Annotated in this window: 47 protein-coding genes and 1 tRNA gene (2 of these 48 running past the window's edge); 13 read left to right on the forward strand and 35 right to left on the reverse strand. The window is 61.0% G+C overall.

Annotated features, from left to right (window positions below; all coding sequences use genetic code 11):
* The 11 genes from recD2 to LF599_RS13700 form a co-directional block, all read right to left on the reverse strand.
* Positions 1 to 2,220: the 5' portion of an SF1B family DNA helicase RecD2 gene (gene recD2 / locus LF599_RS13650; protein WP_279521152.1), read on the reverse strand. Its footprint begins 9 nt before the window's first position; the window shows 2,220 of its 2,229 coding nt (coding positions 1-2,220); it begins with the start codon at positions 2,218 to 2,220; its stop codon lies off the left edge, out of view.
* Positions 2,172 to 2,654 carry an ERCC4 domain-containing protein gene (locus LF599_RS13655; protein WP_013258639.1) on the reverse strand — a complete coding sequence of 161 codons (483 nt, stop codon included), beginning with the start codon at positions 2,652 to 2,654 and terminating at the stop codon, positions 2,172 to 2,174. The genes recD2 and LF599_RS13655 overlap by 49 nt, the downstream gene beginning before the upstream one ends.
* Positions 2,654 to 3,127, reverse strand: coding sequence for a DUF669 domain-containing protein (locus LF599_RS13660; RefSeq protein ID WP_269941910.1), 474 nt, complete (start codon positions 3,125 to 3,127; stop codon positions 2,654 to 2,656). The genes LF599_RS13655 and LF599_RS13660 overlap by 1 nt, the downstream gene beginning before the upstream one ends.
* A 12-nt stretch (positions 3,128 to 3,139) precedes the next feature.
* On the reverse strand, positions 3,140 to 3,910 hold the full coding sequence (locus LF599_RS13665) for an ATP-binding protein (protein ID WP_279521153.1): 771 nt from the start codon (positions 3,908 to 3,910) through the stop codon (positions 3,140 to 3,142).
* Positions 3,911 to 3,936: 26 nt separating this feature from the next.
* A complete protein-coding gene (locus LF599_RS13670) occupies positions 3,937 to 4,953 on the reverse strand; it encodes a PD-(D/E)XK nuclease family protein (protein ID WP_279521154.1) in 1,017 nt (338 codons plus the stop codon).
* Positions 4,950 to 5,285 carry a hypothetical protein gene (locus LF599_RS13675; protein ID WP_269941906.1) on the reverse strand — a complete coding sequence of 112 codons (336 nt, stop codon included), beginning with the start codon at positions 5,283 to 5,285 and terminating at the stop codon, positions 4,950 to 4,952. Before LF599_RS13675 ends, LF599_RS13670 begins: the two co-directional genes overlap by 4 nt.
* A gap of 104 nt (positions 5,286 to 5,389) precedes the next feature.
* Positions 5,390 to 5,974, reverse strand: a complete 585-nt coding sequence (locus tag LF599_RS13680; protein WP_279521155.1) for a sigma-70 family RNA polymerase sigma factor — start codon at positions 5,972 to 5,974, stop codon at positions 5,390 to 5,392.
* Positions 5,975 to 6,169: 195 nt separating this feature from the next.
* A complete protein-coding gene (locus LF599_RS13685) occupies positions 6,170 to 6,439 on the reverse strand; it encodes a hypothetical protein (protein WP_279521156.1) in 270 nt (89 codons plus the stop codon).
* 230 nt (positions 6,440 to 6,669) lie between these two features.
* The gene (locus tag LF599_RS13690) at positions 6,670 to 8,772 is read right to left on the reverse strand and encodes a 7-cyano-7-deazaguanine synthase (protein WP_279521157.1); all 2,103 of its coding nucleotides are present in this window, start codon (positions 8,770 to 8,772) and stop codon (positions 6,670 to 6,672) included.
* The gene (locus tag LF599_RS13695) at positions 8,762 to 9,550 is read right to left on the reverse strand and encodes a hypothetical protein (RefSeq protein WP_279521158.1); all 789 of its coding nucleotides are present in this window, start codon (positions 9,548 to 9,550) and stop codon (positions 8,762 to 8,764) included. The genes LF599_RS13690 and LF599_RS13695 overlap by 11 nt, the downstream gene beginning before the upstream one ends.
* Before the next feature lie 33 nt (positions 9,551 to 9,583).
* Positions 9,584 to 9,817 carry a LexA family protein gene (locus tag LF599_RS13700; RefSeq protein ID WP_009379056.1) on the reverse strand — a complete coding sequence of 78 codons (234 nt, stop codon included), beginning with the start codon at positions 9,815 to 9,817 and terminating at the stop codon, positions 9,584 to 9,586.
* Between the two features lie 297 nt (positions 9,818 to 10,114).
* Here LF599_RS13700 and LF599_RS13705 point away from each other — a divergent pair, with 297 nt between their 5' ends.
* Genes LF599_RS13705 through LF599_RS13720 form a run of 4 tightly spaced genes read left to right on the forward strand, consistent with a single transcriptional unit; the run spans position 10,115 to position 12,914 of the window.
* Positions 10,115 to 10,357: a hypothetical protein gene (locus LF599_RS13705; RefSeq protein WP_279521159.1), complete on the forward strand. Its 243-nt coding sequence runs from the start codon at positions 10,115 to 10,117 to the stop codon at positions 10,355 to 10,357.
* 34 nt (positions 10,358 to 10,391) lie between these two features.
* On the forward strand, positions 10,392 to 10,916 hold the full coding sequence (locus LF599_RS13710) for a DUF2924 domain-containing protein (RefSeq protein WP_279521160.1): 525 nt from the start codon (positions 10,392 to 10,394) through the stop codon (positions 10,914 to 10,916).
* Positions 10,909 to 12,495, forward strand: a complete 1,587-nt coding sequence (locus tag LF599_RS13715; RefSeq protein WP_279521161.1) for a recombinase family protein — start codon at positions 10,909 to 10,911, stop codon at positions 12,493 to 12,495. Before LF599_RS13710 ends, LF599_RS13715 begins: the two co-directional genes overlap by 8 nt.
* Complete coding sequence (locus LF599_RS13720; RefSeq protein WP_279521162.1) at positions 12,492 to 12,914, forward strand: hypothetical protein; 423 nt, start codon at positions 12,492 to 12,494, stop codon at positions 12,912 to 12,914. The genes LF599_RS13715 and LF599_RS13720 overlap by 4 nt, the downstream gene beginning before the upstream one ends.
* 629 nt (positions 12,915 to 13,543) lie before the next feature.
* Here the strand turns inward: LF599_RS13720 and LF599_RS13725 are convergent.
* The gene (locus tag LF599_RS13725) at positions 13,544 to 13,840 is read right to left on the reverse strand and encodes a hypothetical protein (protein ID WP_269941895.1); all 297 of its coding nucleotides are present in this window, start codon (positions 13,838 to 13,840) and stop codon (positions 13,544 to 13,546) included.
* Positions 13,841 to 13,890: 50 nt separating this feature from the next.
* Positions 13,891 to 14,322, reverse strand: a complete 432-nt coding sequence (locus LF599_RS13730; protein WP_279521163.1) for a hypothetical protein — start codon at positions 14,320 to 14,322, stop codon at positions 13,891 to 13,893.
* Positions 14,323 to 14,651: 329 nt separating this feature from the next.
* On the opposite strand from LF599_RS13730, the gene LF599_RS13735 reads away from it, so the two are divergent.
* Positions 14,652 to 14,807, forward strand: coding sequence for a hypothetical protein (locus LF599_RS13735; RefSeq protein ID WP_269941894.1), 156 nt, complete (start codon positions 14,652 to 14,654; stop codon positions 14,805 to 14,807).
* Between the two features lie 675 nt (positions 14,808 to 15,482).
* On the opposite strand, the gene LF599_RS13740 is transcribed toward LF599_RS13735, so the two are convergent.
* Positions 15,483 to 15,558: transfer RNA gene (locus LF599_RS13740), tRNA-Ala, on the reverse strand.
* Between the two features lie 695 nt (positions 15,559 to 16,253).
* Between LF599_RS13740 and LF599_RS13745 the strand changes: the two genes are divergently transcribed.
* The 3 genes from LF599_RS13745 to LF599_RS13755 all read left to right on the forward strand — a co-directional run bounded on the left by LF599_RS13745 (position 16,254) and on the right by LF599_RS13755 (position 25,679).
* A complete protein-coding gene (locus LF599_RS13745; RefSeq protein ID WP_279521164.1) occupies positions 16,254 to 22,856 on the forward strand; it encodes an Ig-like domain-containing protein in 6,603 nt (2,200 codons plus the stop codon).
* 83 nt (positions 22,857 to 22,939) lie between these two features.
* Positions 22,940 to 23,710 carry a hypothetical protein gene (locus LF599_RS13750; protein ID WP_279521165.1) on the forward strand — a complete coding sequence of 257 codons (771 nt, stop codon included), beginning with the start codon at positions 22,940 to 22,942 and terminating at the stop codon, positions 23,708 to 23,710.
* Positions 23,711 to 24,341: 631 nt separating this feature from the next.
* A complete protein-coding gene (locus tag LF599_RS13755) occupies positions 24,342 to 25,679 on the forward strand; it encodes a TolC family outer membrane protein (RefSeq protein ID WP_279521166.1) in 1,338 nt (445 codons plus the stop codon).
* Between the two features lie 681 nt (positions 25,680 to 26,360).
* Here the strand turns inward: LF599_RS13755 and LF599_RS13760 are convergent.
* From LF599_RS13760 to LF599_RS13780, 6 genes are all read right to left on the reverse strand, one after another.
* Entirely contained in the window at positions 26,361 to 28,460 is a 2,100-nt protein-coding gene (locus tag LF599_RS13760; protein WP_279521167.1) for an HD domain-containing phosphohydrolase, read from the reverse strand.
* Positions 28,461 to 28,501: 41 nt separating this feature from the next.
* The gene (locus LF599_RS13765; RefSeq protein ID WP_279521168.1) at positions 28,502 to 29,197 is read right to left on the reverse strand and encodes a transglutaminase-like cysteine peptidase; all 696 of its coding nucleotides are present in this window, start codon (positions 29,195 to 29,197) and stop codon (positions 28,502 to 28,504) included.
* A gap of 7 nt (positions 29,198 to 29,204) precedes the next feature.
* Positions 29,205 to 29,669 carry an HlyD family type I secretion periplasmic adaptor subunit gene (locus LF599_RS18340; protein ID WP_404823705.1) on the reverse strand — a complete coding sequence of 155 codons (465 nt, stop codon included), beginning with the start codon at positions 29,667 to 29,669 and terminating at the stop codon, positions 29,205 to 29,207.
* Positions 29,666 to 30,568: a hypothetical protein gene (locus LF599_RS13770; RefSeq protein ID WP_404823706.1), complete on the reverse strand. Its 903-nt coding sequence runs from the start codon at positions 30,566 to 30,568 to the stop codon at positions 29,666 to 29,668. The genes LF599_RS18340 and LF599_RS13770 overlap by 4 nt, the downstream gene beginning before the upstream one ends.
* 7 nt (positions 30,569 to 30,575) lie before the next feature.
* Complete coding sequence (locus LF599_RS13775; protein WP_404823758.1) at positions 30,576 to 32,774, reverse strand: type I secretion system permease/ATPase; 2,199 nt, start codon at positions 32,772 to 32,774, stop codon at positions 30,576 to 30,578.
* Positions 32,775 to 33,372: 598 nt separating this feature from the next.
* A complete protein-coding gene (locus LF599_RS13780) occupies positions 33,373 to 34,368 on the reverse strand; it encodes a zinc-dependent alcohol dehydrogenase family protein (protein ID WP_279521170.1) in 996 nt (331 codons plus the stop codon).
* A gap of 162 nt (positions 34,369 to 34,530) precedes the next feature.
* On the opposite strand from LF599_RS13780, the gene LF599_RS13785 reads away from it, so the two are divergent.
* Both LF599_RS13785 and LF599_RS13790 read left to right on the forward strand, forming a co-directional pair.
* On the forward strand, positions 34,531 to 36,297 hold the full coding sequence (locus LF599_RS13785) for a YgiQ family radical SAM protein (protein ID WP_404823707.1): 1,767 nt from the start codon (positions 34,531 to 34,533) through the stop codon (positions 36,295 to 36,297).
* A 160-nt stretch (positions 36,298 to 36,457) separates the two neighbouring features.
* The gene (locus tag LF599_RS13790; RefSeq protein WP_279521172.1) at positions 36,458 to 38,041 is read left to right on the forward strand and encodes a sigma 54-interacting transcriptional regulator; all 1,584 of its coding nucleotides are present in this window, start codon (positions 36,458 to 36,460) and stop codon (positions 38,039 to 38,041) included.
* 157 nt (positions 38,042 to 38,198) lie between these two features.
* Here LF599_RS13790 and LF599_RS13795 read toward each other — a convergent pair whose 3' ends face one another.
* The 11 genes from LF599_RS13795 to nifH form a co-directional block, all read right to left on the reverse strand.
* Positions 38,199 to 38,444, reverse strand: a complete 246-nt coding sequence (locus tag LF599_RS13795; RefSeq protein ID WP_279521173.1) for a hypothetical protein — start codon at positions 38,442 to 38,444, stop codon at positions 38,199 to 38,201.
* Positions 38,445 to 38,508: 64 nt separating this feature from the next.
* Positions 38,509 to 39,780, reverse strand: a complete 1,272-nt coding sequence (locus tag LF599_RS13800; RefSeq protein ID WP_279521174.1) for a radical SAM protein — start codon at positions 39,778 to 39,780, stop codon at positions 38,509 to 38,511.
* 17 nt (positions 39,781 to 39,797) lie between these two features.
* Complete coding sequence (locus tag LF599_RS13805; protein WP_279521175.1) at positions 39,798 to 41,165, reverse strand: nitrogenase component 1; 1,368 nt, start codon at positions 41,163 to 41,165, stop codon at positions 39,798 to 39,800.
* On the reverse strand, positions 41,158 to 42,552 hold the full coding sequence (nifE, locus tag LF599_RS13810; protein ID WP_404823709.1) for a nitrogenase iron-molybdenum cofactor biosynthesis protein NifE: 1,395 nt from the start codon (positions 42,550 to 42,552) through the stop codon (positions 41,158 to 41,160). Before nifE ends, LF599_RS13805 begins: the two co-directional genes overlap by 8 nt.
* A 175-nt stretch (positions 42,553 to 42,727) precedes the next feature.
* Positions 42,728 to 43,030: a (2Fe-2S) ferredoxin domain-containing protein gene (locus LF599_RS13815; RefSeq protein ID WP_269943600.1), complete on the reverse strand. Its 303-nt coding sequence runs from the start codon at positions 43,028 to 43,030 to the stop codon at positions 42,728 to 42,730.
* 17 nt (positions 43,031 to 43,047) lie between these two features.
* Positions 43,048 to 44,223 carry a radical SAM protein gene (locus tag LF599_RS13820; protein WP_279521176.1) on the reverse strand — a complete coding sequence of 392 codons (1,176 nt, stop codon included), beginning with the start codon at positions 44,221 to 44,223 and terminating at the stop codon, positions 43,048 to 43,050.
* 73 nt (positions 44,224 to 44,296) lie between these two features.
* Positions 44,297 to 45,673 carry a nitrogenase molybdenum-iron protein subunit beta gene (gene nifK / locus LF599_RS13825; RefSeq protein WP_279521177.1) on the reverse strand — a complete coding sequence of 459 codons (1,377 nt, stop codon included), beginning with the start codon at positions 45,671 to 45,673 and terminating at the stop codon, positions 44,297 to 44,299.
* 9 nt (positions 45,674 to 45,682) lie between these two features.
* On the reverse strand, positions 45,683 to 47,320 hold the full coding sequence (gene nifD / locus LF599_RS13830) for a nitrogenase molybdenum-iron protein alpha chain (RefSeq protein ID WP_279521178.1): 1,638 nt from the start codon (positions 47,318 to 47,320) through the stop codon (positions 45,683 to 45,685).
* A gap of 22 nt (positions 47,321 to 47,342) precedes the next feature.
* Positions 47,343 to 47,717, reverse strand: a complete 375-nt coding sequence (locus LF599_RS13835) for a P-II family nitrogen regulator (protein WP_269943597.1) — start codon at positions 47,715 to 47,717, stop codon at positions 47,343 to 47,345.
* A complete protein-coding gene (locus LF599_RS13840) occupies positions 47,717 to 48,064 on the reverse strand; it encodes a P-II family nitrogen regulator (RefSeq protein ID WP_269943596.1) in 348 nt (115 codons plus the stop codon). Before LF599_RS13840 ends, LF599_RS13835 begins: the two co-directional genes overlap by 1 nt.
* 155 nt (positions 48,065 to 48,219) lie before the next feature.
* A complete protein-coding gene (nifH, locus tag LF599_RS13845) occupies positions 48,220 to 49,050 on the reverse strand; it encodes a nitrogenase iron protein (RefSeq protein ID WP_269943595.1) in 831 nt (276 codons plus the stop codon).
* Between the two features lie 319 nt (positions 49,051 to 49,369).
* On the opposite strand from nifH, the gene LF599_RS13850 reads away from it, so the two are divergent.
* The 3 genes from LF599_RS13850 to LF599_RS13860 all read left to right on the forward strand — a co-directional run bounded on the left by LF599_RS13850 (position 49,370) and on the right by LF599_RS13860 (position 52,188).
* Positions 49,370 to 50,464, forward strand: a complete 1,095-nt coding sequence (locus tag LF599_RS13850; protein WP_279521179.1) for a LeuA family protein — start codon at positions 49,370 to 49,372, stop codon at positions 50,462 to 50,464.
* Positions 50,465 to 50,603: 139 nt separating this feature from the next.
* Entirely contained in the window at positions 50,604 to 51,362 is a 759-nt protein-coding gene (gene modB, locus LF599_RS13855; protein ID WP_279521180.1) for a molybdate ABC transporter permease subunit, read from the forward strand.
* Positions 51,334 to 52,188: a hypothetical protein gene (locus LF599_RS13860; RefSeq protein ID WP_279521181.1), complete on the forward strand. Its 855-nt coding sequence runs from the start codon at positions 51,334 to 51,336 to the stop codon at positions 52,186 to 52,188. Before modB ends, LF599_RS13860 begins: the two co-directional genes overlap by 29 nt.
* A 3-nt stretch (positions 52,189 to 52,191) precedes the next feature.
* Here LF599_RS13860 and LF599_RS13865 read toward each other — a convergent pair whose 3' ends face one another.
* The 4 genes in view from LF599_RS13865 to LF599_RS13880 are tightly spaced (at most 52 nt apart) and all read right to left on the reverse strand, a layout consistent with a single transcriptional unit that may run on beyond the window.
* A complete protein-coding gene (locus LF599_RS13865; protein ID WP_279521182.1) occupies positions 52,192 to 53,256 on the reverse strand; it encodes a protein-tyrosine phosphatase family protein in 1,065 nt (354 codons plus the stop codon).
* Complete coding sequence (locus LF599_RS13870; protein WP_279521183.1) at positions 53,249 to 55,702, reverse strand: PEP/pyruvate-binding domain-containing protein; 2,454 nt, start codon at positions 55,700 to 55,702, stop codon at positions 53,249 to 53,251. Before LF599_RS13870 ends, LF599_RS13865 begins: the two co-directional genes overlap by 8 nt.
* Positions 55,703 to 55,754: 52 nt before the next feature.
* Positions 55,755 to 56,120, reverse strand: coding sequence for a response regulator (locus LF599_RS13875; protein WP_269943642.1), 366 nt, complete (start codon positions 56,118 to 56,120; stop codon positions 55,755 to 55,757).
* Positions 56,121 to 56,123: 3 nt separating this feature from the next.
* On the reverse strand, positions 56,124 to 57,671 hold the 3' portion of the coding sequence (locus tag LF599_RS13880; protein WP_279521184.1) for an ATP-binding protein. Its footprint extends 519 nt past the window's final position; only the last 1,548 of its 2,067 coding nucleotides appear in the window; its start codon lies off the right edge, out of view; its stop codon occupies positions 56,124 to 56,126.

Here is a 57,671-nt window from a genome sequence, read left to right on the forward strand (position 1 = left end):
CTCCGCGACACGGGCGAAATCGGCATCCGCGTGCTGGGCGGCGTCCAGAAACAGGGGCAGAAAGGTCCGGCGGTCATCCACCTGGCAACGCTTGGCGCAGTTCTGGATGCCCCAATGGTCACCCAGGACAATGGCGGTGCGCCGGGCGCGGGTCACTCCGGTGTAGAGCAGATTGCGGTGGTGCATGAAGGAATGCGCCTTGTGGACCACCACCACGGCGCAAGGGAACTCGGAGCCCTGGGTTTTGTGGATGGTGAGCGCATAGGCGAGCTGCAGATCCTGCAGGTCGGGCGACCCTTTCTCCAGTTCCACCGGCATGCCGTCGAAGTCGATGACCAGGGTGCCGTTCGCGAGGACATCGACCACATAGCCGATGGCACCGTTCATCACGTTCAGGTCGTAATTGTTCCGGGTCTGGATGACCTTGTCGTGCTTGAGAAACGGGGCGCGGCGGCCCATGGCGACCGGCGGCACCTCGGTGTTCCAGAGCTTGCGCTGGATGAGCCGCTGCAGTTCCTCGTTCAATTCCTTGGTGCCGAGCGGCCCCTTGTGGGTCGGCGTCAGCACCTGCACGTCCTTGATGATGTCGAAACCCAGGGCATCGAGCCGCTCCTGAAACAACTCCAGCAGGAACGAGCGTGCCGCCATCGGGTCGGTGAACTGATCCACCAGATACCAATCCCGGCATCCGCCCACCGACGCCTCGCTGGTCTTGCGCACCTCGCCCTTGAGAACGGCGGTGCAGTTCTCCTTGAGGACGCCAGCCTGACGCACGACCTTGTCGAGGATGACCGTGGGGATGGCGCGTGTCTGGATCAGATCGCGCAGGATGTTCCCTGGTCCCACCGGCGGAAGCTGGTTGTGGTCCCCGACCAGCAGCACTGTGGTCCGCGACAGATCGACCGCCTCGAACAGGTGCCAAGCCAACGGCACATCGACCATCGAAAACTCGTCGACCACCAGGACATCGGCATCGATGGGGTTCTCCTTGCTGCGCGAGAAACCCTTGCCGTCATAGCCGAGCAGACGGTGGATGGTGGTGCCGCTGCGACCGCTGACTTCCTCCAGGCGCTTGGCCGCCTTGCCGGTCGGCGCGGCGAGCACGACCTCCAGATCGCTCTCCTCGCAGATGGTGTTGATGACCGAAATGGTGTAGCTCTTGCCCGAACCGGCTCCACCCGAAATCAGGCTGATGCTGTGCTGGAGGGCCGAGCGCACCGCTTCGAGCTGCTTCTCGTTCAGCGTTGATGCGCAGCGCCGAATCAGGGCATCGCGTTTCTTGACGGACTGGAAATGCGGGTTGGGTGTTTCGGATTGGCCGAACAACGAGGCCAGCTCCCGCTCCATGCGGACGATCTCCGGCAGAGCGACCACGAAACGTCCGCCGTGGGAATCGCAGGAAAGCGCCTGTTCTTCGATGAACGCGTCGAGGGCGCTCTCGACACGGACCCGGCTGTCCAGGGCATCCATGACGAGCAGCAGATTGGCCTGATCCACCAGATCCTCGTATTCGATCCAGCAGTGACCATTGTCCAGGGCTTCACGGACGCAGAAATTCAACCCGGCGCGGATACGAGGGGTGTGGTCCTTGGGGGTACCCAGCTTGCGGGCGATCTTGTCGACCTTCTTGAAGCCGAATCCCCGGATCTCCCGAATGAGGATATACGGGTCTTCCTTCAGAATATCGAGGCAGTTGCCGCCCAGTCTTTCGGCCAGAGTGGTGACCTGATGATGGGTCAGTCCGAATGCCGACAACCAGGCCATGACGGCGTTGACGCTGCGGTTCTTCAACCATTCGTCACGCAGCCGCCGGGCAGCATCCAAGGGCAGCCGGGCTTTGAGCGCGATGCGCTCGGGGTCATTCAGAAGGGTTTCTTCAAAGGCGTCGCCGAAACTCTCGACGATCAATCTGGCCTTGGCCGGACCAATGCCCTTGATCTCCGGATGGTTGGCCAGATAGTGGATCAGCCCCTCCGGATCGAGTTCTAGGTCGTGCTCCATCCCGTCGACCTTGAACTGACGGCCGTATTTGGGATGGGTGGCCCACGACCCGAGCAGGACCACAGGCTGATTTTCCCGGGCGAACAAATTGCCCGCGAACTGGACTTCCTCACCGGTCGGGGTGAGCAGTCGGCCTGCGGAGAACTTGGGTCCGGCATAGTAAACGCGCTCTATTCTTCCCCGGAGTCGCGCCGGGTTACTCTCATTTCTTTTTGGCATCTCGCGATCCTCCGGTGAAAACGTGTCAGGTACTCCTCGACAAAACGGCAGGCGGCCTGCCGGTCCGAGCAGAAGTAGACGGGGACACCGAAGTCGACGACGATGGAGGCGACCGTTCCGATCAGCGCATGCGGGTGGGCATCGCTGCGGTAGCGGCCATCGACCAGATCGCGAAAGTTGCATTCGACAACCACGCAGGCGGATTCGTAAGCTGAGAGCTTTTCCAACTCGCGGTGAAACCGCTTTCGCCCCCGGATGACGGTGGAGACGAAATCCGTCAGGGATTTACGCTCCACCGCCACCCGTTCCTCGAGGCCGACCAGTGAGTAATCACCGGCGGGCAGCGCCTTGCGAACCGCCGAAACCTTGTCGCTATCGAAGCTGTAGGGCTCCTGTTCGCGGGTGTCGACGACAACGGTGATCCGGTCCATCATCAGAACGGCATCATGTCGTCCATCGCCGCGCCGGGAGCCCCGGCATCGTCGGCCATGACAATGCGACGGTTGAAGTAGATGTTCTCGTTTTCACCGCGAGTGCGCTTGGTCACCTCCAGCTTGATGTTGAGAAGCTGCTCGAGGTGGCCCGGCAGGTCGGAGAGCTTCTGAAGCTGCAGCCCGCAGGTGTAGAGGTCCTGCTTGAGCCACTTGATGTTCTCGTTGCTGGCCATGACGTTGTTGCGCCAGAGCAGACGGCCCTTGAGGGTCGGCGCGAGAATGCGCAGGGTCCACTTGAGCATGGGATTGCCCGAGGTCTGGGCGCGAGTCAGTTCGACCCGGTCAACGTTGACCTGATACTTGCCGTCGGGAACGGCTTCGAACTCACGCTCCTCGACTTCGGCGGTTTCGAAGGCGTCGTCGAACTGCGCCAGGTCGAGGTTGCTGTTGGATTGGTTTTCGTAGTGTTCCATGGTCGGATCTCCTTACTGTTGGGGTTTCGCCGCCGCACTCGCGGTCGGCTCCGGCTTCGGCCGGGCGGCACTCGCCGCAGCTCCGGCTGCCGTGTTGTTGAACGCTTTCATGAAGCTCGGAAAATCGAGGGGGATGATTTCGGGGAGTCGGCCGGTGCGGTCACCGGCGTCGTAATTGGGACTGGGTTTGGTGCGCATCACGCGCTGCCAGACCGGCTTGCCGTCTTCGCCGGTTTTCATGTCCAGGTCGCAGAACAGGATCAGGTCCACCAGACCGGTGACCAGCTTCCGCGCCTTCTCCGGTAGCGTCGGCACGATGCGGGTGTGTTTGCCGGTCCGGGTCTCGATGTCCCGCTCCTGGGAGTGGGAGATCAGGATCAGCCCATAGGGCAGGAAGGCGAGCTTGTTGATGACGCGCTGGAACTCGTTGTTGATCAGCGCGTAGCCCTTGCCGTAGCCCAGGTCGGATTCGTGCTCGATCTTGAATTTCTTGCAGACGTAGTCCGAGCACATCTTGTAGGCGTTATCCACCGTGTCGACGACAATGGTCTTGAACTCGTGCTTGCCCTCGGCGATTTCGGCGCAGGCCTGCAGAAGGTCGTCCCAGCAGGTGATCGGGGTCTGGAACACCTCCAGGGCGTTCAGGCCCGGCTCGGTCGCGAGGAACAGTGCGTCATCGGCCTTGGAGCACCAGGTGCTCTTGCCGATCTTGCTCGGGCCGTACACCAGGGCGGTGAGGTCCGAGAGCGTGTGTTTGGGTTTGCTTTTGGTCTTGGGAAGCATGGCTTCGTCTCCTTATGGTTGGGATTTCAAAACACCGGAGCGGCGTCTTCACCGGCTCCGTCCCGCAGCTCTTCGTGCGGGGCGATCCGTTGGAAATGGTTTTCGATGACGTTGGGGTTGCCGCCCGAGCGGCAGAGCTGGAAGTAGGCGCAGGGCCTTCCGTACTGGAAGCAGTAGCTGGTGTTGCGGTAGAAGGTGTCGCGCCGACGGGCGTCGAGCATGGCCTTGGAGAGTTCCCACAGCTCCGCCCGCAGCTCCTCGAACTGGTCGCGGGAGATGTAGAGCACCTCGCGATGGAACATGCCCGGCTCGAGGTACTTCTCCTGGAGCCGTTGCTGGAAGGTGTCGTCGTCCTCCGGAAGCTTGCGCTTGGCGCTGCTCTTGCCGGTTTTCGACTTGGCGATCAGCTCCGCCCGGCGGGCCTCGAATCCGGCTTCGGTTTCACCCTTGCCCTGGCGCAGCTTGGCCTTGACCAGGACGTTGTAGATGATGCCGCTGACCGTGATGCCGAGGGTCTGCTCCAGGTACCAGGCGTAGAGGATGATCTGGAAATCGGTCCACAGCCGCTCCAGGTAGCTGGCGTCGATCTGCGAGGCGGTTTTATGTTCCAGCAGGAAATACTGGCCATCCTGAAGGACGATGCCGTCCACCTTCCCGGCGAGAATGAAACTGCGCGAGGTCGCCCCGGTCGCCGGGTTGACGATGGGACCTTCGAAGGTTTTCTCGAGCGCGACGACCTCGAACGCTTCGGCCGGGTAGTGTTTCGCATAGGCGCTCATCATGGCCCGGGCGAGATGCCAGTCGGCCTGTTGATGGTCGTCCTGCGCCCGGTTCGGATAGGTCCGGTCGATGTGGTCGAGGACCTTGGCCAGATCCCGCTCGCCGTGCCAGCACTCCAGGCAGTCGTGAATGACCGAGCCGAAGGCCAGATTGGGATCGCGCTCGAGTGGCACCAGCTCGTCGATGTAGCGCCACTTGCAGGCCATGCGGCAGTTGCGGAACAGCCGCCACATGGAATAGGTGGTGGTCATCAGCTCGCTCATACCGCCACCCCCGCTTCGGCGGCGGGCGCTGCCCGATGCTTGGAGGCACAGGCGCAACCCGACGGCTGGGATCGTTCGATCAGGACCGAGCGTTCGCCGTACTCCTTGGTGGCGAAGCCGGTGAAGATGCGGGCGAGGTCGCTGCCGACATCGGTGGAGGCGTCGATCACGCAGGTGCGTCGGGCCGTGTCCAGATTGAACCGGCTCTCCATCCGCACACGGGAGCGGCCATGCAGGCTTTCGACGGCCAGCATCGCCAGCATGAAAGTGTCTTCCAGTTCCTGGGCCGGGACCGACTCGTCAAAACGGTACTTGTAGGTGTCGTGAGTCATGGTTGAACTCCTCTTTTGTTCAGGTTCTGATTTCCGAGGCCCCGGATAGCCGCACCATGCGGCACGGTGCTTACTTACCGGAGGCGGAGCCGATGCGTCGGAGATCACAGGTAGTCCTCGAGCCCGGCCTCGCGGAACGCGTCCCGGAGCTTGCTCAGCCGGTCGTAGAGGGTGGTTCTGGGAATGCCCATCTCCCGGGCGACTTCGGCCATGGTGCTGTCGTGCAGGCGCAAGCACAGATCCCGGAGCTCTTCCGGCAGCGAGGCGATGGCCCGGTCGAGATCCATGCGGATCTCATGGGCGAGACGCTCCCTTGTTTCACGGGTGCCGCCCCCTAGAGAGCCTTCGCTATCCAGGAATTCGATCCGCTCGGTGGTGTCGCCCTCACCGTTGTCGATTGGTTCGTTGAGTGAGGTTTGACACAGCCGCCAGTCCCGGCATTGGGCGAACCGGGCCTCCAGAATGGTGGAGATGTGACGTTCGACGATCCGGGCCATGAAGGTGGTCTTCTTGGCCTTGGCGGGATTGAAATGCCGCATCCGCTGCAGCAGATCGATCATCAGTTCCTGTTCGAGGTCGGGTCTGTCGTCCTCGGTGAATCCGGCCTTGCCTACGAGTTGACGTGCTTTGTGCCGAATGAGGTCGGCGGCATACTTGTCGATGCCGTCGTAAGAATTCTGAGAAACCATCGGGGCCTCCTCGGAGCGAGGAGGAGGTCCGCGTGGGTGTCGGCACGGGCCAGATCACAGGACAAAGCTGTCGCGTGGGCGAAGGGGTCGCAGGTACGCCGCCAATTGCCGTATTCGGCTCGGCGACACCCACAACAGCCTCCGCCATGCGTCCAGCTTGTTGTCCAGTGTCTAAGGGTTCAGGTCGTTACGTGTTCAGGCTGTCCGTTCCTCGATGCGCATCAGGAACGGCAGACCGTGCTTGATCTCGAGCAGGCAGACTTTTCCGCTGCCCATCTGCGCGAGGTGCTCCAGCAGCGCCACGACCTCTTGCTTGAGAATGAAGTCATCCTGGTCGCGCTCGGGCCGGGGACCGCTCTGTCCGCCCAGCTTGATCTCGCGCTCGATGACCGTGTCAGGGGTGAGTTCCGGCTCGCCGTCGCGGACCGGAATGTTGGTGATGCGGCCGAAGTTGATGTCCTGCATCAACTCGATGAGTCGCCGCTTCGGTGGGGTGAGGTGTGCTTTGTTGACTTGTGCCACTGCCAGTCTCCTTGTTCGGAAGTTCTGGCACGCCCGGTGGCCAACCCTGTGCTGACCAATAAAAAACGCCGGATCGCGCCTTCATTGGGGAAGGCGCTACATCCGGCGTCGCAATGGCTACATTTGGCGTAGCGGAAATTTTTTTTAGTTTTTTCTTCCTGGGTGGTCCCGGGTCATTCGTTGACTATGGGGCGGACCTCCCAAACGATCTCCTCCTCGGTCCGGTAGACCGGCTCGTTGCCGCACTTGATGGACTCCTTCAGGTGGGCGGCCAGCGGCTTGTCGTACTTTTCCAGGTATTCAATGGCCCGATTCACAGCGATCCGGAAAGCGTCACGGATATTTTTGCGCTTGTCTTTAGACGTCCGAAGCTTGCCGCCCAGGCCGACGGCTTCGTTGATCGCGGCGATGACCTTCGTCATTTCATCTTCAAGCCGCTTAATTTCGGCCGTATTGTTGGTAGCCCGAGCTTCCTCGATCTCTTGAAAAAGTTCATGAGCAGCCTCCCGGTACTCCTCGACAGCTCTTCGGTCGGCAACGAAACCCGCATTACCCAGCGGTAACCCCTGGGTGACCTGAAAGCCTTCGTCGGTTTCATTGGAGTTAAGGACTGCGTTGCAGCTATCGATAGCGAAGCCGCAGACGATCTCGTAGACTGAGGTTTCCTTGTTCGGCCTTGCCAGGAGGAAATTGATGTACTCAGCGCCTTTATCGACACCCGTTACGAGCACTTCGGCGTTGCCATTAAAGCGTGCAGCCCAGACGCCGCCGCGCTCCCTGAAGTAGTTGTCCGGCTGCTTGATCTCAACCGGGATAGCAGGGACCGAGATCACCGAACCGGATTCGTACACCGTTCTCAACAGACAGTCTCCGGGCAATGTCCGTTGGCGAATGGCCGTGATGTTTCGGGCGACCATGGTGTCCATCGCGTCGCAAACCTCCTTGGCGTGACGCTTGTAAAGGTCATACACCTTTTGGGCCACGCTTCCGGGGTTCCCATTCAGGTAGCGGAAGACCCGGCTTACCTCGCTGAACCGGGCGATAAACTGGGTGATGTTATCCTGATCACGGACCTGGTTGGCACGCTCCAGGTAGGCGGCCGTCATGATCTTGTCTTCATCCTTGCTTCTGCTTTGGGTGAAGATATCGGCTTTATAGGCTTCCACCGGGTCGTACTGATCGGCCTTTGCCGCAAGCATGGCAAAACGCCTGTCGATACACTGCGAACACGTTCCACAGTGGGTATGGTGATTGGTCATCTCCCAGGTGTGTGTGCAGGTGGTCGACACCGCGATCATGTCCTGACATTCGGCCTTGGTGATCACCTCGATGACATCTGCCTTAGTTTTCCAGATGTAGGGATTCTCAATCGTGAACGGCTCGCCAGCCACCAGGCTGATGATTTCCTGAAAACCTCGAATCACCCTGGGATGGGTGGTTCGAGTTGCCCGCCCGCCGACTACCTGGGCGCAGACCGGCAGATTCAGACTGATGACGCCGTTTTCGTAGAATCGGACGCTCTTCAGGTTCAGCATCCGCGCAATGGTCGCCCCGATGGATACATAGAGAAAGGAGCGGCTCCGTTGGGTGTACTCTTTGTTGAGCTTCTTGTTCTTGTTGACGCGAACGCCGATGTGGAGGGGATCGTTTTCGCCAGCCTTGTCGGCAATCATCTTTTCCAGCCGACGGTGGCGCTTGTTGAGCTTCGGGGTCGGCTTGTGGGTTACCAGAACGACCCGTCGTTTTTCATTCAGTACCTCGTCAATGGCTCCCGCCAGTGAGTCCAGGCCGCCCGAAAACATCACCACCTGTTCCGGAAAACCGTGAAGACGTCCGTCATCGTTGAAGTCCAGGTAGCCTTGGAACGCCTGTGCCTCTGTCAGTTTGGTGAACTCGAAGTGGTAGTTGTCGTCGGACAGGAAACCAAGCGTTGAGCACAGCGCCTGCCGAATCTCTTTCCCGTTCCAGAAATCCGGGGTCCGTACCGGGATGATGAAGTGCAGATCTCTACGCCAGCCGTGCCCGAAGGAATCGACGTCATCGGCTCCCCGTGGAATGGCCTGGTCGGCACAGTACACATAGGTGGCGATCTCAAGCAGATCCTGGAAAACATCCGGCACATTTCTGACAATTTTTGTATGAATGTCTTCGATGCGCAGGGTGATCTTGTCCGGCCCGTCGTTGCCCCAAAGGCGCAGACGCAGATCCCGGTCAGGGTTTTCCTTAATCCCATCGGTCGGTGCGTTTCCGCAGATGATGTAACGCTTATCTTGCATCGGCTCGCGCTCCTTCTTTTAGCTCGTCCTTCATCTTTTTCAGCGCATAGGAGGCGAAGCCATTGGAAGACTCCCTGGAGATGTCACCACCTTCTTCGTATCTGTGCTTTGAAAACCAGTCTGCTGAAAACTGCTCGACGATCAGGGACGCCTCTTTGCAGTGTGTGTTCAGGGCGTTCTCGAATTGTCCCATTTCATTCATGGTGGCAAAGCGCTGGCCCTCGCCAAGATGGGTCGCCAGCGTTTTTGACAGGAAGTAGTTCATGCTCTCGTTGGTCAGCTTGGAGAAGAAAGTCCGCGACAGCTCTCCGAACTCCCGCTTTTTTCCGAGCGCTGCCAGTGCGGCCCGAACATCATCTGGCCCGGGGGCGAATAGAGACGGCAGCTTTGGCGAGATGTGCTCTACCAAGGCTCCAACCAATGCCCGCTGAGACATTTCACCGAGGTCGGATCGGCCACCGTTGGACTCCAATTTATTATCCAAGGCCTCGGAGACAGCGGCGGCAAGATCGGGAAGGGATGTATCCTGCGGCAGGTTGACGCCAAGGGATTGGAGATGCTCGCCGAAGTTCTCTTTTTTCGCGGCAATGGCGAGCTGGGTCATCAACCAGACCGCCTCGGTGAACCCTTCATCGTTGAGCACGAAGGTGAAGGCCTTGTCGGCCGCTCGTATTGTGGCGTTTGCGATTTGGGACACGTCGGCACCGGCCGTGATCAAGCCGACCACCTCTTTCCATGCCCTCGACCTTGGAAGGCTTCCAAGTCTGACGTGCCCCATGTCGATCTCCTTATTGTTCGCGACCCAGCATCGTTATTCGGGCCTCCTGATGACGACGATGCTTCGGGCCTTACGAGCCTCTTTCTTCAGATAGCCTTTCCGTACCAGTTGAGCGATCTGCTCGTGGGCGCTCGCGTGGCTGATACCAAGGACTTCCGACAATTCTTTCACCGTTGGCGGCAACCCCTTTTCATCGATGATTTGGCAAATGACCCTCAGCGTGTTGGCTTGTGGGTCGGTTATTTCCGAGACCTTTTTCTTTCCCATGGCGATTGCTCCGTGTCGTAGCCACTGAGCGGATTAAGCCCAATTTATGACCACAAAATATACGACCTGATGAACATCAGGTCAATCAAAAAAAACAGGACTTCTCGTCTGATTCCGTCATCTTGCACGTCCCTCCGGTAGGTAACGAACGCAAGTCCGGTTCAAGCCGGGCACAACCAGATAACCGACCAGAGGCGGAGCTGAGGCGGTTGTGGGTGCCATCGAACGCGCATCCCGACCGCCACCGTTTTCTGGCATCCACACCATCCAGCCCCCCGGTCCCACCGGAGGTGTTCGATGTTGGATGTACAAGAAATGAATGATTGGCCGGGGACGGATGACCTTGGCGAAAACGGCAAGCCCGGCCGCCTGTCGGGTGAGGCGAGGCTCCAGTCAGCCGCCTCCATTCTGGCCACGGCGATCCTGCGCCGAAAGGAAAAAAACGCATGTGTGGGCAATGAGTTAGATGTTTTCGAAGATTCTTCCCCTGTGCTCGGAGAAGGACTTGATTCATTGCCGGAACAGAGCATTCATTCATGACAACTCGTCCGGAAACCAAAATAAGGAGTTGAAAATGAATGAGTTACAGAACGCCGCCACCGGCGGCAAGAACCAGGACCGAACCCGAAACTCGGTCCTTCGGCAGATGGCTCTGCTGCAATCTATGTCCCTGGAGCAACTCCGGGGAAAATGGCTCGACCTCTACGGTGAAGAGCCGCCCCAGTACAAGAAGCAATTCCTCATCAAGAGGCTGGCCTATCGCATCCAGGAGCTTTTCTACGGCGGGCTGTCCGAGCAGGCCAAGGTCCATCTCCAGCAGGCAGCCAAGGAGGACCCGGTCGCCACTGTCAATCGACGCATCCCAGAGGAACGGAAATCGAACGAGGCGATCCTGCCTGGAACCAGACTGGTGCGGGTCTGGAACGACCGGCGCTATGAAGTGACTGTCCTTGCCGATGGCTATGAGTTCGAAGGTCGCACCTTCCGGTCGCTCAGCGCGGTGGCCAGGGAGATCACCGGGACGCGCTGGAACGGCAAGGTCTTTTTCGGACTGAAGAAGGTTTACGGCAGAAAAGCCGAGGGAGGGTCGGATGCTTGATAACAGCAATGTCGCGCCGGGAAAGAACAAGACCCTGCGCTGTGCCATCTACACCCGCAAGAGTCATGAGGAAGGGCTCGAACAGGAGTTCAACTCGTTGGATGCCCAACGGGAGTCGGCGGAACACTATATCGAGAGTCAGCGGATGCGGGGCTGGACGGCCCTGCCGGATCGCTACGACGATGGTGGTTTCTCGGGTGGGAACATGGAGCGCCCGGGGCTGCGCCGCCTGCTGGCGGACATCGACGCCGGGAAGATTGATGTGATCGTGGTCTACAAGGTCGACCGGCTGTCCCGCTCGCTGCTGGACTTCATGAAGATGATCGACCTCTTCAACGAAAAGGGCGTCAGCTTCGTTTCGGTCACCCAGCACTTCAGCACCACCGACCCCACCGGCCGAATGTTTCTCGGCATCCTGATCACCTTCGCCCAGTACGAGCGGGAGGTCATTGCCGAGCGTATCCGGGACAAGGTGGCGGCTGCCAAGCGCCGGGGGAAATACTGCGGCGGCGTGCCCATCCTCGGATACGACGTTGACCGGGATAATAAGAAGCTGCTGGTCAACCCCGATGAGGCCAAGACGGTGCAGTACATCTTCCGCCGCTTTATCCAGATCGGCTCGGCCAAGAAGCTGGGCCAGGAGCTGAACGAACAGGGTTACCGCACCAAGGCCTGGACCACCAAAAAAGGCAAAGTCCGTGAGGGCTCCGAATGGAACACCGCCCATATCTACCGGCTGCTCAACAACCGGATCTATATCGGCGAGATCGCCCACAAGGACCGCAGTTACCCCGGCGAGCACGAAGGGATCATCGACCGGGCGACCTGGGACAAGGTGCAGGCCATCCTGGAGGACAACAAACCGGTCAAGGTATCCATGGCCAGAACCAAAATGGTCGCCCCGCTGAAAGGCGTCATCCGCTGCGGCCACTGCGGATGCTCGATGGGACCGACCTACGCCCGCAAGAACGGCCGCCACTACACCTATTACATCTGCCAGAAGGACAGCAAGCGGACCGTGAGCCGGTGCCCGCTCAAACGTATTCCCGCCGGGGACATCGAGCAGGCCGTAGTCGAGCAGTTAAGCGCGGTGTTCCGCACACCGACGCTGGTGGCCAAGACCTACTTCGCTGCCCGGGACATCGAGCAGGCGGAGCGAGAGCGGCTGTTCAAACAGAAAGCCCAACTCGAGATGGAGCTGTCGCAGGCGCGGGAGCAGGCACTTGAACTGATGAAGCCCGGCAACGATCAGCCGGGCAAAGCCGAGATGCTGACGACCGTCAACCGTCAGGCGGTCGAGCTCTCGAAACAACTGACCCATGTGAGCGAGCGATGCAGAGCCTACCAGGGGAACAGCATCACGGAACAGGATGTGTCGGAGGCCTTCCAGAATGTGGAGGGCTTCTGGGAAGACCTTTTCCCGGTGGAGCGGAATCGCCTTATCCGCCTCCTGGTGGACAAGGTGGAGATCCGCGAGACCGGAATCGACATGGAGCTGCGCACCAACGGACTGACAACGCTCATCGCAGAGCTGGCCGGTCTGGCATGCGAAGTCACGGAACGGAGGACAAACCGATGAAAATGAAGCCGACCATTACCGTTGCCGACAACGGCAACCTGCAGATCCATATCCCGATGCTGATCCGGCGCATGCGCGGCCGCAAGACGGTCATCGCTCCCCAGGCCCTGGATGGAGAAATCACAGGAGCGCAGGAACCGGTGCAGTCCGCCGTCCTCCAGGCGCTGGGAAGGGCCTTTTGCTGGGCCGACATCCTCGAATCCGGCCAGATCAAGTCCATCAGCGAGCTTGCCCGTACCCTCGACGTCGATGGCTCGTATGTGGCCCGCATCCTCAAGCTGACGACCCTGGCCCCCGACATCGTCGAGGCCCTGATCAACGGCGAGGAACCCAACGGGCTCTCGCTGGCCAAGCTGACCCAGACCTTTCCCGAGGACTGGGCCGAGCAGCGCCGCCAGTTCGGCTTCGCCACCGACTGACGACCGGACCGAAGACCACCCCAGAGAGCCGACTATCAGCGTCGGCTTTTCTTCTTTAGGGGGCAGGAAGCCGGAGTTGACCGCGCTTCTTTTCATGGCCGAGGCGGGCGATTTCGAAAAAAACGTCCGGTTGCGGCATCGAACGATGACCTAAGACAACCGCCAAAAACGGCAACCAGCCGCAAACCCATATCAATCAAGGATGTAGCTTTCCGGACGAGCTTCGGACTCCGTCCGGAGAAAACAGAGAATCAGGGGCCAAACAGAGAAAGAAAGGCTGGAAGATGGGGAGAATCGATGGTGCGGAGAGGTGCTTTGGAAAGATGTGAAACGGACGCAAACCCTTTAGAAACAAGGGGAAAAAGAAAACCCGTCACCCCGGAGAATGACCCCAGAGAGACGGGTTTGTCTTTTCTAAATGGTGGAGCTGGAGGGAATTGAACCCACGACCTCTTGAATGCCATGCAAGAATGTGGGCACTTAACACTTGAAATACTTTGACTTTTTATCCTGAAGCCAACACAAAATCAGTGATGTTGGAGGTGTGTTGAAGGCGTTTGGTTGACCGGATGGTTGACCATTTCTTCTGCCATCCTCCCCAAGCACCAACCATAATAAGCACTGCTGGCTCACTCATATTTTTGCAAAAGGCGAGCTACCGTCTCATCATACTCCTCCTTTCCAACCTTCTCTTCAAGGTACCCTTGGTTCAGTTCCGCCATCTCTTTGCGAAAATCAGAAGACTTTAAATTTCTAACCCGCGAATGATACTTGTAGTCGCCATAAAAATCTGGAGCACCTCCGGTCGCAACGGTTTTCACCAATCGACCAGTACCAGAAAGCACAAATTTGATTGCGAGAAAGATCATGGCAATCACTACTGCTGCCGTCGCAGCAACTAGTGCGTTGTATAATGCACCATCCATTTTGAGCCCCCTAAATCGATTTTTACCTCATACTCAAAAAAATCAACCGGTTACTTGCGTTCTAACAGCCTAACTTTGTCTTTATATACGCTTGAAACCAATTCAAAGCATTCATCAAATTTTTTCTTATCTAGAAAACTGTACTCCACCTTTTGCCCATCGACAACCAAACGAACCCAGCGGTACACCATTGCTCTGCTAGTTATGAAATTTCCTTTCTTAAAGACAAATTGAATTTCATCCACATTTTCAAACTCAAAGAAACACGCTGTCTTGTCCTTTTTTAAAACTTCCTCTTTGGTCCAGTGCAATTTTTGTTTGTCTTTCTTATCTCGCGACAACTGAGATGCTACGACACCAACTGAACCCAAGAGCACAGAAAAGCTAAAGAACATTCTTCGATGAACATCAACGATTCTGTCAGGGAAAAAAGCCAGCAACCGATCCTTGGAATTTTTCATAACAGCACACTCAATGATCATTCCATCTCCATCGGGAATATAAAGTTTCTAAAATCACCAAGACACGAATGAACATAAGACTACACGTAGGACCAAAACTCATCAAAATATCGAGCAAATTTTAGCTGAAACCTGAAAAAGAATAGCTTTACTGCTTTCAGCATGGTAATTAGCTGCAAATATAAAATACCGTGTAAAGGACTAACTATACCGCACTACAAACGCTTCCATTTTCTTGACACAACATATCAGTGTAAAGATGTTTCATACGAATATGACACAATCTCCGGCATTGATTACCGAGAAAGCAACGCTACGATAAACCTTGTGAACACAAGAGGAGTTTATTTGTGGATATTTTCAACAAATGGGAAACACAAATTGTCAGCTTCATCCATGTATCGGGACAGCAAAAAGATGAAGGCTCTCCGTCAAATACATACATTTATAAGCAAGAAAACATTCAACAACCGACTTCAATTGTATTTGAAGCAGATCGAATCTGATGGTTTTTTTGTTTATGATAATGCTAAAATCTACCTGAATGGAACAGTCGAAAAGAAAAATAAAATATTTAATCTCGTTGAGATATACCAACAAAATGGTCTCACTCTTGGCGAAAGCGGCGAGTGGGGATTTAACTCGTATAACAACCCGTATAAATTACACTTAGAGAATCGCGATAAATTTTTCTCCTTTAACCACCTCTGGATAAAATGCTCATATAATAGAGATGTGTTCTTTCAGTTGGTAAATCACATCATTTCAAAGGGAATGAACTAATCGTCTGAGCAAATGAACCGTAAGAGGTTTATGACCGCTTGACTAGAATCCAAGAGTTCTTCCACCACCCGACGGAACCCCAGAGCATCCAAAGTCTCTCCTCATAATTCGCGCAAAAACACCCCAATCCTGCGCGGTTACCAAATTCCTAACCACTCCTCCCCCAACCCCCAAAACGGGCAGGAGGCGCGAAAATATCACATCCCGAAAAATCGCCCCAAAGCACTGGCTAAAACCAATCTTACCTCATACATCCTCAAACACAGTTCATACACATCATTAATCATTTATCTCAAATAGTTATTCAACAAAATGGTTGACCAGCTGGTTGACCAACCATAGAAAAAGGACCATCCAGCCTATCAAGCTAAACGGTCCTTTTACTTAAGAAAATATGGTGGTGGAGCTGGAGGGAATTGAACCCACGACCTCTTGAATGCCATTCAAGCGCTCTCCCAACTGAGCTACAGCCCCACGTCGTTGGGAAGGACAACTTGGCTCAAGGGGACGATGTTGTCAACAGAAAATACGCACAAATTTCGACAGGTCGGAATATATTTGCGATCTCGGCGCGGAAGGGCTGCCGCCCGGATCGAAAATGCTCGCCAGCCGACGTCCGGACCGGCGCGCGCGAAGAGACCGACGACAGCATCGCGCGAATTGCGACGCCGCACGGCTCCAACCTTTCCACTGGGTACTACGCAGGCCGCCCGGCCCTCTCCCCCGCCGACAATCAGGACTGTCTTCCCCCTGAAATAATGGAACCGCCAATGGACAGTTCCCAGGCAAAAGCTATCTTGCTTCTAAAAACCGCAGAGACGCGGCCCCCCCAAAAAAAACGCATTTTTCCCTGTTTTCTTTTTTTCTCCTAATTGCAGAGAGTTATTCAACACATTACCTCCCATCCCCGTGGGGAAAACTAAAGCGTAAGCAATTTTTTTTAAACATGAACCTGTTTAAAACTTTTCTATTCACAAATAATCACCAATAAACGCACTCGTCATTAGCCCCCGAAAGTCCGGCAACTACGACCGTCAAAGATATCTTTTACACATCGCAACTGCCTGACTTAATGAAATTAGTCGTGTTTGACTAAAAAATGCCGAATGGATATATATTATACAGACTGCTCCCTAGTTGACTTCCACAACCGGACAAAAGAGGTTGCCATGACCATTACTACGTCGCAACAAATTCAAGTTTCTCTCCCCGGCGCAGGGAAAACCCAAACTTACCGCATTGAAGCCGACACCCCGGTCAAGTTCGACTTCGACTTGGCCGACGCGGTTTTCTCAGGCATCGACGGCAACCTCGGCATAACCGTCGAAGGCGGCGGCACCGTCGTTCTGGAGAATTACCAGGCCCTCGCCGACGCCGGCAGCCTTCCTTTATTTGAAATGGCCAGCGGCGAGCAGGTGGCGGGCGACGTCTACATCTACGCCTTTGACGGAGTGGATCGAAACGCGGACATGGAAACCGCTGCGGGCAACGCCAACACCGGCTCCGGCGCAGGCCAGTACAGCGACGACCCCGGCACGCTCGTGGCAGGCATTGAAGCTTTGGACGGCCAGGGCGACGCCTTTGACGGATCGGCTCTCTCCTCCGAAGAAGACGTCCTCGGCGACACCGACGACGCTCTCGCCGGTGCAGCGGTGGCCCCGGTCATCCTGATTTCCGGCGATGACGAGGGTTCCGTGACCGAAGACCTCAATGTCGGTAAAACCGGCCTGCTGACAGACTCCGGCCAACTCTTGGCCTCGGACGTGAACGAAACCTTCATCGCCCAGGACATCATTGACCCCCAAGGCGGCACCTTCTCCATCCTGGCCGACGGGTCCTGGACATACCGAATCGACAACGACAGCGTTCAGAAGCTGGGCGAGGTGGAGGGCGTCAACAACGAATTTTCCAACGACTTCACCATTTCTTCCGCAAGCGGCGTCGAACACACCGTGACCGTGACCGTGAACGGCGAGAACGACGCGCCCGAGGGCTCGGACTTCACCGTCACCGGCGACTTCGGCGCACCCGTGGACATCGACTTCGATGTCGCCCCCATTACCGATGTCGAAGACGACGCCGGGACGGGAGATGGTCTGGACACCGGCGTGGTTATCACCAGCCTGCCCGAACACGGCACGCTTTATTATAATGAAACGGAAGTCACCCAGGAAGACATCGACAGCGGCACCCGCTTCGACGATCTCGACAACTTTCATTACGTGAGCGGCGACGCTCCCGCCACCAATGGCGTGCTCCTCGGCTCCCGACTGGCCGAGGATGCGGGCCTGAACACCTGGGGCGAGCGCGTCGACGGCGCCACCCGCCAGCTTTCGGTGGACACCGACGGCGAAGGCGGCGCGGACGTAACCATCACCACGCACATCAGCTCCGGAAACCTCAAGGTATACAACGGCCAGCAAGCCCACATCGACCACGGTCTGGCCAATGCCAGCCATAATGGCATCGACCGCGGCGAAATCCTGACCATCACCTTCGAAGGCAAGGACGTCGCCCACGCCGAGATAGGCTTCGGCGGCCTCGGCGGTTATTTTCACGCCAACGCCCGGCAGGGCGCCCAGGCCACCTGGACCGCATACGACGACGGCGAAGTGGTGGCCTCCGGCACGGTAAACACCACGGTCATGACCTGGCACAACCACGTCACCGGAGAGTCCGGAACCATTACCGGCGGCGACGGCGACATTTTCCAGTCCCTGACCCTCGACCAGAGCATCCTGGACGGCCAGTCCTTCGACAAGATCGAGTTCGGCACCTCCGAAGCAACCGCCCGCAACTGGTTCTCAAACTGGGAATTGCAGTACATGGATGTTGAATTCGCCGGGGACGACAGCTTCACTTACCGCCCCGTCGACAGCGAGGGACTGGTCAACGACGGCGATCCCTACACGGTCACCGTGACCATGCTCCCTGGCCCGGGCAACGAGGACCCGGCCGCCGTGAACGACGCGGCCTCGATCCACGAGCCCAACACCGACGGACTCGACTACACGGTCTCGGCCAACGTCCTGACCAACGACGTGGACGCGGACAACACCCCGGGCGAGATGTCCCTGACCCAAATCACCTTCGGCGACACCACCGTGAACTTCGTCGATCACACCATCAGCGGTGACGCCGCCGCCTTCAACGGCGACGGCACGGTGACCTTCCAGGGAGCGCACGGCACCCTGACCATCGGCGCGAACGGCGCTTATACCTACACCGCCACCGACAACACCCTGGTGCCCGGCGATGCGCCCACCGAAACCTTCACCTACACCATGACCGACGGCGACACCGTGGACAACGATCCCGCCGCTCAGACCGCCGACCTGGTCATCACCGTTCACGGCCTCAATGACGCGCCCGTTGCGGCAGACGACGCGGCCACCGTGCTCGAAGACGGATTGGTCAGCGGCAACGTCATCAACGGCGCGGGGACCGACCATGCCGGGCAGGACACCGACATCGACGGCGATTCCCTGACCGTGACCCAGTTCGTGATCGACGGCTCCACCTATGAGGCGGGCCAAACCGCCGACATGGACGGCGTGGGCAAACTGACCATCGACGCCGACGGCGACTACTCCTTCATCCCGGCCGCCGACTACGACGGCGACGTGCCCACGGCCACCTACACCGTGACCGACGGCAACGGCGGATTCGACACCGCAGACCTGGCCATCGACATCACCCCGGTCAACGACGCGCCCGTTGCGGCAGACGACGCGGCCACCGTGCTCGAAGACAGCTCGGTCAGCGGCAACGTCATCAACGGCGCAGGGACCGACCATGCCGGGCAGGACACCGACATCGACGGCGATTCCCTGACCGTGACCCAGTTCGTGATCGACGGCTCCACCTATGAGGCGGGCCAAACCGCCGACATGGACGGAGTGGGCAAACTGACCATCGACGCCGACGGCACCTATTCCTTTATCCCGGCCGCCGACTACGACGGCGACGTGCCCACGGCCACCTACACCGTGACCGACGGCAACGGCGGCTTCGACACCGCAGACCTGGCCATCGACATCACCCCGGTCAACGACGCGCCCGTTGCGGCAGACGACGCGGCCACCGTGCTCGAAGACAGCTCGGTCAGCGGCAACGTCATCAACGGCGCAGGGACCGAGTTCGCCGGGCAGGACACCGACATCGACGGCGGCGCCTTGACCGTAACCCAGTTCGTGATCGACGGCTCCACCTATGCGGCGGGCCAAACCGCCGACATGGACGGCGTGGGCAAACTGACCATCGACGCCAACGGCGACTACTCCTTTATCCCGGCCGCCGACTACGACGGCGACGTGCCCACGGCCACCTACACCGTGACCGACGGCAACGGCGGATTCGACACCGCAGACCTGGCCATCGACATCACCCCGGTCAACGACGCGCCGACCATCGACCTGTCCATGGGCACAGTCAATTTCGTCAGTGAAAACGCCGGATACAACAACATGGTCGGCGTTTACCAGCTCGATGAAAACGGTGACCCAATCAATCCGGAAATCATCCTCCAGAACTCAAACCTCGCTTCTCAGGGAGACCTCCTTACCACCTTCGAAGATGGCGAAGCCCCGCACTACTTCCTGGTGGACGTGAGAAACGGTTCAACCCCGCAGGGCACGCCGGTCTTCTCACAGAACGCCTCCGGCCAATGGGAAGTCTCCTTCGACGGCGGAGCAACCACCTATGCGGTCCGCTTCGACGATGCGAGCCTGAATAATGACCCCGAGGACACCTTCCGAATCGAAAACTTGACCGACGGCCGCCTGATCAGCTTGGACGACCAGTTGGTGGAAGGCTACAAGACGGCCGGCGACGATGACGACTACAACGATACCGTCCTACAGGAGCACGCCAGCCCTGACACCTCGTTCGAAAACACTTTTGTTGAAGACGGCGGCCCGGTACGTATCTCCGGCGAAGTGAATATCTCTGACGTGGACTCCACGCACATGGCCCAGGCGGTCATCTCCTTGACCTCCGACTATGACGGCGACTCCCTGAACATCGACACGAACGCCCTGCCCGACGGCATCACCGCCACGATCTCCGGCAACAAGATCGTGCTCTCCGGAGATGCGCCGGTGGCAAGCTACGAGTCCGCCATCGAAATGATTACCTTCAACAACGACTCGGACGATCCGAACACGAGCGACAGGCTTATCGAAGTCCAGGTCTGGGACGATGCCGCCACCCCCGTGGGCGACCCGAGCAACATTGCCGTGGCGACCATCCATGTGATCGCGGTGGACGACAACACCCCGCCGACCGCCGTGGACGACACCGGTTCCGGCTCCGGCTGGATCACCGGCGACGGCGGCGAGGCGGGCGTTATCTCCGGCTCCACGAACTATAGCTTGGCGGCCGAACAGTACGACGCCGACAGCGGCGAATGGGTTTCGGCCATCCTGACCCACAAGGGAAGCGGAAACGGCGCTCAATACGGCGTGCAGTCCCCCGGCGATACCACCGGCCACGACATCAACAGCATTGAGAACGACGGACACCTGGAGCGTCTGCTCATCGAATTCGACGACCCGCAGCAGTCCGTCAGCTTCAAGCTCACAGGAGACGGCCGCTCGCAGGAATCCATCAAGGCGTGGGATGCCGACGGCAACGAAATCACCGACCTGAGAATCGACATGCCCACCGACGACATCACGATCTCCAGCCCCACGGCGACCATCAGCACCGTCGTCATCATGGCCGACACGGACCTCGCGAACTCTTCGGTCGTCCTCAAGGGCACCGTCTCCTCCGTCCCGGCAGAACACTCTTCCGGCGACTTCGAAGCGGCGGTCATCACGGGCAACGTCCTGGCCAACGACCACGACGCCCAGGACACCGACTACACTGACGGCCCGGGCTTCCCGGGCGGTTCCACCGCACTGACCGTCACCGGGGCCGCCACGGGCGACCTCGACAATCTGACCCAGAGTGAATACGACCAGCACCTTGCCAACGGCGACTTCGACCCGGATTCGGGAACCTTCGATCTCGACGACGGCGTGGGCGCGACCATCCACGGCCAGTTCGGCGATTTGGTCATCGCCGAGGACGGTTCCTATACCTACACCACCCACGACGGCCTGGCAGCAGGTGACTACACCGAGTCCTTCACTTACCAGGTGAGCGACACGGAAGGAGCCGTAGACTACGGCGTGATCGACGTAAGCGCGACCATTGCCGAGCCGACCTTGACCGCCAACATGGACCTGGGGCCAGCAGCCGTCGTCGATCCCGCCGCCACCGAGATTGCGGCGGGCGAAACCCATCACCTCGACTTCACCTTCTCCTTCCACTCCGACAGATGGCAGACTATGGACGATGTGGTTGGCCTCAAGGTTTCCGGCGAGAACTCTGTCGGCGGCAGCGCGGAACTGATAAACTCCGGCGACGGACTGGGCCTCTCCTCCTCTGCCCCCGACGGATACACGGACACCAATTCCAGCGAGATCAGCCACGGCGTTTTCCAGGACGGCGACGCCACCGAGTCCCTGATCCTCGATTTCGGCCACTACGGCGTCAAGGAACCGCTGAACGTCGCGATCGCCCTGAACGGCGTATCCGACGGCGAGTCCGTCATATTCACCGTCACGGATACTCTCGGCAACACCTACACCTTCGACACCTCCACGGCCGCGGACGGCTCGCTCATCACCGATGCCAACGGCAGCGGCGTCACCCTGTTCAAGGCCAACGCCCTGGAGTACGAAATCCGAGGCTCCATGGCCGGATACGACGAGAGCAACGTCAAGCTCATCGACACCATCACCATCACTCCCGGCGCAAACTCCGCCTTCAGGCTCTACAGTATGGACGTGACCGGCGAAGGGACCTGGGAACCGGCCCTGCAACCCGCGTCCGGCTTCCTGCTCGCCAACGACTACAGTTCTGACAACGCGGCCATGGAAGCCGCCATCGTCGGTTCGGGAGTGGGCCAATGGGGCACCCTCGAAATCACCGACGCCTCCACGGGTGCGTGGGTCTATACCCCTAACGAAGATGCCGTACTTGATCCGGATACCGGGTTGCACGCCCCGACCGTTGAGCAGTTCACCTACCAGGTGACCGACGCGCACGGCCTGATCGACACCGCCACCCTGTATGTGCCGGTGCAATACGGCAGCGTCCAATCCGACCACGGCACCACGGCCAACGATCTGATCCACGGCACTTCCGGCGACGATACCATCACCGGCCTGGACGGCAGCGACATGCTGTTCGGCGAAGCCGGCAACGATCACCTCGACGGCGGGTCCGGCAACGACTACATTGACGCCGGCAGCGGCAATGACCACCTGTACGGAGGTTCCGGAAACGACCACCTGTTCGGCGGCGCGGGCGACGACACCATCGACGCGGGAACAGGCGACGACACCGTCTACTTCGGCGGGGGCCACGACTCCGTGACCCTGGGAGCCGGGGCGGACACGATCACCATCGACCCGAACTACCTGGCCGACGGCAACAGCGACTCCTTGGACGTTTTGGACTTCAATATCGGCGAAGGCGACCGGATCGACTTGAGCACCCTGCACGGCGGGACCGTGGAGATCACATCCGACGGCACCAGCGACGATCTGATCCTGTCCATCGACGGCGCGGACATCGGCGGAGACGACATCACCATCACGCTCCACGGCGTACTGCCCCCGAGTCACGATGCGTTCGACCACCAGGTGGACCTCGACGCGGGTGACGACCTGAACGCCGTGATCCAGCACATCATCAGCTCCGGGGGCCACGATTCCTAGGCAACCGACACCCCGGCCCGGCCATGCCGCCGGGCCGGGAGATTAACCCGGCTAAGGCTTTTCCCGCGAACAAGGAAAGCGATATGAACGAAACAACAATGCTCGGCACCTATACACTGGACGGAAATGTTCCGGTTTCGCCGGAGATTGTCCTGGCCAACTGCCACGACACCGCCATGCTCGGCCGGTTGGTGGCCATGTTCGAAGGCGACCCGGACATCAAATTCTTCATCGTGCATGAAGTGGACCGGGCCTCCGTCGATCTGGGCGCGGCCTTCCACTTCGTCAGGGACGCCGGGAGCTGGGTGCTGGCCAACAATGACACCCTCCACCCCGTCTTATTCGACGACGCAAGCTTCAACCCCGGCGGGCACGAGGGGACCTTTTCCCTCACTCCCCTGGCCGACGGCTCCTATTTCCTGGACACCGGCGGCAGCGCGACGCACGGCGCACTGCTTGTGGACACGCCCGGCGACGACATCTTCGCGAACGGGACCGAAGCCGCCCCGGCCGAGCATGATCCCCACGCCGACGCGAATTCAAACAGCCTGTTCATCGATCCTTCGGTGCTGGGCGACGGCCAAAGCGAGATCGTGGTCTCCAACTTCACCTTCGGCAGCGACCACCTGGAACTTGCGGACCACCTCTCCGTCAAGGACGTGGTGGTGGACAACGAAAACGACCAGACCTCGATAATCCTCAGCCAAAACGACCATGCAGGCGACGACATCGTGGTCAAGCTCCTGGGAGTCGCCCATCCGGACATCCCGGCACATGACTTCCCCACCGAAACGGATCACTCCACCGATGACCTCATCAACCACCTGATCCATTCCGGACGCAATGTGGATTAACCGCTCCCGGCACCTGAAACCGGATGAACAGAATCATCCACATCGGCTACGAAAACGGCATGTACGGGATCAAGTCCGGCAAGGGAACGCCCCCATCGCCCCGCGAAACGAGGATCGCGGGACAGCGCCCTGAAGACCCACGACGTCACCAGGCGCGGCGACCGAATTTGCATGAACGAAAGCGTGACTGGCGGCAAAATGGAGACAATCCGAACGCAAACAGCATAGCGATGACGTTTTCCGTCCCTCGACAGCAACCAGGAACGCAACGACCGGCGAGACTCCTTACGGCGCTCTGTATGCCGACCGCCCGACAGACACGGACTTCGCCGCCGTTATTGGAATTATTTCCATTAGGCAACTCAATAATCCGATACAACAGATCGCGGACTCGCAGGACAACAACGGACCCGACAAAACACAATCCCGGCTCCGACCCAAACGGTCGATCTGTGCCTCCTCAAACGAAATGGACGTAAACAGGGACCTGCAACGGCATTATAGAATACGTATTATCCATTTCAATTCACAGGATGAATTATTTATAATCAACCTTGATCCCGCTTGACCGCATTTATTCGTCAGGCTATAAGAAAAAAAGTAAGCAATTTACGCAACCATGAGGCTCTATATGAAAAAACAACTTCTCACGATTCTTATACTAACGCTAGCGATGTCCGTTCCGGCCTTCGCCGACAACGGCACCGTGACGCTCAAGGACAGCGTCGTTTCCGCGGTCAAACAGCATCCGCAGATCAAAGCTCTCCTGAACAACAAGGACGCCGTGGCCAAGGCGAAGCTGTCCGCTCTGGGCCGCTTCTTTCCTTCCCTCGATCTGACGGGCGAGTACGGAACGCAGCAGTACAGCAGCGCCGCCACCCGTAGCGTGGACACCGACGAGCACTGGCGTAACCCGACAGAATTCCAGGCAACTCTGACCCAACCGATTTTCGACGGCTTCGACCGCTGGCACGACTACAAGCGTGAAGGCGCTCGCCTGACCTCGGCCGAAGGCCGCCTCGTGGACAACGTTGAAACCGTTGGCCTGGACGCTGTCCGCGCCCATGTGGACGTGGTCCGCCTGCGCAAGCTGATAACCCTGGCCGAAGACAACATCGCCGCTCACCAGCACCTGCTCGACTCCATTTCCGAGCGTGTTCAGGGCGGTGCAGGCAACCGCGCCGACGAGATGCAGGCCAAGGGCCGCGTCGCACGCGCCGAGACCACCCTGGTCACCTACACCGGCGAACTGCGTTCCGCCGAAGCCGAGTACATTCGCACCGTGGGCACGGCCCCGACCGCTCTGGCCAAGCCCGCCTACCTGCCAAACTATCTCCCCGCCAAGGCCGACCAGATTCTGGAGATCGCCCTGGACAACAACCCCAAGATCGCCGTGTACAAGGCTGAGATAGAAGTGGCCGAACAGACCAAGGGCCAGCTCGAATCGACCATGTACCCGACCGTCGACGCCTACCTGTCCTCCCGCCACACCGACAACCTTGAGGGCGTGGATTCCTGGGTCCAAGACAACAAGGCCATGCTGCGCGCCCGCTGGAACATCTTCAACGGCACCAGCGACTACAACGACGTCCGCACCGCCACGGCCCGCGTCCGAGAGGCGCAGAACAACCTGCAGGACACCACCGACGACATCATCCGTCAGGTGGCTTCCACCTGGGCCGACTACCAGTCCAGCCTGAACCAGATTGAGAAGTACCAGGAAGCCCTCCAGTACAGCATCGAATCCCTGGACATGTATCTGATGCAGTTCAACGTGGGACAGCGTTCCCTGCTCGACCTGCTCGACGCCACCAACGAGGTGTTCACCAACCGTGTGCAGCTCGAAACCGCGACCATGAATCGCGACTTCACGGTCTACAAGTTCCTGGCCCTCGAAGGTCAGCTCATGAAGACCCTGGAAATCGCCTCCAACACCTACGAAGAGATGCCCATGGAGGCTTCCAACTAGCCCGCGACAAACAGCAAGAACAGCTCACAAGGGGCGCAGCCGTGACGGCTGCGCCCCTTTTTTGTCGAGCTGATTCGAGTGTGCCGTTCCCATGTCGGAGCCGCGCCGTTTCTCACCCATGACGCCAAAGGCGCACTTTTCCCCGGCACCAAAACGGGCGAACCTACGAAACCGTCCCGGCTTGGTCTTCCCTCGACTTCACGCGGCCGGCCGTGCGGACTGCCAGAATGCCCCGACAAGTCCCGACACGCGCGCTCAGAAATTCGATCCCGCCACAAGCAGTGCCCCGCACCAGTTCCGTGCAACCGGAGGCTGGCGGCTCGAATGTCTCCTACCGATAATTTAACAGTATAGCCCAAACCCAAAAGGGCTTTCCCGGGCGCAGGGCAATACCTCCAGACTCGCGGCCACTCCAAACAACCGAATCCCCCGCCTCCTCCCCTGTCTGCCATGACGGGACAAGGGCTGCCCGGACGGGCAACCCCGAATCGGATTTCCCGCACCCGGCCGAGCATCGGCTATAGCCATGCCGTCCCCGCGCATGAGGCCACGCATTTGTCCGCAAGCCTCTCTCGCTTGATGACGCGCGACTTCAAATGAAAAGAGAGTCCAGAACCGGGGACGCAAAAAAAGCCCCGGCGCATAACGCCGGGGCTTTCGGGAAACCAGATGGAGTATGAATCATTCCCTGTCGCCGAGAAGCTTCTCGCCGATCGGGGTATGGATAACGTCGGCCAGCGCGGCGACAACGGCGGGATCGAACTTGCCGGTATCGCCGGACAGGATGTTCAGGGCCTGTTCCGGATCTTGCGCGCCGCGATAGGAGCGCGGCCGGATCATGGCGCAGAACACGTTGAGAACAGCGAGGATGCGGGCCAGCATGATGATCTCGCCGTCCTTGAGCTTCTTGGGATAGCCCGAGCCGTCGAGGCGCTCGTTCATCTGATAGATGGCCGTGAGCACGCCCTCGTCGATGTCGATATCCTTGAGGATGCGGTAGGCGTATTCCACATGCTTTTCCATCACGCCCTTCTCTTCGGGGGTGAGCTTGCCCGGCTTGGTCAGAATCTCATTGGGCACGAACATCTTGCCGATCTGGGACAGGTTGGCCGATGTCTCAATCTCGGCGATGTCCATTTCGGAGAGATGCATGGTTTTGGCCACTTCCACGGAAAGCCCGGCCATGAGCTTGGTATGCCCGCCCAGATACGGGTCTGCGGCCTCGATGGTGGAACCCAGAGCCTCCATGGCGTTCCTGACGAGTCGCTTGTTTTTCTCCTGCGCGGCCACGAACTCGGTCATGTCGCGATAGACCTCGACGATGCCCTGACAGGTTTCATCCGCGCAAAGATAGGGCGACTTGGACACCTGGAACAGATGCCGCCGGGAACGAATGAAGATGGGCTCGTTGACCGTCATCTTGCGCTTCTCGCTGACGACCACCTCGTCGATGGACTCAAGCCGCTTGGCCGTGTCGAAACCGAAGACGGCCGCGGTATCCATGCCGATAAGTTCCTCACGGGGCCGTCCCGCCGCCGAGGCGAAGGCGTCGTTGACATAGGTGAACTTGCCGTTGACGTCCTTGAGGACGATGAACTCTTCGATATTCGCGTTGATGGAATCAATGAACAGCTTCTGCTCCTCGATCTGCGTGGCCAGGGCGCGGAACTGTTTGGCGACGCGCTGGCTCTGCACGCCGGTCAGAATCCACCAAGCCAGCCCGGCGATCAGCAGTGCCGTCAGAATGCCCAGCCCCGCCACGATGTAGACCGTGCGCTCATACTCCGCGATGGGCTTCATGGCCGCGTCGTAGCTGATCTCCTGCACCAGCCACCAGGCCGGGCCGGGGATGCGCACGCCCATGGAATAAACCTTGGCGTCCACGTTCGCGATGCTCGGCCTGACGCCGAAGGGAATGTGGCCGGTCTCGTCGATCTCCACAGGAAAGGCAACGTCCGTGAAGCCAACGGCGGTCCAGGGAGCGATCTCCCGGAAAACGGCCCCGCTCTTCTGCATGAGCCGGGTCTTCTCGCCCGCTGCCGCCAGGGGGGAGTTGGACAGCAACTCGGTGATCTTGCCGGAGACCTGCCGTGTCATCATGAGCACGCCCACGGCGGGCCGATCGGATTTTCCATCGGTGCGGCCCACTGCCTCGGGCGGATAGATGGGCACGAAAACGTCCATCTCGACACCCTGGGCGGTCTTGCGCACAGAGGAATACTGCGGCCCGTTCGCCTCTATGGCGGCTGCGGCCAGGGCGGTCTGTTCCTGGTTCATGGGCGGTAGATACCCGTCGGTGGCGATGTACGCCTCGCCCTTCCGGCTGAGGATGCGCGCGTTGAGGAAGCCCGAATAGGTGGAGAATTCGCGAAGCATGTTCTCCATCATGGGCAATTGCTCGGCCAGGGTGGCGTCGTCGCCCTCCACGGCCCGGTCGGAATGCAAGGTGCCGAAGAGGTTTGACAGGTCGCCCGCGTAGGTATCCACCTCGGTGGCGTAAAGCCTGAAAAGATCGGACTTGATAAGCCGGTCGCCCTGGTGGGACAGATTTTCGAGCCAGGAGGCAATGACTTCGGTGCGCCCCTGCGTCAACAGCTCGAACCGCTTCTGCTGGTGTTCCAGCACCTCGGCCTTCTTGTCCCGCACCGCTTTGGCGGCGAGCAGGACAATGCCCACCGAGAGAGCCAGCACGACGGCCAGGACCACGCCGATCCTGACGCCCTGCCCGGTCGCCCCGACGGACTCGGGGACCTCGGCGGTCTTGATAAGGTGTTCAGACATTTCCATTCTCCATCTGGTTTATGGCCCCCGCGGGGCGGGCCTTAATTCTTCGCTTTTTCATACGCGGTCCGTTTCTTGGGAGCCACGTGCATCCAGCGGTACTTCTCGTTCACCGAGTACTGCGGGACGTAATGCCTGTACCGCGAATGGGACAGGACCATGTTGGTCTGATTGTCTAGGATATAGATGTCGTCCGAGGCGTAAACCGCCAGGACCGCGTGGCCGATGCCCCGGATGGCGTCCCGGACGGCCACGATGCGCAACTGATCGCCGGTGAAGCCGAGTTCTTCCAAGGCGTAGAACTTGGCTATGGAGTAGTCTTCGCAATCACCGGATTTCTTGAGGAATACCCAGGGCGTCGCCCAGTATTCGCTGACCCCCCAGTTGGTCTTGTCCAACCGATAGGGCCATTTGTTGAAAAACTTGGTCACGGCCCTGAGCCGATCCATCTCGGACTTGTCGCCGACCTGCGCCTTGAGGGTCTCCCACGCCTTCCTGGACGGATGGCCGGACGTTTGACTGTCGTTGAAGTACCCCTTCCACGCCTTCATCTTGTCGAGCACGCGCGTCCACTTGGGCAGCTTCTGCAACTTGCCCTTGAACTCCAAGGTCCCGAACAGTTGGCGTTTGCCGGGGTCGGCCGCCTGGGCGTCCGGAGGCCGGACAAGGATTGCCGCAAGGCAGACCGCGCAAAGCGCGACCGCCAACGCCAAGTATATGCCCCGCACCGGCCTCATTCACTCCTCATCGTTCCCTGAGCGCGTTCTGCTTCGCCTTGAGCAAAGGCTTGAGCAGATAGTCCAATACGGACTTCCGGCCGGTCAGGATATCGACGCTCGCGGTCATGCCCGGGATAATGGGCAGCTGCTGGCCGCGATAGGTGATGGCGTTCTCCTTGGTGCGCACCTTGACCAGATAGTGGCTCTCGCCCTTCTCGTCCTCAATGGTGTCCGCCGAGATGTTCTCGACCTCGCCGTCCAAGCCGCCGTAAATGGAAAAGTCATAGGCCGTGATCTTGACCATGGCCTTCTGGCCGGGGTGCAGGAAGGCGATGTCCGAAGGCTTGACCTCCGCCTCGATGAGCAGGGTGTCGTCCAGGGGCACGACCTCCATGATGGACTGGCCGGGCCGGACCACGCCGCCGATGGTGTTTATCATGATGTGCTTGACCACGCCCCTGACCGGCGAGCGCACATCCGTGCGCGTCACCCGGTCCTGACCGGCGAGCGCACATCCGTGCGCGTCACCCGGTCCTGACCGGAGCTCAAATTTTCCAGGATGGAGTTGAGTTCCTGCCTGCGGGTGTTGATCTCTTCCAGTGCCATGGCGCGGTACTCGGCCTTGGCTTGTTCGATGCGGCCGTGAGCCTCCTTGGCGGCCCGGCGAACGCGAGGGATACCCAGGGACAGGGCCTGCATGTCGCCGCGCAGTTGCACCACGGTCTGCTCCAGGCGCAGATAGTCGAGTTCCGAGTGAATCTGCTTCTCCACCAGGGGCTTGGCGATATTGCGCTGTTTCTCGGCCACGTCCAGACTCAGCTTGAGCTGGTTGCGGCGGGCGATCATCTCGTTCACTTCCTGCTCGCGTTGCAGGTACTGGTCCTCAAGCAGGCTGATTTCGATGTTCAGCTTGTCGCGCTGGGCCTTGAAAATGCGCATTTGATCCTCAACCAACTGAGGGTCCTTCTCCTTTATTTCCTTGGAGAAGACCGGCTCGGTGCCGTTTGCTTCGGCCGTGAGCCGGGCGATGGCCACCCTGTGCTCCTGGGCCTTGCTGTAGGCGTCGCGGTAGTAGCTGGCGGCCTGCTCGTTGGAAAGGCGGCAGAGGATGTCGCCCTTTTCCACGGTCTGGCCCTCACGGACGAAAAGCTCGTTCATGATGCCGCCCTCAAGGTTCTGAATCTCCTGGATGCGCTGGGACGGGATGACCCGGCCGAACCCTCTGGTCCGCTCGTCAAGCATGGCCAGTTTCGCCCAGACAATGAAAAAGACGATCAGCAGCAGAATGGCCGTGGATATGAGGTAGGCGAGCTTGTGGCCCTTGCCGTACATGGCCTGGTCCACCTCGCTCATGAACAGCAGCGTTTCCCTATCGTATTTCCGACTCATTTCGTCCTCACATGGAAACCTTGATTTGACCTGACCGCAACCCGTCCAGAACGGCCTTCTTGGGACCGTCCACGACGATCCTGCCGCGATCCATGATTACCAGCCGGTCCACGAGGTCAAGCATGGAGTGCCGATGGGTGATGACGATGAGCGTCTTGCCTTCGATGTATTTCCTGAGCCGCTCCTTGAGGCGATATTCGGACTGGTTGTCCATGTTGCTCGACGGCTCGTCCATAATCAGGATTTCCGGGTCGGGCAAAACGGCGCGCGCGATGGTCACGGCCTGACGCTGGCCGCCGGAAAGGGACGTGCCCCGTTCGCCGACCATCATGCCGAAGCCCGCCGGGTGGTCGCGGACGAAGTCGTTGACCCCGGCTATCTCGGCCGCCGCGTTGATGGACTGATCGTCCGCCTCGGGCAGCCCGAAGGCGATGTTGTCCTTGAGGGTGCCGTAGAAAAGCAGGCTGTCCTGGGAAATATACCCCACCTTGCGGCGCAGGTCCGCCACATCCATCTGGCGGAGGTCGATGTCGCCCACCTGCACCGTGCCCTTCACCGGCTGGTAGAGCCCCACGCAGAGCTTGCCCAGCGTGCTCTTGCCCGCGCCGGTGCGGCCCACGATGCCCACCCTCTCGCCCGGTTTGAGCTTGAGGTTGATGTCGTGAAGCACGGCCCGGTCCGTGCCGGGATAGCTGAAGGACACGTCGGTCAGGGTCAGGGACGGCTCGATGACGCCGTAATGAAAGGTCTCCTTGTCCTCGGGCCGCTCGGACGGCATCTCCATGAGCATGTCCAGGGCGTTCAAGGCCATGCGGGACTGCTGGAAGCGGGAGAGAAGCCCGGCCACTGCCGACAGCGGCGCCATGGACCGTCCCGACAGGATGTTGCAGGCGATGAGACCGCCCACGGTCAGTTCGCCCTTGGCTATGAGATACACGCCGGTAATGATGACGGCCACGGAAACCATCTGGGTGACGAAGACCGAGAAGGTGATGGAGATGTTGGCCATTGTCTTGGCGCGGCTGTTGGAGTGGGCGGACAGGCCGACGACGTTCTCCCAGCGGGCCTGCATCCGGCCCTCGGCCATGCTCGTCTTGATGGTCTCCAGCCCCTGGACGATCTCGAACAGGAGCGCGTGCTTCTGGGTGGATTCCTTGTAGTGGTTCTCGATGATCCGCTGAAAGGGAATCTGGAGGAACACGCCGACAAGGATGACCAGGGGCACGGCTATGAAAATCGGATAGGCGATGGGACCGCCGATGAAGTAGATGACAAAGATGAACAGGACCAGAAACGGCAGGTCGATAAGCGCCACCAGCGAAGACGAGCCAAAGAACTCGCGCAGGGACTCGAACTCCCGGATGTTGTTGGCCACCGCCCCGGCGGACTCCGGCATGTAGTCGAGCCGGGCGGACATGAGGTGGTTCATGATCTTGGAGCCGATAAGGACGTCGGCGTTGCGCCCGGCCACGTCAACGAAGTAGCTGCGCAGATTCTTGAGCAGAAAATCAAAGCAGTATGCGATGCCGATGCCGATGGCCAGGGCCCAAAGGGTCTCGACGGCGTTGTTGGGGATGACCCGGTCGTACACGTTCATGACGAAGAGCGGCGAGGCCACGATGATGATGTTGGTCATGATCGAAGCGCCGATGACGTGCTTGTAGATGGGCCAGAACTTGGCGATGACCCCCCAGAACCACCGCTTGGTCTTGAGCAGCTTCAGCTCGCTGGCCCGCTTGTCCAGCTTGGACTTGCGATGGCAGAAGATGGCGTACCCGGTGTATTCCTCCTCAAGCTTGGCCAGCGGCATTTCGGTCTCGTCCATGCCGTGGCCCGGAACGATGACGCGGGCCGAGGTATCGGTGGAATCCAGCAGCACGCAGGCGTTGCCCCCGCGCAACAGCAGGATGCACGGCAGGACCAGCTTGGTAATGACGCGAAGCTTTTCGCGGTACACGGTCTTGGCGGAAATGCCGATGCGCTCGGCGGAACGCACGATGGATGACGCGGTGATGACGCCGTCCTGCTGGGGAATGCCCGCCTTGAGGGTGGCCGAAGAGACCGGCTTGCCGAGCAGTCGGCTGATAATGGAAAGGCAGATGACCAGAGGCGGCTGAAAATCGATATCCTTGGGGGTGAGCCGCTCGTCCGTCTCCACCTGGGGGGGCTGCTGCATCCCCGGCATGGGGCCCATGCCCGGGGGCATATCTCCCTTGACCGGCTTGCCCGGCTGCATCGGGCCGGATTGCCCACCGGACGGAGGTTCGGGCTGTCCGGGTTGCGACACCGCACGGGCGGCTCCGCTCTCGGATTTTCCGGCTGCGGGAGCGGCCTTCGGATCGGATTTAGCGGCGGCTGGAGCGGCCTTGGCCCCGGGCTTGCCGGGGGTGGACGCCGGCTTCCCTGCGGACGCAGGGCCGGTTTCCCTGCCTGCGGCGCCGGGCATGGGGCCGGTATCCATCTGCGTGGGCCGTGCTCCGGGCTTGCTCTCCCTGGCCTTGGCTGCTCCGGCGGACGGCGTGCCCGGATTGGCGTCGGGCTCGTTCCTCTTATCCTGAGCAGGCTTTGAACCCGCTGGCGACATTGGTTTTTTTTCGGGAGGCATAGATTTCACTTGGATGAAGATTATCTCGCAACAGGAGACACGACTCCGAGTCCCCGTCCATTTCTTACAGTAGTATCTTCACAATCTTTCCCGCAGGACTGCTTTTGTCAAGCTTCAATTGGATTATTCCTTGCTATCCCGGACGGTTCATTCATACGGAAAAAACGATGTCAACGGTAAAACGCGATTCGGGGGAGGCTCATCCGGCCACGGCTATGCCGATCTTGCCCATGGCCAGTCCCTCTTCCCAATACCGATGGGCATGGGCAATGTCGTGAAAGCCAAAACGCGCGCCGTCCAGAAGCACAGCCAGGGCGTCCTGGTCCACCAGCGCGGCGACGCGCTCCAGAATCTCGCCGATCCGCCCCCTTCCCCTGCCCGTAATCAGAGGCAAGAGCATGAAGACAACGTGCAGGGACAGCCCCCCGGCGTGGAGCGGCCCAAGGTCATGGGTGGAGCGGGTGTTGGTGGAGACCACACGGCCATTATTGCGGACCGCGCGAAAGGAGTTGTCCAGAACCGGCCCGCCCACGGTATCGAAAACCGCGTCAAACCCCTCGCCGCCGGTGCAATCGCGGATGTATTCGTCCACGCCCGCCGCCGCATAGTCGATGGGCGTGCCGCCCAGGGCCTCGACCACCGCCGCCTTGTCCGGACTGGAGACCGTGGCGAAAACCTCGGCTCCGGCATGGACCGCGAGCTGTACGGCCATATGCCCCACGCCCCCGGCTCCGCCATGAACAAGGAGCCGCTCGCCGGCCGTGAGTCCGGCCTTGTCGAACAGGGCCATCCAGGCCGTGACCGCGACCAGCGGCAAAGCCCCGGCGTCCGCCAGGTCCATGCGCTCGGGGGCGCGCGCCAGCAACCGCTCGTCCGCCGCCACGTATTCGGCCAACGCGCCAGGCAGCCCCTTGACGCCGCCCGGACAGCCGAACACCCGGTCGCCTTCCATGAAGCGGGTGACGCCGGAGCCAACGGCTTCCACGACGCCGGACGCATCCATGCCCAACAGAGCGGGCGGCTCGGGCGCAAAGGCCAAGGCCGCGCCCAGCGTGGCGATCTTGTTATCGATGGGGTTGAGACTCGACCCGGCGACACGGACCAGCACCTCGCCCGGTCCCGGCTCCGGCACCGGCACGTCGCGCTCGGCAAAAAGATAGTCCCTGCCGTATTCCTCAAGCAGCATGGCTTTCATGGGCGAATCCTCCGGGAAAGCATGGTACCCGCATCCATCCGGCCTGTACAGCGACGGGACGAAGGCGGAAAATGAGTAGACCAAAGCGTACGAGTGGTTCATCATGTGCGGATGGCACCTAACGAAAACGCAAAACGCCTCCGCCAACCCCACGTACTGCCCATGTCCCGCCGGGAGATGGACGAACTTGGCTGGCAGGAGTTGGATATTCTCCTGGTCACGGGCGACGCCTACGTGGACCACCCTTCTTTCGGCGCGCCCCTGCTTGGACGCTGGCTGATCCGCCACGGATTTCGCGCGGGCATCTGCGCCCAGCCCGCCTGGGACAAGGCGGACGACCTCCTGCGCATGGGCCGCCCAAGGCTGTTCGCAGGCGTCACGGCAGGGTCGCTGGATTCCATGCTGGCCCACTACACGGCATTTCGCAAAAAGCGGTCCGACGACGCCTACACCCCCGGCGGCAAAGCGGGCGCGCGTCCCAACAGAGCGTGCATAGCCTACACCAACGCGGTGCAGCGGGCCTTTCCCGGCCTGCCCGTGATCCTGGGCGGCATCGAGGCATCCCTGCGGCGTGTCTCCCACTACGATTTCTGGTCCGATTCCGTGCGCAAATCCGTACTCCTGGATTCCAAGGCCACGGCCATCACCTACGGCATGGCCGAGAACTCCATCATCACCGTGGCCCGGACCATCGAGACCATTCTCGAAGAGACCGGCGAAGTGGACCTGCGCGCCCTGCGCCCCCAACTGGCCGGGCTCCCCGGCCTGGCCGTGACAGGGACCAGGGAAGACATCCCCAACGGTGCCGACATTCTGGAGCTGCCCTCCCACGAAACCATCCTGGCCGACCCGAAGCAACTCATCGAGGCCACGAAACTGCTCGAAAAGCAGGTACACCAGAACAAGGCCACGGCCATACAGGAAACCGGCGGACGGCTGGTCCTGATTACCCCGCCCGGCCCGCCTCTCGACTCCAAAGGGCTGGACGAGCTGGCCGAGCTGCCCTTCACACGGCTGCCCCACCCCGCTTACCGCGAACGCATCCCGGCGGCGGACATGATCCGCACCAGCGTGACCACCCACCGGGGCTGCTCGGGCGGCTGCTCCTTCTGCACCCTCGCCCTGCACCAGGGACGGACCATCCGCTCCCGGAGCCGCGAGTCCATCCTCAAGGAGGTCGAATCCATCACCAAAGTCAAGGGATGGACCGGGTCCATCTCGGACGTGGGCGGCCCCAGCGCGAACATGTGGGGCGCGCACTGCGCCTCCGACCAGTCGAAATGCGAACGGCCCAGTTGCCTGACCCCGCGCATCTGCAAGCACTACCGCGTGGCCCAGCGCGATTTCGTCGGCCTGCTGCGGTCCGTGTCGGACGTCAACTCCGTGGAACACGTCCGCGTGGCCTCGGGCTGGCGCATCGACCTGGCCGTGACCGACATGCGGGCCCTGACCACCCTGATCCGCGAATTCGTGGGTGGCCAGGCCAAGGTCGCGCCCGAGCATCAGGTGGACCACGTGCTCAAGCTCATGCGCAAGCCGCCGTTTTCGACCTTCGAGACCTTCCTCGACCTCTTTGACAAGGAGTCGAAAAAGGCGGGCAAAAAACAATACGTCATCCCGTACCTCATGTCCGCCTTCCCCGGCTGCACCGAGGAGGACATGCGCGAACTGCACGCCTGGCTCGACTCACGCGGCTGGCGGCCCGAACAGGTCCAATGTTTCATCCCCCTGCCCGGCACGGCCGCCGCGGCCATGTACCACGCCGAATGCGACATGCAGGGAAAGCCCATCCATGTCGCCAAGACCGACGCGGAACGACTGCGCCAGCACGCCATCCTCATGCCGAACACCGGCCGACCGCCCAAGGGAGCTTCCCGTGGAAACGATCGAAAGCGGCCGCGACGCGGTGGAGCGCGGCACAGGAAATAGCGACGGTTGCGGGGCGCGCAATATTGCAGATATGTATATCCGCGACCTAACAATTACGTTTTTGTAAAATAATTCCGCCTTTTTCGTATGCGGATACGGGCGAAATGCCCGGTCCGCCGCCATATTTCGTTCATGGCATCGTGTTTGCTTTACATAAGCCATGCATGTGAGCGTCCACGGATTGAAACTGTCGGCCCTGCAGACCATCTGCCAGGTCATCGACCAGACCATCGAACTGCAGACGGCGTTGGACGGTGTTTTGAAAATCCTGTCCGAACAGTTGGCCATGCAGCGGGCGACAGTCACCCTCTTCGACCCCGAGACGGGTCAGTTGTCCATCAACGCCTCCTACGGTCTGACCGCCGAGGAGAAACGTCGCGGCGTGTACCGCCTGGACGAGGGCGTCACCGGGCGCATTTTCCAGACCGGCGAACCGTATTACGTTCCGGACATCGACAACGAGCCGCTCTTCCTGGACAAGACCGGATCGCGCCGGGTCAAGCGCGGCATGATCTCCTTCATCGGGGTACCGATCCTCCTGCACGGCGACCCCATCGGCGTGCTCAACGTGGACCGTCTCTTCGAGGACGAGGTCGACTTCGAAGAGGATGTCGACTTCCTCAAGGTCGTGGCCACGCTCATCAGCCAGTTCCTCAGCCTGAACGAGAAGATCATGGCCCGCGAGGCCGCCCTGAAACGGGAGAACACCTCCCTCAAGTACCAGATTTCCAAGAACACCAAGGGGCCGTACATAGTGGGCCAGAGCTCGGCCATGGTCGAGGTGCAGCGCCAGATGGAGAAGGTCTCCCCCACCAGGGCCACAGTGCTGCTGCTTGGCGAATCCGGCGTGGGCAAGACGCTCATCGCCCGCATCATCCACGAGCTGTCTGAACGCAAGGGCAACCCGTTCATCAAGGTCAATTGCGCCTCGATCCCGTGCAACCTCCTGGAATCAGAACTTTTCGGCCACGAGAAAGGGGCCTTCACAGGAGCCACGTCCACCCGGCCGGGCCGGTTCGAGGAGGCGGACACCGGGACCATCTTCCTGGACGAGATCGGCGAACTGCCCATGGAACTCCAGGCCAAGCTCCTGCGCGTGCTCCAGGACAAGGAGCTGGAGCGGCTCGGCTCCAACAGGACCCGCACCGTGGATGTGCGCATCCTCGCCGCCACCAACCGGGACCTCGGCCACCTGGTGGAGCGCGGCCGGTTCCGCCTGGACCTCTACTACCGGCTGAACGTCTTCCCCATCCGCGTGCCCGCGCTCAGGGAGCGCAAGGAGGACATCACCGGCCTGCTCAACCATTTCCTGCGCAAGATGGCCGACAACTACGGACGGAGCATCCACCTGACCTCCACGGCCCTGGACGCGCTGATCCGCTACGACTGGCCCGGCAACGTGCGCGAGATGCAGAACCTCATCGAACGGCTGGTCATCATGTCCGAAGAGGACCGTATCAGCCTGGAATTTCTCAAGTCCTACCTCACGCCGGCCCAGGCGGCCGTCGTACGGGAGGCCATCCCCGTCTCCGAGGACGTTCCGCGCCACACCTCGCTCAGGGAGTTCGAGCGCAACGAGGTCATGGCCGCCCTGGAGCGCAACGGATGGGTCCAGTACAAGGCGGCCGAGGCCCTCGGCCTGTCCGCCCGCCAGATGGGCTACCGGGTCAAGAAATACGGGCTCGAATCCATGATCGCCGAGGGCAGGGCCAAGCTCAGGCGCATCAAGGAGAGCCAGACATAAATTTTGGCATACCCACCTCCACCCTACGCAAGGCGCCCCCTGTCGGACTTCCGGCAGGGGGCGTCGCCCATTTCGCCGCCGTGCCCGCTTGCCCGGGACGCGAAAAAGGCCCCGCCGGGAATCCCGGCGGGGCCATTGCTTTCGATTCGGACCAATACTATTCCGCCGCGCCCAGGGTGCGCACCGAGGCGATCTTCTCCCAATCGTAATAGGTGTTGACGGTCATGCCATCCCTCGCGCAGGTCACACGAACGAACTCCTCACCAAGAAAGAGGGTCGCGTCCTCGTAAACCTCGCCCTCGTTTACCTGAATCTTCACGTCCTTGCGCAGCTTGCGGGACATGGTCCCCTGCACGGGCTTGGACGCGTACTCGAAAACCTTTTCCAACGTCGCCTTGTTCATCTGCTTCTCCTTGATTTTCTCAGGGTTGCGGGCCAAGGCCCGGAAAGGACGTCAACCGGCGCGATTATCCGCACCCCGCGCCGCCTCCGGCGCAGCCCGAGCCGATGCCGCTCCGGCGGACCTTCAGCGCGTTGATGTCGCCGCCCTCGAAAACGTAACGCAGGGCGTCCTCGATGAAGCCGTCCACGGCGTGACACTCGATGCCGTGCTCCTCCAGAAGCATTCTCGGGGTCTCCCCCACGGCGGCGCAAAGCACCGCCCGGCAGTCCTTGAGAACGGCGGCCAGCTCGGCCCACCGCTTGGGACCGCACCCCGCCTGCGGGGCCGGGCGTTCCTCGACGAGCCGGAATCCGCCGGACTCGGACTCGCCCCATATCTGGAAAGCCCCGGCCTCGCCCAAATGCTGGTTGACCAGCAGCCCCTCGCGGGTGGCCACGGCCACGAACGGACGGGCCATCTTCGCCTCCAGGGGCTTGAGCCGGGAACACGCCTGAAGCGTGCCGCACAGGGACGCGGATTGATCGTTGCCGAGCAGCCCCACGGCGTCGGCGCGGCAACGCTTGCAGTGGGTCATCTGTTCGATGTGGACGCCCGCTTCCTTGCGCAGGGGCAGGACGGTCTCGCGTCCGGGCTCCGGAATGTGCGCGAACGGAGTGTCGGCCGTGGGCTTGAGCGGGATCATGTTCTGGATGTCGGCCCCGAGCGAGGCGCAGACCTTGGCCACCTCGACGATGTGGTGATCGTTGACGCCGGGGATGACGATGGAATTCACCTTGACGGTGATGCCGCGCTCCTTGAGGCCCTTGATAGCCGCGAGCTGGCGGTCCAGCAGAATCTCCGCGCCCTTCTCGCCCCGGTAGACCACGTTTCCGTCCTTGACCCAGGCATAGATTTTAGCCCCGATGGCCGGGTCCACGGCGGATATGGTGATGGTCACATGGGACACGCCGAGTTCGGCGATGTCGTCCAGATACGGCAGGATGCCCATGCCGTTGGAGGACAGGCAGAAAAGCAGCTCGGGATGATGCTCGTTCAGGAGGCGCATGGTCTCCAAAGTCTCGGCCGGGTTGGCGAAGGGATCGCCTGGGCCGGCTATGCCCGCCACGGTAATGCGCGGCTCCTTCTCCAGGACCTTTTCCATGTATTCCGCGGCCTGGAACGGCTTGAGCACGCCGCTGGTCACGCCGGGACGGGACTCGTTCACGCAGTCGTACTTGCGGTTGCAGTAGTTGCACTGGATGTTGCATTTGGGGGCCACGGGCAGATGCACGCGGCCGCAGCTTCCGGCGCTGTCCTTATTGAAACAGGGATGCCTGGTCGTGTCCTTGGCGCTCATTGACGAACCCTCCGTCGCTATATGTAACCGTAGCCGATGCTACTATCCGACTGCTTCTTTCCGATGACCGCGTTGACCACGCGGTCGAACAAGGCCTGGGCTCCCCCGTAACCGAGAGTCCGGATGCGCTGGCCGCCGAACCGGTCGTGAATGGGGAACCCGACGCGCACCAGGGGCACGCCCCACGCCTCGGCGTAGCGGTAACCCTTGGAATGCCCGACGAGCATATCCGGGGCGAGCTCGCCCGCCTCGGCTGCGATATCGTGAAAATCCACGCCCTCTCGCACCTCGGGAGCCACGCGGGCCACGCCGTCGGTGACACGGGCAATGGCCTCCTCAAGCCCCTTGCCCCGCGCTCCGGTTCCGGCCAGGACCACGTCCACGCCGATCTCGGACAGGAAGGCGCACAGGCCGACGACCAGGTCCTCCTCGCCGTAGACCACGGCGCGCTTTCCGAAAACGTACTTGTGGCCGTCCACATAGGCGTCCACCAAACGGCCGCGCTCCAACTCGTAACGGCGTGGCAGAGACGTGCCGGAGATGGCCTCCAGCGCCTCGAAAAAGGCGTCCGACTCGCGCAATCCCATGGGCAGGCCCATACGGTGATTGGGAACGCCGAACCGCTCCTCCAGGCTGACGCCGCCGGTCCGCGCCGGCAGGCAGCGGCCGAACTCGATGGTCGCCTCCGCGCCGCTCATGGTCTTGATGTCCGCGATGGGTGTGCCGCCCTCGGGGATTTTGACGTAGTCCTCCAGGGCCGGGCCATCCAGGGTCTCTGATATGTCCGGAAGGATGACGGCCCCGAGGCCGAAATGATCGCAGATATCCCGCAGGTGGCGCACATCCTCACAGGAAACCATGTTGGGCAGGATATTCACCCGGCCGTTGGGAGCCGCCTTCTCCAGGCAGAGCTGCTCCACCAGGGAGCGGGCCGCGCCGTGCCAGCCGTCGGTGTGGGTGCCGTTGTAGCTGGGGGTGGAGACCCGGACCAATTCGGGCAGGTCGAGGTCCCCGAATTCGTTACGGAATTCCTTCAAGTACATGGGCACGTCGTCGCCGATGGTCTCGGTCAGACAGGTGGTGGCAACACCGACGAGCTTGGGCTCGTACTTCCGCATGACGTTGAGAATGCCTTTCTTGAGATTCGGGCCGCCGCCGTAAATGGCGTTCTTCTCGCCCAAGGCCGAGGAGGCGATGTCCACCGGCTCACGGAAATGGGAGATGATGTAGCGGCGCATGTAGGTGGCGCACCCCTGGGAGCCGTGCAGAAAGGGAACGGCCCCTTCCACGCCCCGGAAGGCCATGGAGGCCCCGAGCGGAGTGCACAGTTTGCAGGCGTTGGTGGTGGAGACGAAGTTGGGCCTCGCGGTCTTGACCTTACTCATTGATTGCCTCCTTGCGGGCTGTATTCGCGCGGTTGGCGCGCCGGGGAGCGAACCGCCAGACAGGGGACATGACCGACGAGTGAATCTCGCGGGCGAAGTTGAGCATCCCGCTGAATCCCTCCAAGGCCTCCTTGCGCTCGTGGTTGTGATCGCAGAAGCCCACGCCCAGCTTGAAGGCGATGGGCCGTTCCTTGACCCCGCCCACAAACACGTCCACATCCTTTTCCTTGATGAAATGTGACAGTTCGAGCGGATTGGCGTCGTCGATGATGACCGTGCCGGGATCGGTGATCTCGGCCAGTTCGGCATAGTCCTCGCTGGTGCCGGTCTGTGAGCCGACCATCACGACCTTCATGCCCAGATGCCGGAAGGCCTTGACCAGGGAGAACGCCTTGAAGGAGCCGCCCACATACATGGCGACCTTCTTTCCCTCCAGGTCCTTGCGGTAGCGGGCCAGCTCGGGCATGAGCCGGTTCAACTCGTCGCGGACCAGGGCCTGGGTCCTCTCAACTATGCCGGGGTCCCTGTCCTTGAAGAAGTCGGCCACCTTGTAGAGGGATTCCGCCATGTCCTCGATGCCGAGGTAGGACACGCGCTTGAACGGCGTGCCGTATTTCTCCTCCAGCATCCTGGCGAGGTCCTGGGTGGCCCCGGAACACTGAACCAGGTTCAGGGCCGCGCCGTGACACCGGGCGATGTCCGCCACGCGGCCGTCGCCGGTGACGTTGGCCACCACCTGGACGCCCATTTTCTCGAAGTACTCGCGGATGATCCAGATTTCCCCGGCCAGATTGAAGTCACCGAAAATATTGATGGAAACCGGCGATATGTCGGACGTGTCGCCCGTGCCGACGAGCCGGAACATGGCCTTGCACGCGGCCAGATAGCCAGCCCGCTTGTTGCCCTTGAACCCCTCGGACATGACCGGCAGCACAGGGATGCCCTTCTTCTCGGTCATCTTGCGGCAGACCGCCTCCAGGTCGTCGCCGATAAGCCCCACGATGCACGTGGAGTAGACAAAGGCGGCCTTGGGGGAATGGCGGTCGATAAGCTCGTCCAGGGCGGCTTCGAGCTTTTTCTCGCCGCCGAAGATAACATCGGTCTCCTGCAAATCGGTAGAGAATGACAACCGGTGAAGCTCCGGTCCGCTGGACAGGGAACCCCGGATGTCCCAGGTGTAGACCGCGCAGCCGATGGGACCGTGCACCAGGTGCAGGGCGTCGGCGATGGGATAGAGGACCACGCGGGAGCCACAGAACACGCAGGCGCGCTGGCTGACCGCGCCCGCCAGGGAGTCGCGGTTGCAGGCGATGTCGATTGCGCCTTCGCCAGTCCGGTGTATCTGGTCCTTTCTTTCTTCGAGAAGAGCCGAGCTGATCGTACTCATTATTTTCCCCTATGTGGCTGAATTGAAATCCCTTGAAGGGGGAAGCCCCCTGGCCCCGCCGTCCCTCACGGACAACCACATCTTCGATGGGGACGGCGGGACCGCCTTGGGCCGTTCGCTTCGACGCAGGTTGCGCGGCGGTGGGCGACGGCTTCCGGCATGGGACTCTCGATTTCTAGGAGGCCAGGTATTCGGCGACAGGCTCGCCGTCTTCCAAGCCGTCCAGAATTGCGTCGATCGCCTCTTCGGAATCCACGCCCTTGAACCACCAGTTCTCGGGCTGGATGACCATCATGGGGCCGGACTCACACTGTTTGAGGCAGGTGGAACCCACCACCAGGGCGTCCAGGCCGCGATCCAGAATTTCCTCCTCCACGTACTGCAGGAAACCGTCGGTCTGCTTGTGGCAGATCCCCTTGGGATCTCCGGCCGCTCGGAAGGACTGACAACAGATTATCATTCTCTCGGGGATAGCCATTTACTCACTCTCCTTGCTTATTGACGCTTGTTCTTCTTGCCTTTTTTCCCGCCGCCATAGAGCGCGTCCACGGTCCCCTCGATGCCGCCGTCCGTGACCAGGACGGACAACCCCCTGCCGCTCAGGACGCGCCGGGGGTTTTCTCCGGCCGAGGCGGCGAGGAGCACGAAACAGTCGCTCAGTATTTCCGCCAGCGACTCCCAACGTTCGCTCCCGGAGCCAGGCTCCGGAAGATCGCGGACCTCCAGCAGACAGGCCGGGCCGTCGCCGCGCGGGCCGTAGACCATGGCCTGGACCGCGTGCCCGAGATGCAGGTCCACGTCCATTCCGGTGGAGCTGACCACGGCCACGTTGGGCCGCTCTTTCGTGGGCCGGGGCAGGATCGGCCCTTGGGCGGCCGTTGCATCCCGCGATTCCAGTCCGACAAGGCCCGCGCCGCATTCGTCGAACACGGACACGATGTCGATATGTCGGGCCGCGCGGTCCCGGACCTCGGCCAACAACTCGTCTCCGGCAGCCGCAAGCCCCTCCCCCGCGCCCTCTTTCGGGCAAAACGGGGTCAGGGCCATGACATCCGCGCCCAGCCCGGACATGACCTCGGCGATCCTCTCCACATGGCCTGCGTTCAGTCCGGGGTAGACGGTGGTGTTGATTTTGACGGTCAATCCGGCCTCCTTGAAGGCAGACACGGCCCGGGCCTGGCCTTCGACCAGCAGCCCGGCGGCCTCCTTCAGGGGCAGAGTGCGCGTCGACGGCCGAATCCATGCGTAGAGTTTCTCGGCGACATCCGCTTCCACGGCGTCCACGAGCACGGTGACGTGGGACACGCCCATCCCGGCCAACTCCCCGGCGCATTCGGCGCCGCTCAGCCCAAGGGTCGTCAGGCAGAGGGTCATGTCCGGATATTTTTCCCGGACCATGCGCAGGGTGCGCAGGGTCGGTTCCGGGACGGCCAGGGGATCGCCGGGGCCGGTGATGCCCACGACCGAAACGGAAACGCCATCCTCAATGACACGGTCGAGCCGGGCCAGGGCTTCTTCGGGCGACACGGCCCGCCCAAAAGCGCCGTCAGAAAAACGGGCGCGGGCGTTGGCGCGCGGAGCCACAGGCAGGTGCAGGCGGCCCACGGTCTTACGCGCGGCCATGCCGAAACAGGGATGGGAAGCGTATTTTTCGACGTTGCTCTTTGACATGACGGCCTTCTCGGTTTCGGGGTTTGGTCCGGGGCGAAGGGGGAAGGTCTCCGCCCCGGACCGGGTCTGAACGCTACAGGACGAGCTCGAAGGTCGTCTCCGGGTCATCGCGGTCCTTGCGGTCCAGGAGCAGGGTCAGGATCTTCTCAAGGAGCCTGAGCCCGCCCTTGTAGCCGACCGTGGGGAAGTACTGATGCCCCTGGCGGTCCAGGATGGGGAATCCCCAGCGCAACAGCGGGATGTCCTCGTCGCGGGCGATGTACTTGCCGTAGGTGTTGCCGATAAGCAGGTCGACCGGCTCGTTCTTGATCCACTGGTGCATGAGGAACATGTCGCCCTTGGCCTTGACTTTGACCTCGAACGGCTTGTCCGCGCAGATTTCCTTGATGCGTGCCTCGAACTTCTTGCCCGGGGTGCCGGTGACGACGTAGACGGGCTGCATGTCCAGGGAGACCAGGAACTCGCACATGGAGATGAGCTGATCCGGGTCGCCCCAGATGGCCACGCGCTTGCCGTAGAAGTACTGGTGCATGTCGGAGATCATGTCCACGAGCTGGCCGCGCTCGAAGGCCACGGATTCAGGCACGGACACGCCCGCCACGGTGCGCAGCACGTCGATGAAACGGTCGGTGGCCGCCAGGCCGAAGGGCATGTCCAGCACGGTGCACGGGACCTTGCACTTGGCGTCAAGCCAACGGGCGGCGTCGGCCGAGCACCACTCCCCGAGGGCCAGGGTGCCGATGGCGTCGCCGGTCTTCTTCAACTGGGCAACGGTCACGCCGCCGTCCGGGAACATCTTGTATTCGCCGGTCAGGGGGGCGTTGAGCACGCCGTCGGTGTCCGGGAACAGGGTGATGTCCACGCCGACCATTTCGGCGATGCGCTTGATCTCGGCCATGTCGGCGGGCTCGACCCAGCCGGGGATGACGTTGACCTTGTGCGATTTGTGCCCGGACGGCTCGGCCAGCTGGGCCATGGACTTGACCATGTTGGAGAAGCCGGTCACGTGGGAGCCCACGTAGCTCGGGGTGGCCGCGCCGAGGCAGGTCTTGCCTTCGGGCACCTTGCCGGACTTGGTGGCCTTGTCGAAGATCTGTTTCAGATCGTCGCCGATGGTCTCGGACAGGCAGGTGGTGTGCACGGCGATCACTTCCGGGTCGTAGACCGTGAAGATGTTGTCGATGGCCTGCACCAGGTTGGCGTGCCCGCCAAAGACCGACGCGCCCTCGGTGAAGGACGAGGTGGCCGCGGAGATGGGCTCCTTATAGTGCCGGGTCAGTGTCGAGCGGTGGTAGGCGCAGCAACCCTGGGAGCCGTGGGAATGCGGCAGGCATCCGTGGATGCCGAGCGCAGCGTACATGGCCCCGATGGGCTGGCACGTCTTGGCCGGGTTGATGGTGAGCGCCTTGCGCTCCTTGATCTCAACGGGTGTATGTTTCAGTAAAGCCATTGTAGTCTCCTATTCCCAAACAAAGGTGGCGGTCAGTTCGGGGGATTCCTGCCAGGGGGCCTTCATGTAGGACCACACCTTGGAGGTCACGAGCCGATCAATTTCCTTGTAGAAGTTGATGGCGCCCTTGAACCCGGCATAGGGGCCGCCGGAGTCGTAGCTGTGCAGCTGCTTCATGGGCACGCCGAGCTTCTGGATGGAGAACTTCTCCTTGATGCCCGCGCAGAAGATGTCGGGCTTGAGCAGTTCGACCAGCTTGTCGGCCTCGTACTGGTTCAGGTCGTCGATGACGAGAGTGCCCTTGTCCATCTGCTCGTTCAGGCCCGCGTAGTGCTTGAACTCGTAACCGGCGTCTTCCAACGCCTTCAGTTCCTCGGGCGTCTTGCGCGGGTTGTAGAGCTTCTCGTCGGCCTCGACCGTGATCTCCTCGATGTTCCGGGAGTCGGCGTCGGGCTTGAGCTCGGGGATGACGTGACGGCCTTCGTAGTCGTCGCGGTGGGCGAACTCGTACCCGGCGGACAGGGTCTTCATGCCCATCTCGGCGAAGAGGTCTTGGTAGTGGTGGGCGCGGGAGCCGCCGACGAACAGCATGGCGGTCTTGCCCTCGGTGTGCGGGCGGACCTGTTCGGCCATGGCCTTGACCTCGGGCATCTCCTCGGCGATGACCTCCTCGACCCGGTCGATGAGTTCCTTGTCGCCGAAGTACTCGGCGATCTTGCGCAAGGACTTGGCCGTGGACTCGGCGCCGATGAAGTTCACCTTGATCCACGGGATGCCGTATTTGGTCTCAAGCATGTCGGCCACGTAGTTGATGGACCGGTGGCACATGACGCAGTCGAGGTCGGCGTGCTGGGCGGAGGCGAACTGGTCATAGGACGAATTCCCGGAGAAGGTCGAGATGTTGGTGATGCCGCACTTCTTGAAGATGCGGTCGATCTCGAAACCGTCGCCGCCGATGTTGTACTCGCCCAGCAGGTTGATCTTGTACTTACCTTCCTTGGCCTCCTCGTTCTCGCCCACCAGATGGCTGAAGACCTGGTTGTTGGCGATGTGGTGGCCGGCGGACTGGGAAACGCCCTTGTACCCCTCGCAGGAGAAGGCGAAGACGTTGCAGTCGCCGAACTTCTCCTTCATCTTCTTGGAGACCGCGTGGATGTCGTCGCCGATGAGACCCACCGGGCAGGTGGCGAAGACGCAGATCCCCTTGGGATGGAAGATGTCGTAGGCTTCCTGGATGGCGGCCGCGAGCTTCTTCTCGCCGCCGAAGATGATGTCCTGGTCCTGCATGTCCGTGGAGAAGCAGTAGGGCATGTAGTTCTCGCCGTCCGGACCGGGATCGGTCTGGTTGCGACGGGTCAGCCAGGAGTAGAATCCACAGCCGATGGGGCCGTGGGTGATGTTCAGGATGTCGCGGGTCGGCCCCATGATAACGCCCTTGCAACCCGCGTAGGTGCAACCGCGCATGGTGATGATGCCCGGGATGGTGCGGACGTTCGCCAGGATCTCGGGCGGCGCCTCGGCTTCCGTGGCTTCATTGATCATTATCTGCTTGGCGCGCTTCCGGGCCACCTTGGGAGGATACTTCTTCAGAAGCTCTTCCTTGATGTCGGTGGGCATGAGCTGCACCACTTTCTTCGTCTTGGCCATTCTCAATACTCCTTCGTGTTGCCTAGGCTATGGCCTTAGCGCCGGTCTCGGCGGTTCTGACGCGAACGGCGTCGCCGACGGGCAGGACAAAGATCTTGCCGTCGCCCGGCTTGCCGGTCTTGTTGGCGGCGATGACGGCTTCGACCACGTCGGCCACCTGATCATCGGGGACCACTACCGTTACCATGCGCTTGGGATAGAGCTTGCCCTTCTCACCGAGCACGGCGGCGGCTTCCTCGTAGCCGCTCTCCGCGCCCTCGACGACGGCGGCGTTGACGAACCCCTTGCCCCGGCCTTCCGCGGCGTGGGCGAAGTAGGCGTCCACTCCGGCCTCGTTCAAGGCGGCCTTGGTCTGGTTCATCATGTTCATGCGCACGACTGCGATGACTTCCTTCATTACGCGGCCTCCTCGGCGGCGGTCTCGTTGACGCCGGAACTGATGGTGTAGACGTCTTCGACGTCCGAAACGAAAATCTTGCCGTCGCCAAAAGCTCCCTTGGCACCGGAACGGGCGGCGTCCATTATGGTGTTGACCACGAAATCCTTGTCCGCCGCCTTGACCACGCACATGAGCATGGTTTTGGGAATCTCGTCGTAGGTGACTTCGCCGATCTTGATGCCGCGCTGCTTGCCGCGACCGGCCACGGAGTATTTGGTGACTGCGGGAAAACCATTGTCCATCAGGGCGGCCAGGACCTCATCCGATTTCTCGGGCCGCACAATCGCTCGTACCATGATCATCATTTTTGCTCTCTCCTATCTCTTCGTAATTACTGACTTTGATCGTTTTTCGGTATTACATCCGCCATATTTCGAGGTTGGTTTTCCCCTGTAGGCACGGAATTCTTTCGAATTCCGCGCCTGCCGGGGCCGCCGACCGGGCGAAATGTTCGGGAGAACTAGGCGGCTTCCATGATGCCGTAGTCCATGAGCAGCTTTTCCAGGTCTTCGATCTCGAGCGGGGTCGGAATAACGAACATCTCGTTTTCGTCGATGGCTTTGGCCAAACCGCGGTACTCGTTGGCCTGAGGAACGTCGCCGTCCCATTCGATAACGGTCTTGCGGTTGATTTCGGCGCGCTGCACGTCGTTGTCGCGGGGAACGAAGTAGATCATCTGGGTGCCAAGCTTGGAGGCAAGTTCGGTAATCAGATCGGCCTCGCGGTCCGTGTTACGGGAGTTGCAGATGAGCCCGCCCAGACGGACGCCGCCGGATTCAGCGTACTTCATGATGCCCTTGCAGATATTGTTGGCCGCGTACATGGCCATCATCTCGCCGGAGCAGACGATGTAGATTTCCTGGGCCTTGCCGTCGCGGATGGGCATAGCGAAGCCGCCGCAAACAACGTCGCCGAGGACGTCGTAGAAGGCGTAGTCCAGCCCTTCCGACTCCTCGTAGGCCCCGAGGGACTCCAGCATGTTGATGGAAGTGATGATGCCGCGTCCCGCACAGCCCACACCGGGCTCGGGGCCACCGGATTCCACACACCAGGTACCGCCGAAGCCGGGCTTGCGGATATCTTCGAGTTCCACGTCCTCGCCTTCCTCGCGAAGGGTATCCAGAACGGACTTCTGAGCCAGACCACCGAGTAGCAGACGGGTGGAGTCGGCCTTGGGGTCACAGCCCACGACCATGACCTTGCGGCCCATTTCCGCCAATCCGGCGACCGTGTTCTGGGTGGTGGTGGACTTGCCGATGCCGCCCTTTCCGTAAATAGCTACTTTCCTCATGGTTTCTCCTCCAGGGTTTTGTTTGCGTCGATGGCCTCATTTGGCAAAGGTCGTGCCAATTTACGCAACTACAAACAACACGCTGTCATATAAGGAGAAATATGAAAGGCATCGGTAAAAACGCTACCTACGAAAAATGTAGGTTGCGACCACTTGACCAGACAGAACTGTAGGAACCTACAAAAACGTAGGCTGATCCATCCTTTTTTTGTAAAAGAATTATGCCTTTAATTACAGCGTGTTATAGAATCCACCCAATTTGGCACCGTTCATGCTGAAGAGGAATCATCACCGGCAACCATCCACAAGGACGAAGCACATGTTGATCGACACCACACTCAGGGAAGGAGCGCAGCTTTTCGGGGCCTACTTTTCCATGGAGGCCAGGGAACGGATCATATCCGGCCTGCTGGCCGTCGGCGTGGAGGAGATCGAGCTCGGCTGGGTCGGACAGGAAGGGCTGGACGAACTCCTGGGCAGGACGAAAAATCGGCGCGGCCGCACCGCCCTGTCCGTCTGGTCGCCCTGCCGCGAAACAGACATCCGTACTGCCGCGAGACTGGGGATCGAACGCATCAACATCGGTGTCCCGGTTTCCGACCTGCACATAGGGGAACGGCTCAAGACCGACCGCGAGGGGCTTCTGGAACGCCTGGCCCGCACCGTGCTCGCGGCCCGTCTCATGGGCATCGGCTATGTGTCCGTGGGGTTGGAGGACGTGTCCAGGGCAGACCGGGACTTCGCCCTCAAGGCGGCTGGTCTGGCGCAAGACGTGGGCGCGTCCCGCATCCGCCTGTCCGACTCACTCGGGCTGCTCTCCCCATCAGGAACCATGGAACTCGTCGCCGCTTTCAGGAGCAAACTTGAAATCGACCTGGCCGTGCATTGCCACGACGACTTCGGCATGGCCACGGGCAACGCCGTTTCCGCGCTGTCCGCCGGAGCGCATTTCGCCGACGCCAGCCTGCTCGGCATCGGCGAACGGTCGGGCATCGCGGCCACAGAGGAGCTGGCCGCTTATCTGGCAATCAAGGAGGAAAGCCATGCGTATGATGTTCAAAACCTTCGCGGACTCTGCCATTTCGTTTCTGAAGCTGCCGGGGTACCGATTCCCCGAACCAAGGCGATCGCGGGCAAGGACATTTTCGCTTGCGAGTCCGGCCTGCACGCGCACGCCCTCAGCAAGTCGCCCGGTCTTTTCGAGCCGTTCGATCCAAGTCGCATCAGCGCGAACCGGATGGTCGCGGTTGGCGGCAAAAGTGGGCGAGCGGCAGTGGCCCGCGCCCTCGCCGACCACGGCCTCGACCTTCCGGAACAGGGTCTCGCGGCCCTTGTCCGCGAAGTAAGGAAACTGGCCTGGGAGCTGGAACGCCCCCTGACCTGCGGGGAACTGACCGAACTCGTCAAAAACTAGGAGGCTCCATGCTCAGGAAGCTGCTTTTCATCTGTCTGTGGCTCTGCGTCCTGTCCGGCACCGCCGCCACCGGTGATGCGCCCCGGCCCGCAACCCCGTCCGAGGCACCCGCGCGCGTCGCGGCCCCATAGGCAAGGCCATGGACGTCTCCTCGCTCCTGGTCACCGGCAAACTGGCCCTTGCGGTCACCCCTGTCCTGCTCGCCCTGTGTATGCCTCTGGCCTACTGGCTGGCCGCGTCCAACGCCCCTTGCAAGCGGTACATTGAGGCGGCGTGCAACCTGCCCATGGTTCTGCCGCCCACGGTGCTCGGCTTCGGCCTGCTCATGGTCATGAGTCCGAAATCCCCCTTTGGAGCGGCCTGGGAAGCCGCCTTCGGCTTTCCCCTGCCCTTCTCCTTCACAGGGCTGGTCCTCGGCTCCCTGGCCTACAGCCTGCCCTTCGGCGTGCTGCCCATGCGCGCGGCCTTCGAAAAAATCGACCCGGGCATCATCGAGGCGGCGCGCTCTTCGGGCATGACCGGCTTGCAGACTTTCCGCCACGTGATTCTGCCCAACGCCGTGGGCGGGGTCACGGCCTCGGCCGCGCTGATCTTCGCGCACACCGTGGGGGAATTCGGGGTGGCGCTGATGCTCGGCGGCTCCATTCCCGGCCGCACCAAGGTAGCTTCCATAGCCATCTTCGAGCACTCCGAGGCATTGGAATACGGCCAGGCGGGCCTGCTCTCCCTGGCCCTGCTGATCGTCAGCTACGCGGCTCTGCTCGTCATCGGACGGTGCAACGCCGCCGGACGCGCCGCGCCGCCCCGGGGCACCGCCCGCCGGACATCCCGACGCGACGCCGATTTTCAAAACGCCAAGAGAGGTTTTCATGCGGACCATATCCACGCAGTACGGTGAACTGATTCCCCAGCACACGGCCGACGACTTGCGGAAACGGGAAATCATGCCCGTTGAGTACCACGCCTCGGGCGGGATCAAGTCCGTTCCCCTGGAAGAACAAACCGTCATCGCCACCTCGGCGGGCGACATCCCCGCCGAACTGGTCTCCTTTCATGAAAACGGCTCCCTCAACCGCATATTTCCGCTGAACGGCAAGCTTTCGGGCTATTGGAGCCAGGACGACGAAGCCGGGTTGTCCGTGCCGATCACGCTGACCACGCCCATGGGCGTGATCCGCGTCCGGATACTAAGCGCGGGCTTTTACGATGACCAGAGCCTGCGCAGCCTGACCCTGTGGCCCGGGGAAACCGTGTCGGTCCCCACCCCGGCGGGGCCTGTCGTGGCGCGCATCGGCGTAAGCTTCACCCGCGACGGCCGGGTGCGCTCTCTGGAACCGGCTAAACCCGTCGCCGTGCCCACCCCGGCCGGGGAAATGACCGCATACGACCCCGATGCCGTGGGCGTGAACGGGGACGCCAATTCGCTGGCTTTTAATGACGAAGGAAAGGTCTGCCGCCTGAGCACCACCCTGAGCGGTCTCATCGCGGTCCACCCGGACGGGCGCACGCACCGCCACGTCCCGCAATACAGAGAGAGCCTGTGCAGTGAAGCCGAACAGGAAGTAGTCCCCATGCGAGTGGAATTCGACGGGGACGAGGTGCGCATCGCGATCAGGCCGGACAGACCGGCCACGATCCTCAAGGGAAAGGGATATGTGTTTTTCGCCGAACCGTTCCTGCCGCAGTTGCCCGACATGTTCACCGGACTGCGCTGTTCGGTGTAGGACCTATTCCAGTCCCTGGCGCATCATGAACCGGAAAACGGTTTCCACGAACTTTCCGGAGACCACGTCCGGCAAGGCGAAATACGGCATGTCGCCGGACACCATGGCTCCGGTGTAGGCGAACCATATCTCGGAAGATATCTTGGCCAGCGCGGGAGTGATGAGGGTCTCCCACAATCCTCCGGCATCATGCTGGTCCAGCCCGAAGGCGCGGCACTGGATGGGACGGTGTTCGAATAGCAGGCACTTGTCGTCCAAAAGCAGGGGGCAGACCGATCCGGCCTCGGACAGGCAGTATTTCCCGCCCCCCTCCGCGTCGAGATCGCTGACCGTCCGGCGCTCGGCCTGAGCCGTGGCGACAGCGCGCTCGATGACCAGGAGACGTTCCTCGCCGGACAGCTTCTGGTTGATGCGGTGGGAAATGTACACGGCCTCGGCCAAGGTCAGGGAAACCGGAGTAGAACAGCACTGGCTGTGATCCAGGCCACAGGCGAGGCCGTCGGTGGTCTGACCGCTCTCGTCCACTCGCTGCACCAACTCCATATAATCGTTGAAAAAGGGCGAAAGATCCACCAGCCGCTTGAACTCCAGGGACGGCTCGCGCACGGTAAGCTGCCCCGACTGCTTGCCATACTTGCGGATGGTCCGCCACTGGACGAAGTTGGCGGGCTTGCTCTTGAGTTTTTTGAGCGCCTTGCCCGCAAGCTTGTGGCCCAGCCCCCGCCGAAGCAGGTAGGCATTGAGAACCGTGCCGGTCCGGCCGATGCCGTGGCGGCAGTGGATAAGCACCTTCTTGCCCAGATAGATGGCCTCGTCCAGCCACTCCAGAGTTTTTTCCAACTCGATGAGGCCGGGCGCCTCCTCGTCCTCCAGGGGCAGATAGTGCACCTCGAATCCCGCGCCCTTCTCGATGTCGTGAAGATCGCAGAACTCGCCGCACAGATTGAGGATGGCGTCCACCCCCTGCGCACGGATGGCTTCAAGCTGGGGATAGCTCATGGGCGCGTTGCCCACGCCGAGCTGGTCCGTTACCCAGGTAACCTTATAGGCAAGCGTCTTTTCAGCCATCGCGAGACTCCGCATCCTTGACGAACCGTTCGACCTCGGCGTCCACCTGTTCCTCGGTTTCCATGCGCATGTCCATGAGCCGGGTCACTGCCATGAGATAGCCCAGGCGCATAAGCAGCCGCCTGATGTCGTTTTCCGGCAACCGGGCGCACTTGGCGTCGATCATGTCGCCGCGCGTCGTGGTCTCGAACCCGTAGCGGTCCAGAACCCGGCGGATGAACTCCAGCCGGAGCAGCCGCTGGTCGAACCCGGCCCCGCCGCCCTTGAAACGGAAATTGATGTAGTTGGAACCTTGTTCCGGCCCGCAGATGGCGTCCACCACGGAGAAGTGGTAGCCGAAGCGGACCATGAGATGCAGGTAATCTTCGGAGATAAGCCCGTAGCTCGCCAACAGCTTGGAATCAAAGCTGAAGATGCCGCCCGAAACCTTGTCGAACTCTTCCCAGTCCATGGCCGTCAGACGCGAAGGCCACCGAACCCGCTCGTCGGAAAGGCCGTACCACAAGGCCCACATGGGGCCGCACTTGATGTCCTGGGGCGAAATGGTCTTGCCCTCGCCCGCGTTGGCGAAAAAACCGCCGCCCAAGTCCAGGATGTACATGACCAGAGGCAGGCTGGTCTCCAGCCGCTTGGCCGCATTCATGCCCCGTCCCTTCTTGTCCATGACAGAGAACATCTCGTTCACGGCCTTTTCGTGGCAGAAACGGACAACGTCGTGCAGGGATTTGCAGCCCGTGGGCGTGAAATCCTCCGCCTGGGGGTCGGTCAGATTGAGCTTGACGGTCAGAGGCGCGACCCTTGCATATTGCTCCACCACCCTCTGCGAAACCTGCTGACCGTTGCGGGCGCGGGTCATGATGGCCTCAACGCAGCCGTCGTAGAGTGCTCCGCCCGTGCCGTCCACAGTCACGAGCTGGCCCGGTTCGAGCTTCGCCTTGACGTCGCCCACGACCACGGGCACTCCCGATTCGCGAGCCACGGAGGCGAAATGACTGGCCCGGCTGCCCGTGGACGAAATAACGCCGTTCATCTTGCCGATGAAGGTCAGAAGAGACGGTTTCAGGCTGGGCGTGACCACCACGGCCCCCTCGGGAATCTGGGCGATGCGCTCGCCAGTGGAGGCGAAATAAACGGTTCCGCAGCCCGCCCCGGTGGAGGCCCGCTCCAGCCCTTCGGCGATGGGCCGGGCCGACACGGGCAGAATTTCCTTGGCTGCCTGGGCTTCCTCGCGCTCCTCCTGCAAGGGGCGGGTCTGCAAAATGTAAAGCTCGCCGGTGACGTCCTCGGCCCATTCGATATCCTGGGGCCTGCCGAAGGACTCTTCCAGGCGCATGGCCAGCTTGCCCAGACGGACCAGGGAATCCTCGGAGGGCAGACCGCCCGTGTCCGGGGTACAGTCCGCGTCCAGGCGCGGGTCCACATGGCGAGTGAGCACGGCCTTGTCCGGAGAGGTGGAGCCGTCCACCAGTCCATGACCCAGCCCGCGCACACCGTACACGCCCATGGCGTCCCGCCCCCGGCAATCCGGGTCGCGGGTGTAGAGCACGCCCGCGGTGTCGGCGTCCACCATGGGAATGACCAGCACGGCCATGGCCGTTTCGCTGTCGGTCAGTCCGTTGGAGATGCGATAGGCCACGGCCCTGGGACAATACTTGCCCGCCAGGACCCGCTTGTACGCCTCAAGCACGTCGTTGGGCTGAACGTTCAGTTCCGAGGCGTACTGCCCGGCAAAGGATATCTCACCGTCCTCGGCCAATGCGCTGGACCGCACGGCAATGAGATCGTCGCCCTCGATGATCTCGGACACGCCGAAACGAATGCCTCGGGCGATCTCCTCCGGGACCTCGGCGGCCAGGATGAGCTCCTGCATCTCGGCGGTCAGCCGCGCCAGCAGGTCACGGTCTCCCACGACCATCTGCCGCAGCCGCTTGTCGATCTCCTCGCCCAGGCCGTTGAAGTCGACGAAGTAGTTGAAGGCGTTGGCCGTGACCACGAAACCGGGCGGCACCGGGATGCCGTCCAGGCCCTTGGCGCGGCCCAGGTTGGAGGCCTTGCCCCCGGCCATCTTCGGGAGCGCCCCCGCCTCTTCCAGGGAAAGGATGTATGGCGGGCCGACTTCGGGCTGCTCAAGCTCCAGCGCCATGCGCACGTAGAAATCGATCTTGCGGAAATACTCGGGCAAATCCATGTACCGGGTCGGATTCATCTCCACCAACTGTCCGGCCATGGTGGCCACGGCCGAGGACAGCCGGTTGGTCATCCAGACGGCGCGCTGCCGGTCGGCCAGCCGCTTGCCGTAGAACATCTCCTCAAGGTCGGCGATCAGTTCCAAGGCCACGGCGTCGTGGGCCAACAGGGATTTGAACGCCTCGTACTTGCGCCTGAGCAGAGTGCCGGGAGCAAATACCTGATAAGTCCAGTGCCTGAAGAGCTGTTTGAGATACATGGATATTCCTTGGCTATACGGTGATTACGGCCAGCCGGTCCGGCGCGCTCCGCTATTCCCCGGTTCCGAGGACCTCGGCCACCTTGGCCTCCAGCTCCTCCTTGTTGATGGGCTTGACGCAGTACTCCTGCGCACCGAGGCGCAGGGACTCGCGGGCGGTCTCCAGGGTGGGGTAGCCGGTGAGCATGATCGCCTTCATGTCGGGGTTGACCTTCTTGAGTTCCTCCAGGGCCTCCACCCCGGTCATCTTCTTGAGCTTGATATCGAGGATGGCCAGATCGATCCTGTTGCAGGTCGAGTGCTTGAGGGCATCCTCCTCCTCGGTGAAATTCCAGACCTTGTGGCCCTTTCGCTCCAGAATGCGTTTTACCAGCATCCCGGCATCGGTAATATCGTCGAGTACCAATATATTCGCCATCATCTACTCCTTTTCAGGCTCCCCGCCGTCCATTCCCTGATGGTCCAGCGGGAGGTTCACTTCAAAGACCGTTCCGCCGCCCTCGGCGCCGCCCTTGGCCTCCGGGGGAAACCCGAATTCCTCGGGGACCGGGCTGAGGGCTTGGATATCGCCGCCATGGTCCTCGATGATGCCAAAAGAGACGGACAGCCCGAGCCCCGTGCCCTTGTCCACGGCCTTGGTGCTGTAAAACGGATCGAAAATCTTCTTGAGTCCATCCTCGGCTATGCCCGAACCGTTGTCGGCCACCCACAGCGAGACGATGCCGCCGGGGGTATCCAGCCGAGTGCGGATGAGAATGGTGCCGCCGTGGCCGCCCATGGCGTCACGCGCGTTGGTCAGGAGGTTGATCCAGACCTGCTTGAGCTTCTCGGGGTCACCGTAGATGATCGGGTAGCGGTCATCGAGTTGGGTGACGATCTCCACCTTGTCGAGCTCCAGGGTATGGCGCACCAGGGAGACCGCCTCCATGACCGAGTTGTTGAAGCACATCTCGCGCTTGGCGGACTGGGTCTGACGGGAAAAGCCGAGCAAATCGGCGACGATCTTCTTGCACACCTGGGTCTGCTTCTCAATGATGGCCAGATCCTGGTGAATCTGGCTGTCCTCGTCCACATCCTCCTGCAGCAACTGGGCGTATCCCAGAATAATGCCGAGCGGGGTGTTGATTTCATGGGCGACGCCGCCGGCAAGCAGTCCCAGGGATTCCATCTTCTGGGCCTGAATGAGCTGGTTCTCGTATCGCTTGATGTCTGAAATGTCGCGGTCGGTCCGAAGCAGCCCGTCGATACGTCCCTCGTCGTTGAAAACAGGGACGCAGACCACGTGGAACCAGTGCTCGCCGCCGCCCCCCTCGACCATGACCTGGGTGTCCAGCCGACGCCCGGACTGAAGGATGTCTCGGGCCGCCATGTGGCGTTCCTCGGCCTCGGCCTCGGGGAAGAGATCGAAATCGGTCTTGCCCTCGATGGCGGCCAGGGAGATGCCCACGGATTCGGCGAAGCTCTTGTTGCATCCCCGGTAACGCATGGTGGCGTCCACCAGGGAAACGCGGTCCGGGGTCACGTCCAGAATGGTCCGGGTCAGCCGCTGCTGGTCGCGCAGGTTGCGCTCGGCTCCGCGCAGCTCCTCGATATGGCTTTTCAGCGACAGGGCCATGACGTCGAAGGTCTCGGCCAAATCCTGAATCTCGTCGCCCGCGTTCTCGCGATACACCGGACAGAGGCGGCAGGACTGCAACCGGCACTGGAAATTGTCCTCGTTGTTGCAGTCCGGGCACATGGTTCCGGCAATGTACCAGCACCGACGCTTGGTCTCGCCATAGGCCGGACACTGCGGAGTGTTGCAGTTTTGCTTTTCCCAGCAATGAATACCCCAGGAGGGACCGGAAATGGTGTCGAGGTTGCCCATGAGCATCTCCTCGGCATGACTGCGCAGCCTGTGCAGCCGAACGGTGACGCGACGGGCGAAGACCGTTCCCAGAGATGTGGCCAGAAGCAGTGCCCCGGCGAA

This window comes from Pseudodesulfovibrio thermohalotolerans, assembly GCF_021353295.2.
Classification (GTDB): Bacteria; Desulfobacterota; Desulfovibrionia; order Desulfovibrionales; family Desulfovibrionaceae; genus Pseudodesulfovibrio; species Pseudodesulfovibrio thermohalotolerans.

Excerpts from the sequence above, each read along its gene's own strand:
- LF599_RS13705 (WP_279521159.1), top strand. The coding sequence starts at position 10,115 with ATGTTGGATGTACAAGAAATGAATGATTGGCCGGGGACGGATGACCTT.
- LF599_RS13755 (WP_279521166.1), top strand. The coding sequence starts at position 24,342 with ATGAAAAAACAACTTCTCACGATTCTTATACTAACGCTAGCGATGTCC.
- LF599_RS13780 (WP_279521170.1), bottom strand. The coding sequence starts at position 34,368 with ATGAAAGCCATGCTGCTTGAGGAATACGGCAGGGACTATCTTTTTGCC.
- LF599_RS13730 (WP_279521163.1), bottom strand. The coding sequence starts at position 14,322 with ATGATCATTGAGTGTGCTGTTATGAAAAATTCCAAGGATCGGTTGCTG.
- nifK (WP_279521177.1), bottom strand. The coding sequence starts at position 45,673 with ATGGCTTTACTGAAACATACACCCGTTGAGATCAAGGAGCGCAAGGCG.
- LF599_RS13680 (WP_279521155.1), bottom strand. The coding sequence starts at position 5,974 with ATGGTTTCTCAGAATTCTTACGACGGCATCGACAAGTATGCCGCCGAC.
- LF599_RS13745 (WP_279521164.1), top strand. The coding sequence starts at position 16,254 with ATGACCATTACTACGTCGCAACAAATTCAAGTTTCTCTCCCCGGCGCA.
- LF599_RS13770 (WP_404823706.1), bottom strand. The coding sequence starts at position 30,568 with ATGAGTCGGAAATACGATAGGGAAACGCTGCTGTTCATGAGCGAGGTG.
- LF599_RS13850 (WP_279521179.1), top strand. The coding sequence starts at position 49,370 with ATGTTGATCGACACCACACTCAGGGAAGGAGCGCAGCTTTTCGGGGCC.
- LF599_RS13710 (WP_279521160.1), top strand. The coding sequence starts at position 10,392 with ATGAATGAGTTACAGAACGCCGCCACCGGCGGCAAGAACCAGGACCGA.
- LF599_RS13765 (WP_279521168.1), bottom strand. The coding sequence starts at position 29,197 with ATGAGGCCGGTGCGGGGCATATACTTGGCGTTGGCGGTCGCGCTTTGC.
- LF599_RS13785 (WP_404823707.1), top strand. The coding sequence starts at position 34,531 with ATGTCCCGCCGGGAGATGGACGAACTTGGCTGGCAGGAGTTGGATATT.
- LF599_RS13655 (WP_013258639.1), bottom strand. The coding sequence starts at position 2,654 with ATGATGGACCGGATCACCGTTGTCGTCGACACCCGCGAACAGGAGCCC.
- LF599_RS13865 (WP_279521182.1), bottom strand. The coding sequence starts at position 53,256 with ATGGCTGAAAAGACGCTTGCCTATAAGGTTACCTGGGTAACGGACCAG.
- LF599_RS13775 (WP_404823758.1), bottom strand. The coding sequence starts at position 32,774 with ATGCCCCCGGGCATGGGCCCCATGCCGGGGATGCAGCAGCCCCCCCAG.
- LF599_RS13750 (WP_279521165.1), top strand. The coding sequence starts at position 22,940 with ATGAACGAAACAACAATGCTCGGCACCTATACACTGGACGGAAATGTT.
- LF599_RS13760 (WP_279521167.1), bottom strand. The coding sequence starts at position 28,460 with ATGTCTGAACACCTTATCAAGACCGCCGAGGTCCCCGAGTCCGTCGGG.
- LF599_RS13870 (WP_279521183.1), bottom strand. The coding sequence starts at position 55,702 with ATGTATCTCAAACAGCTCTTCAGGCACTGGACTTATCAGGTATTTGCT.
- LF599_RS13875 (WP_269943642.1), bottom strand. The coding sequence starts at position 56,120 with ATGGCGAATATATTGGTACTCGACGATATTACCGATGCCGGGATGCTG.
- LF599_RS13720 (WP_279521162.1), top strand. The coding sequence starts at position 12,492 with ATGAAAATGAAGCCGACCATTACCGTTGCCGACAACGGCAACCTGCAG.
- LF599_RS13840 (WP_269943596.1), bottom strand. The coding sequence starts at position 48,064 with ATGATGATCATGGTACGAGCGATTGTGCGGCCCGAGAAATCGGATGAG.
- LF599_RS13820 (WP_279521176.1), bottom strand. The coding sequence starts at position 44,223 with ATGTCAAAGAGCAACGTCGAAAAATACGCTTCCCATCCCTGTTTCGGC.
- nifE (WP_404823709.1), bottom strand. The coding sequence starts at position 42,552 with ATGAGTACGATCAGCTCGGCTCTTCTCGAAGAAAGAAAGGACCAGATA.
- LF599_RS13675 (WP_269941906.1), bottom strand. The coding sequence starts at position 5,285 with ATGACTCACGACACCTACAAGTACCGTTTTGACGAGTCGGTCCCGGCC.
- LF599_RS13815 (WP_269943600.1), bottom strand. The coding sequence starts at position 43,030 with ATGGCTATCCCCGAGAGAATGATAATCTGTTGTCAGTCCTTCCGAGCG.
- LF599_RS13715 (WP_279521161.1), top strand. The coding sequence starts at position 10,909 with ATGCTTGATAACAGCAATGTCGCGCCGGGAAAGAACAAGACCCTGCGC.
- LF599_RS13790 (WP_279521172.1), top strand. The coding sequence starts at position 36,458 with ATGCATGTGAGCGTCCACGGATTGAAACTGTCGGCCCTGCAGACCATC.
- LF599_RS13670 (WP_279521154.1), bottom strand. The coding sequence starts at position 4,953 with ATGAGCGAGCTGATGACCACCACCTATTCCATGTGGCGGCTGTTCCGC.
- LF599_RS13805 (WP_279521175.1), bottom strand. The coding sequence starts at position 41,165 with ATGAGTAAGGTCAAGACCGCGAGGCCCAACTTCGTCTCCACCACCAAC.
- LF599_RS13725 (WP_269941895.1), bottom strand. The coding sequence starts at position 13,840 with ATGGATGGTGCATTATACAACGCACTAGTTGCTGCGACGGCAGCAGTA.
- LF599_RS13835 (WP_269943597.1), bottom strand. The coding sequence starts at position 47,717 with ATGAAGGAAGTCATCGCAGTCGTGCGCATGAACATGATGAACCAGACC.
- LF599_RS13700 (WP_009379056.1), bottom strand. The coding sequence starts at position 9,817 with ATGGGAAAGAAAAAGGTCTCGGAAATAACCGACCCACAAGCCAACACG.
- LF599_RS13690 (WP_279521157.1), bottom strand. The coding sequence starts at position 8,772 with ATGCAAGATAAGCGTTACATCATCTGCGGAAACGCACCGACCGATGGG.
- nifH (WP_269943595.1), bottom strand. The coding sequence starts at position 49,050 with ATGAGGAAAGTAGCTATTTACGGAAAGGGCGGCATCGGCAAGTCCACC.
- LF599_RS13660 (WP_269941910.1), bottom strand. The coding sequence starts at position 3,127 with ATGGAACACTACGAAAACCAATCCAACAGCAACCTCGACCTGGCGCAG.
- LF599_RS13685 (WP_279521156.1), bottom strand. The coding sequence starts at position 6,439 with ATGCAGGACATCAACTTCGGCCGCATCACCAACATTCCGGTCCGCGAC.
- modB (WP_279521180.1), top strand. The coding sequence starts at position 50,604 with ATGGACGTCTCCTCGCTCCTGGTCACCGGCAAACTGGCCCTTGCGGTC.
- LF599_RS13860 (WP_279521181.1), top strand. The coding sequence starts at position 51,334 with ATGCGGACCATATCCACGCAGTACGGTGAACTGATTCCCCAGCACACG.
- nifD (WP_279521178.1), bottom strand. The coding sequence starts at position 47,320 with ATGGCCAAGACGAAGAAAGTGGTGCAGCTCATGCCCACCGACATCAAG.
- LF599_RS13795 (WP_279521173.1), bottom strand. The coding sequence starts at position 38,444 with ATGAACAAGGCGACGTTGGAAAAGGTTTTCGAGTACGCGTCCAAGCCC.
- LF599_RS13800 (WP_279521174.1), bottom strand. The coding sequence starts at position 39,780 with ATGAGCGCCAAGGACACGACCAGGCATCCCTGTTTCAATAAGGACAGC.
- LF599_RS13665 (WP_279521153.1), bottom strand. The coding sequence starts at position 3,910 with ATGCTTCCCAAGACCAAAAGCAAACCCAAACACACGCTCTCGGACCTC.
- LF599_RS13695 (WP_279521158.1), bottom strand. The coding sequence starts at position 9,550 with ATGGGGCACGTCAGACTTGGAAGCCTTCCAAGGTCGAGGGCATGGAAA.